The sequence below is a fragment of the Bacillus cereus group sp. BceL220 genome (assembly GCF_051776965.1).
GTDB lineage: Bacteria > Bacillota > Bacilli > Bacillales > Bacillaceae_G > Bacillus_A > Bacillus_A cereus.
In genome coordinates this window covers 114,399-172,069 of record NZ_JBPWBC010000004.1, presented here as the reverse complement: position 1 = coordinate 172,069, position 57,671 = coordinate 114,399, and the positions used below count along the sequence as shown (strand labels likewise).

Genomic DNA, 57,671 nt, shown 5'->3' with positions numbered 1-57,671 from the left:
AAGTTACAACATGAGACAAAATTAATTTTGCCTTTTTATCAAGAGGAAACAGACTCATGTGAAATGAAAAAAGTACAGATTCCTATTGTAGGCGTAATTGTTATTGAAGGAGTTTTTCTGCAGCGAAAAGAATGGAGAGATTTCTTTCATTATATGGTCTATTTGGACTGTCCAAGAGAGACAAGGTTTCTACGTGAGAGTGAGGAGACACAGAAAAACCTTTCAAAGTTTGAAAATAGGTATTGGAAAGCAGAGGATTATTACTTAGAAATGGAATCGCCGAGGGATAGGGCGGATTTAGTCATTAAATGATTTGAACATAGAAGGTGAATAGAATGAATATTTTATGGGATTTTGATGGGACGTTATTTGATACGTATCCTGCATATACAATGATGCTTTCTGAAATATTAGGTGATTCAGTAGAAAAACAAGAAATATACAAAAACTTAAAAATATCATACTCTCATGCAATTCAGTATTATAATATTTCATGCGAGCAGGAAGAAAAGATTAAAGTTTTGAAGGGAAAATTCACGTCAAAAGATATGAAACCTTTTGCAGGTGTCGAAGAGGTTTTGAAATTTGTAAATAAAAATGTGATTATGACCCATAAACATAGGGAAGGGGTTATGGGCATTTTAAAATATTACGGCTGGGAAAAATACTTCGTAGATATGGTTACAATTGACGATGGCTTTCCTCGAAAGCCAAACTCTTTAGCTTATAATCATCTGCATAAAAAATACAATATTGATTTAGCTATTGGAGATAGAGAATTAGATTTATTACCTGCAAAAGAATTAGGTATTTCAACATGTATGTTTCAAGGTAATTGTGATGTAGCGGATTATTCTTTATCACATTACTCGGAGTTTTTTAAGGTAGTGAGTGATAGAGAGTTTTCTTTATAAAAAAAGTTATTAATAAAGACTGTATCTTTCATTTTAAAGGTACAGTCTTTATTTTTTAGAGCTATTATATACCAATTGCCGTGGATTAAAGAATGATTGTATATCTTTAGTAAAGAAATAGTCAGGTTAGTTGTTAGATAGAAATAAACTGACAGATAAAGTGATAGTGTCTGTTTTATCTGCTTTTTATCATAACCAAATTATGGTTATTCATGCTAATATAAACTCATAGCTATATAGAAGGGGTGGGATTAGTATGAAAACAGAAATAGTTCCTAAAAAGAAGTACAGTATAATAAGCTATATATCTTTACTCATCGGCATTTTGTGTTTTCTATTCGTTTTTATAACGCCAACAAGGATAGCGAATGCAGGTAATATAGTTGGAGATTATATTACAATTGCCCTGACAGGTATAGGTATCATGCTTTCAATAATCACAATGACGAAAAAAACAGAGAAGAAGGGGATTGCTATCCTTTCATTAATACTGTCCTCATCATTTTTTATATTTTGGATCATAGCAATTATCCTATTGTTTACTGGTCAAATTAGTTTTGCGCCGTAATGTGAAATAAAAAGAGTCCTTTTCGTATGATAACGGGTATAGTTACGGGAGTGAAAATATAAAATAACATACAAATTAGGGATGTAAATCACTTATGATTTAGCATCCCTTTTTTTATTGTTATTTCAGTGTTTAAGCGCTTTTATATAGTTAAATAGCGTTCTAAATAATAAGATAAATGGAAAATTTATGTTAAAATAATTATAGAGATTGTGAAAAAATGTTCTTAAACTAGCGTTCAGATTACTTTAAGAAGGTTTTTTCAAAGGAAATGGTAAATATCATATTTTGAAGGGGTGATTGTAGTGGATTAAGTGATTTTTTTAATCTTGGTTAAATACTTTGAAGATAGGGGTTTATAACTATGAATACAAAACTAATAATAGTAGAAGGTTTACCTGGATTTGGAAAATCAACCGCTGCAAAGCTAATAAATGAAATTCTAAGCCAAAATAAAATTGAAGTTGAACTATTTTTAGAGGGAAATTTGAACCACCCAGCCGACTATGATGGTGTATCTTGTTTTAATAAATTTGAGTTCAATAGATTATTATCTAACAGTGGAGATTTTAAAGAAGTGCTCCTTAAGAAAGTTCTAAAAAAAGGAAGCAATTATTTATTACCATACAGAAAGATGAAAAATGAGTTTGGTGACCAGTTTTCGGACGAATTATTTAACGTTATTTTAAAAAATGATATATACGAATTACCATTCGATAAAAATGTTGAATTAATTGCTGACAAATGGAATGACTTTGCTGAAATCGCTCTAGAAGACAATAAGGTTTATATCTTTGAATGTTGTTTCATACAAAATCCATTAACTATTGGGATGATTAAATATGGTGAACAAAAAGAAAAAATAATAAATTATGTAATGAAAGTTGCGAAAATCATAGAGAATTTAAACCCAATGTTATTGTATGTAGAACAAGATAATCTTGAATTTTCATTTAGGAAGGCGTTAAAAGAAAGAACTACAGAATGGTCCACAGGAATTATCGACTATTACACTAACCAAGGCTATGGGAAAGAACATCACCATTCAGGTGTAGAAGGAGCGATAAAAGTTCTTGAAGCTAGAAGGAATTTAGAATTAGAAATATTCGACATGTTAAAAATGAAAAAAGAAACAATCAATAATACAAAATATGAAATTGACTCATATAGGTCAATGTTAAAAGATAAGTTAGCCATACAAATGGTGAAATAGCTTTTTACACTAACTGGTGCTTTAGTTGAAGAAGGAAATAAAAAACGCTCAGAATATTTTCTGAGCGTTTTAGTTTGTTATTTCTAATGTTTATTAGCATTTTTCTCTTCCTAAACTGAACCCATTACTCGTATGAAGGACTCTTTTTATTCGATATCTTCAGGTTGATATTCTAAAATATCCCCCGGTTGGCATTCTAATGCTTTACATATTGCTTCTAAAGTTGAAAAACGGACTGCTTTTGCTTTTCCATTTTTCAAGATAGAAAGGTTAGCCATTGTAATTCCAACCTTCTCCGAAAGTTCTGTTACACTCATTTTTCTTTTTGCTAACATTACATCAATATTAATAATAATTGCCATATTATTCACCTCAGACCGTTAAATCATTTTCTGATTTTATATCTATAGCATCTTTTAATAGTCTTTGGAGAACGGCAGCAAAGACCGCGATTACCATTGAAGCAAAAATCATAATCATTCCGATAATAATAATGCCAGGGGCGTCATCTCTCTCTGCCACGAGATAGAAAAGTGGCATACCTAATACATATAATACACTAATTGCCAATGCACTGTACTTAATATTTTTTAAAGCTTTAACAGATAACTCAGAGAATGCGTTGTTTGTATCAATATAGTTTAAAAGCTTAAATGTTTGGTACAAAGCGAAGTAATAAGGTATTGCTGTTGCGTATAAGTTGATAAATACAAGGTATTTAATATATGCAATATCCGGATATAATTCTGCGGCGAAGTTTCCTATTTTAGGAACTAAAAAAATGCACATAGCAAGAACGGGGATTCCGATCAGAATCACAACGGTCTTTAAAAAGAGTGTGGATCCTTGTTTCATAAAAAGCACCTCATTTATTTAATATCTTATTAATTTAACATGAAATTTATTGTTTAACAATAAAATTTTATTTCTTTTAATCGAGGATTTATTGTTAAACAAGTAATTAATGAAATGAATGCTAAATCTTTTTTATAAGATAGATGACACATACCGATATTTAATTAAGGAAAGAAATAGAAAGTAACTATTGTTAGCTTTATGAGAATTGGGAACTAATAAAACATATGTAGGTTGTGGAATGAGAAAGGAAATAAGGTGTATTGAAATGAATGCAAAGTTTATGGAGGAACAATCATGTTGAATTATGGTGTGAAGATGAAAAAGTTACTATTAGTGGGAGCTATAATAGTAAGCGTATTAAGTACGGAAAGTATGATGAATTATCATGCGGCCAAAGCTAAGGTGAAAAAAGTAGAACACCAGCCTAAAAATATAATTATGATGGTTATGGACGGAACAAGTTCAACGGCGACAACATTGGCTCGCTGGTATAAAGGGGCACCGCTTATGTTAGATCAAATTGTAACAGGAGGTGTTCGTACGTTTTCGGCGGAATCAGCTATTACAGACTCAGCGCCAGCAGCAACAGCATTAGCAACTGGAAATAAATCGAATTCAGGATATGTAGGCGTACTACCTTCTATTGTAAATTCACCTAACTTAAAGCCAATAAAAGAAGAGGACAAGTTACGGCCGGTCGCAAACGTATTGGAAGGTGCAAAACGTACTGGCCGTGCAACTGGAATTGTTGCTACATCTGAAATTCAGCATGCTACTCCGGCGGGATTCTCGGCTCACCATGTCAATCGCAAGCAATTTGATGTAATTGCGAAGCAGCAAGTATATCAAAATATAGATGTCGTATTAGGCGGGGGAAAAGCGGCGCTGCTACCTATGAAAAGTAATGGAATCCGAAAAGATGGTGAAAATTTAGTAAAGGTGATTCAAGACAAAGGATACGATTTTGTTGAAACGAAAGATGCGTTATTGAACTCCAAATCTAATAAAATTTGGGGCTCTTTCTCAAATCATGCTCTTGCGTTTGATATAGATCGTATAGCAACAAATCCAGAACAACCAACACTTTCTCAAATGACAGAAAAAGCAATTCAAACATTATCAAAAGACAAAGATGGTTTCTTTTTATTCGTAGAAGGTAGTAAGCCTGATTGGGCAGCTCATGCTAATGATCCAATTGGGATGATTAGTGATGTATTGGCATTTGATGAAGCGGTAGCAAAGGCGTTACAATTTGCGAAGAAAGATGGGGATACGATGCTCATAGCTTTAACTGATCATGGTAACAGCGGTATCTCTATAGGGAATAGAAATACGACAAAAGGATACAATACTACACCGGTTTCTGCATACATTGATTCATTGAAAAAGGCGAAAATGACACTTGAAGGAACTATAAATAAACTGAAATCTGATTTATCAAATGTAGAAGATGTAGCTAAACTATACGGTTTGGATAATCTAACTCATGATGAAAAAGAAAAATTAAAAGCGGCAAAAAAGAAAATGGATGTAGGACGAATTCTTACTACATTATTGGCTAATCGTGCAAATATCGGCTTTACGACAGGAGGACATACAGGTGAGGATGTATTTTTACATTCTTATGGACCTCAAAAACCAGAAGGCTTAATCCAAAATACAGACATTGCGAAGACGATGGCGAAAGCGATGGGCTTTAACTTAGAAGAAGTAACGAATAAAATATTTTTAGAGAGTGAACAAGCCTTTAAGAAAGTCGGTGCAACTGTAACAGCTGACAAAACCGAAGGAGCAAACTCGTTACTCGTGGTAAAACATAATAAAGTAGAAGCACAACTATTTGGTAACAAAAATATAATTCGTATCAATGGTAAAGGGTATGAATTAGGAAGTATTATTGTAGAGAGTAATGGAAAGTGCTATGTACCAGAAGAAGCAATTCAACTATTTGTAAAGCATTCTCGTTAAAAAATTGCCAACCAGTTAAGCTAACTGGTGGCAATTTTTTGTGTTTATTCTAAATATAAGGGTTCGGATTGTTTTGGAAAGTTTTCCAGATGAGACTTGTATAAATGTGAAAGGGGAATTATATTTTTTTCATACATTAAAAAATTTCGTTTTGTAGAATAGAGAATTTATACATATAGTAAAGTCTAATGTATTATCAATTAATATTTACGAAAAATATATTAATACTTTAGAATTTCTTTAATTTTCGTTATTTTTTATTTAATATTATTCGTTATATTTATAATGTGTTTATTGCAATTTATCGTATTGAAGCGCAGTTTTATATAATTATAAAGCAATCATTAAAATAAAATCTCCACTAGAGTAAATTTATTATTTTTTTTGCTTCTTATTTATCCCGCTATTTGCCGGACAGTAAGACCCCCACCTCAAAATTAAGCGAAAGCAAAGAAGTTAGGTGGGGGTCGGGCTGCCTGTAAAAGCCCGATTGGTGAGGGCTGATTAAAGTTTCACTTTATTTACGAAAATTATTATGCAGCTAAGAAAACTGTAATTTATTGAATTAGAGATATATTAGAATTTAGTTGAAGAAAGAGAGAGGGAATAAAATGAATATAGTGCACTTACGTCCTAAACAGCGGTCTAAGTATCGTATTATGCTAGGGAAGTGGTATTACTCTACAAAGAGGTACATTCAGTGGTTAGTAGACGGAAAAACATATGCAAAAAGGCTCCAACAAGAAAAGCTACCTTGTACAGCAATTCAGCATCGAACGATATTACTTCGTAAGCTCAAAGATGTAGATATGTGGTATCAACAGAATAAGGTTGTTAATTTGAAAATTGCTGTTAAAAAACTAAATGGTAACGTCATTAGACCGGGAGAAACATTTTCTTACTGGCGTTTAATAGGTAAGCCAACGAGGAAAAAAGGGTATGTAGAAGGTATGGTATTATATTATGGATCTTTTCAAACAGGTATTGGAGGGGGTCTTTGTCAGCTTTCGAATTTAATATATTGGATGACTTTACATACACCACTGACAGTAACCGAACGATATCGTCATAGCTTTGATGTCTTTCCTGATTCTAGGCGAACTCAACCGTTTGGGAGTGGGGCGACTTGTTCCTATAACTATTTGGATTTACAAATTAAAAATGAAACGGACCAGCCGTATCAACTTCACCTTTATATGACAGATGAACATTTAGTTGGTGAATGGAGAACAGTCTATCCGCAACTTTATCAATATGAAGTGTATGAGAAAGAACACTCAATTCAACCTGCATACTGGGGCGGTTATATACGACATAATGTGATTCAACGTAAAGTATATAATCAACAGAAACAGTTAATAGAAGATCAATATGTAACAGAGAATCACGCTATAATGATGTACGAACCACTATTAGCTTGTAATAATGAGATTAGTGAGTAATATGGTAACCCATAGATTAAATAGTATAGAAAATATTTAATTCTTATTTTTACTAAAAAAGTTCACTGTTATTTATAGGAGAGTTTGTTTTTCTATCTTATGTATTTCACCCTGCATAAAAAATATTTCTCAACATTTTATTTGTTGAAAAAGATTGAATATTCGTATTATAACGAATATTATGTTGTTATCGGCAAAAAACGATAATTTGCAGACACTGGGGAGGAAATACATTGAAAAAGAAAAAGAAATTAAAGCCATTAGCGGTATTAACAACAGCTGCAGTACTAAGTAGTACGTTTGCTTTTGGAGGTCACGCTGCGTATGCTGAGACACCAACATCATCTCTACCAATAGATGAGCACTTAATACCGGAGGAGCGTTTGGCAGAAGCGCTAAAACAACGGGGGGTAATTGATCAATCTGCATCACAAGCTGAGACGTCAAAGGCTGTCGAAAAATATGTTGAGAAAAAGAAAGGGGAAAACCCTGGGAAAGAAATCTTAACAGGAGATAGTCTTACACAAGAAGCTTCTGATTTTATGAAAAAAGTAAAAGATGCAAAAATGAAGGAAAATGAACAGGCACAGCAGCCTGAAGTAGGCCCAGTAGCTGGGCAAAGTGCTGGATTGAATCCAGGAAAATTAAATGGAAAAGTACCTACTACATCAGCGAAGCAAGAAGAATACAATGGAGCTGTTCGAAAAGATAAAGTACTTGTTTTACTTGTAGAATTTAGCGATTTTAAGCATAACAATATTGATCAAGAGCCAGGATACATGTATTCTAAGGACTTTAATCGTGAACATTATCAAAAAATGTTATTTGGTGATGAACCATTCACTTTATTTGATGGATCGAAGATTAACACATTTAAGCAATATTATGAAGAACAATCTGGTGGTAGCTATACAGTTGATGGGACTGTAACAGAATGGCTTACTGTTCCAGGAAAAGCATCAGATTATGGTGCTGATGCGGGTACTGGTCATGATAACAAGGGGCCTTTAGGACCAAAAGATTTTGTGAAAGAAGCATTAAAAGCAGCGGTAGCAAAAGGAATCAATTTAGCAGACTATGACCAATTTGATCAATACGATCAAGATGGTGATGGAAATAAAAATGAGCCAGATGGCATTATTGATCATTTAATGGTTGTACATGCTGGCGTTGGTCAAGAAGCTGGCGGTGGTAAATTGAAAGATGATGCGATTTGGTCACATCGTTCAAAACTAGGTTCAAAACCATATGCAATTGATGGCACGAAATCTTCTGTTTCGAACTGGGGCGGAAAGATGGCTGCATACGATTATACAATCGAGCCTGAAGACGGAGCAGTTGGTGTGTTTGCGCATGAGTATGGTCATGATTTAGGCTTACCAGATGAATATGATACAAAGTACTCAGGACAAGGTGAACCTGTTGAGTCATGGTCTATTATGAGTGGTGGTAGCTGGGCTGGAAAAATTGCAGGAACAGAGCCAACGAGTTTCTCACCACAAAATAAAGAGTTTTTCCAAAAGAATATGAAGGGGAACTGGGCGAATATCCTTGAAGTAGATTATGACAAACTTAGCAAAGGCATCGGTGTTGCAACATATGTAGATCAAAGTACTACAAAATCTAAACGACCTGGAATCGTTCGTGTTAACTTGCCGGACAAAGATATAAAAAATATCGAATCGGTGTTTGGTAAGAAGTTCTATTACAGTACAAAAGGAAATGACATTCATACAACACTTGAGACACCAGTATTTGACTTAACAAATGCAAAGGATGCTAAGTTCGATTATAAGGCATTTTACGAACTTGAAGCGAAGTATGATTTCCTTGACGTATATGCGATTGCAGAAGATGGAACGAAGACACGCATTGATAGAATGGGCGAAAAAGATGTAAAAGGCGGCGCAGATACAACTGATGGTAAGTGGGTTGATAAATCATACGATTTAAGCCAATTCAAAGGAAAAAAAGTAAAACTGCAATTTGAGTACTTAACAGATATTGCAGTAGCTTATAAAGGATTTGCGTTAGATAATGCAGCCTTAACTGTAGATGGAAAAGTTGTTTTCTCTGATGATGCAGAAGGTCAGCCAGCAATGACGTTAAAAGGCTTTACTGTGTCTAACGGATTTGAACAGAAAAAACATAATTACTATGTAGAGTGGAGAAATTATGCTGGTTCTGACACTGCGTTACAACATGCACGTGGCCCAGTATTTAATACAGGAATGGTTGTATGGTATGCGGATCAAAGCTTTACAGATAACTGGGTAGGCGTTCATCCAGGTGAAGGATTCTTAGGAGTAGTAGATTCTCATCCAGAGGCAATTGTAGGGACATTAAATGGACAACCTACTGTGAAGAGCAGTACGCGTTATCAAATTGCCGATGCGGCATTCTCATTTGATCAAACACCAGCATGGAAAGTAAATTCACCAACTCGCGGTATCTTTGATTATAAAGGATTACCAGGAGTGGCAAAATTTGATGATTCTAAGCAATATATCAACAGCATTATTCCTGATGCAGGACGTAAGTTACCAAAATTAGGACTGAAGTTTGAAGTGGTAGGCCAAGCTGAAGACAAGTCTGCAGGTGCGGTTTGGCTTCATCGATAAAATAAGGTAAAACGAAGAGGAGCTGCCATAAGTCGGTGAAACTGACTTATGACAGCTCTTTTCTTCTTGTGAAAAAACTCTCTGTTTTTTTATGTACTTATTGGAAAAATTCGAAGTTTCTTTGATACATAAAATGCTCCGTCTGTCCAATTATAGAAGCTATTTTGGACGTAAGAAATTTGTAAGTAATGAGTAAGAAAAAAGAGATTTTCATAGTATAAAATATTTATTATAGCTACTTTTAACACCTGATACTAATAGTGTGCTATAATATGAATTAGCAACAAAAAGGAAAGGAATTAGAACAATGACCTTAGAAAATACTAAAAATTTAAAAAAACAAGTTGCTCCTTTTGAAAAATCAACGATTAAAAAAAGTGTTTGGCAACTGATCAACACAATCGTGCCATTTATTATTTTATGGTACCTTGCTTATAAAAGTTTGTCAGTTTCTTATTGGTTAACATTAGTTCCAGCACTGTTAGCCGCTGGATTTATGACAAGGATTTTCATTATTTTTCATGATTGCACCCATTATTCGTTCTTTAAAAGTCGACGTGCAAATAGAATAGTTGGAACGTGTATGGGTGTTTTAACATTATTCCCATTTGATCAGTGGGGGCATGAACATTCTATTCACCACGCTACAAGTGGTAATTTGGATAAGAGGGGTACAGGGGATATTTGGACGCTTACAGTTGATGAATATGTAGCTGCACCATTTAGACTTCGTTTAGCATATCGTTTATATCGCAATCCATTCGTTATGTTTGGATTAGGTCCGATTTATGTTTTCTTGCTTAAAAATAGATTTAACCGAAAAGGTGCAAGACAGAAAGAACGTATGAATACTTATTTGACGAATATTATAATTGTTGCTGTAGTAGCTATACTTTGCTGGGCAATTGGGTGGCAATCGTTTCTTTTAGTACATGGTACTATATTCTTAATAGCAGGTTCAGTAGGGATTTGGTTGTTTTACGTACAGCACACATTTGAGGATTCTTATTTTGAAGAGGATAAAGATTGGGAATATGTGAAAGCGGCAGTGGAAGGAAGTTCTTTTTATAAGCTTCCTAAAATTTTGCAATTCTTAACTGGTAATATTGGATTCCATCATGTTCACCATTTAAGCCCAAGAGTACCTAACTATAAACTAGAAGAGGCACACAATAATACGCTTCCGTTGAAAAATGTACCAACGATTACGCTTGCTACAAGCTTACAATCACTCCGTTTCCGTCTTTGGGATGAGAAAAGTAACAATTTTGTTAGCTTTAAAGATGTCAAAAATATAATTAAAAATAATGTTTCTGTTCGAGTGAAATCTGAACTATAATTGCATCGTATATAAAACTCCCCTTAATCATTTTCGATTTAAGGGGAGTTTGTGTTTAAAGAGTAGATGCCAGATAAGGAGAAAAATTAAATGATTCAAATTATAATTGAAGCAGATTAGGAATTGCTCGTACGTAAGTACAAATATAAGATGACAGTAAATGCATTATGTTAACAAATTTATAGTAAATGGGGAATCGTACAACATTATATCCAAAAATAAGAAAAGACTTGAACGGAAATTCCATTCATTTTTCTTGGTGTTCCTCATTCCATACACTTAAATAGGACGCATATTCTAATTCATCTGGATTCTTATGTAACATAGAAATGAATTCTAATTTATTTCCATCACAATCTAGAAAGTATACACTTGCAGCAGGCATCCACCTTTGGACAATTGGCTCTTGATTTCCTTTTCCTTGACTTCCTATCACTGCTATTCCACGTTCCTCTAACCACGCTTTAGAAGTCATTAAAAACTCTAAATTTACACCAAAAGCAAAATGTCTCGGCTCAAAGTCTTCAATGTTATGTACTTCCCATAGTCCAAGCATTTGTTGTTTATTTTCTCCGACCCAAAAGAAAGCCACTCTTCTTTTGGAGAATTTTCTTGCTAACGTTAATCCTAGCTTGTTTTGATAGAAATTTATTGCGTTTTCTAAATTTCTTACATGTAAATGAGTTTCGTATATGTTCTGTATTATTATGATCATTCCTTTCTTTATTGGTAACTACCAATTAAATAGTGAATGTAATTCTAAAGTTGAAATATGTATAAGCCTAGTAATGTACATCTATATCCGATATACCTATTTACTATTATATTGAAATTGGAATGTGATAAATCCCACTGAGGTAGTAAGTGTTTAAATGAACACTCTACTACTTTTGTAGGAGAGGGGATATATCTATTAAATTCAGATGAAATCATATTTAAATAATGAAAAACGCTATTCTTTTCGTAAGAATAGCGTTTTTTTATGTTTTTAAGTTGGTGGCCATAGGGTAGAATTTGAAAAATGAGGATTTACAAAGCTAAGAAGTTTAACTCCAAAAAAAAATCGATTTCCTGTGGAGTTAAAGGAATCGACTTTTTTATTTACCTTGATGTATTAACGCAGCTGTTAACTTAATAGTAAATAAGTAGAATCCACTATTTCTCCCAAAGTTCGATCAATCGACCTTCAGGATCCTTAATCCAAATAAACTGTCCAAATTCACTGATTTCTTCTTTCTTCTCAAGAGGTACACCAATATTCTCAAGATGCTTTATAGTCTCGTTTAGATTATGTACTTCGAAATTTAACATCACTTGTTGTTCTTTTGGAAAATAATTGTCATTCTCTGTAAAGAAAGAAAAGATGGTCTCATTTCCTAACTGGGGTTTAATCACAGTTCCATTCCAATCTTCTATATCAAGTTTCAACACTTCACTGTACCATTTTTTTATAACTTCAAGATTCTTAGTTCTCCAAAATATTCCTCCAAAACCTTTTATCATCGTATCTAACTCCTGTCTGTCTTTAAATATATATTAAATATATCAAAACAAAACAGTAATAGTAAGCAGAATCATCAACTTATGAATAGTAATTGTTAGTATTATAGTATTTACTACATTAACACTTTCTACAACATCATTAGCAGAACTTGAAATTTCGGGAAAGGTATAGAAATGCTCATTTTTCAACCCAAAGTTCACCTGAGCAATCCAGAACTTAAAGTGTTATAAATAATTCTTTCAATAGTAGGGGGAAATGAGAGAAGGAACGATAAAAGACCACACATGAAGTGAAACGCCATGTGTGGTCTTTTATGTATCGTCAAATATTACGAAGTCTCGCTAATTTTAGTTTCACTATGAGTGTTAGTAGAATTTCTTTTCTTAACTTTAAAGTGATAGTAAGTGTAGCAAAAGATGATAAATGGGACAGTGCAATAGATTCCAAGTCGTTGTTCTGGGATAAAAATAAGACTGATTAATATAATGCCATACAATCCAAAACCAAGAATTGGTACGAGTGGATAAAGTGGCGTTTTAAATTTTAAGTCTTCTAATTTTCCGCCGTCTGCTAAATAATGTTTGCGGAAAAAGAATTGAGAAACACAAATTGACATCCAAACAATAATGGTAATGACTCCGGAAATTGAAATGAGCCACAAGTAAACAGTTTCAGCAGCTACTACGCTTGTCAAAAGAGAAAAAGCAGAAATAGCTATCGTCATGATTAAAGCGTTGAGAGGAATCCCACGTGATGATAATTTCTTTAAAAAGGCTGGAGCCATTTCGTTTTTTGATAAAGACCAAAGCATTCGAGTAGCAGCGTATAGTCCTGAGTTTGCAACAGAAAGAACAGCAGTAAGAATAACAAAGTTCATAATATCAGCTGCATATGGAATACCGATATTATCAAAAACAGCAACGAATGGGCTCTTTGTTAATCCAGCTTCTTCCCAAGGAATTAAAGCAACAAGAACAAAGATTGCTAAGACGAAGAAAAACATCGTGCGCCATATAATATTTCTAATAGAACGAGGTAAAGTTTTTGCTGGATCTTCACTTTCACCTGCTGCGATTCCAACAAGTTCTGTACCTTGGAAGGAATAGTTGACTGTAACCATTGTTAAAAGAATAGCGGCAAGTCCATTTGGGAATAAACCACCATGATTTACGAAATTTGATAATAGCGGAGCGGGTTCGTCACCTTTTAAATCAATAAAACCGAACATAGCGGCGCCGCCAAGAATAATGAAAGCGATAATGGCAGATACTTTTATACTTGAAAACCAAAATTCTGTTTCTGCATAACTACGAGCAGATAACGCGTTAATAGTGAAGATTGTAACGCCAAATATTAAACACCAAACCCAAACAGGAATATCAGGAAACCAGCGCTGCATTGTAATGCCGGCAGTTGTAAATTCAAGACCGGTCGTATTCGCCCAGCTTAACCAATACAACCATCCGATTGTAAAGCCAGTTGCAGGATTGATGAACTTAGTGGCATATTCTTGGAAAGAACCTGAAACAGGCATGGCTACAGCAAGTTCACCAAGACATAGCATAACGAAATACATTAATAATCCACCGGCCATAAAGGCAAGTACGGATCCGCCAGGTCCAGCTTGACTTATAATAAAGCCAGATCCGTTAAATAACCCCGTTCCAATCACACCACCGAGTGCAATCATGAATAAGTGTCTACTTTTCATCGTCCGTTTTAATTCATTGTTTGTATTGCTTACTTGCGCCATTGTTTTCCTCACTTTCATAGTTGATAGAATAAAGTTTGATGTTTTTCCGTATTATGGAATGTATTCCGTGATGTGAAATCTTGTTATAATTTTCAGATAATTAAAAAGAAAAGTCAATATTTTTTTGTTTGCGTTTTCAATTCTTTGTTAGTGATATGTTTTTATTGTTAGAAAATAAATAAATAGATTGATTTCATTTCGAATGTTTGCTAAATTGATAGTTAATTAAGCATACTAACATATTACGAGTAAAGTTGAGGCGAGTTATGGTACAGTCCATTGATCGAGCGATAAGTATTATTAAATTATTGAATTCTACAAATGAAAAAGAGTATTGGGCTATTTCTGATATAGCTGATGGAACACATCTCCCGGTTAGTACAGTACATAGATTACTTAACTCTTTAATGGAGCATGGGTTAGTTACACAAATTTCAGAGACAAAACAGTACAAAATTGGACCAATGTGGATGGAAATAGGGTTACGTCAATTGGAGAAGGTAGACTACAGATCTGTTGCAAGAGAAGTGATGAAACGTTTAGCTGCTGAAGTGGAGGAAAGTGTCTATTTAAATATTCCAAACGGAACACATTCTATTATCATTGAAAGAATTGATAGTCCTTTAAAAATTCGAGTTATCGATAATCTAGGGGAACAAATTCCACTTTCAATTGGTGCCGCAAATAAAACGATGCTTGCCAATATGAAAACGAATGAAATGGAACATATTGTAGAAAATTTACTTTCTTCATTACCAGAACAAAAGCAAATTCTTCTTAATCAAATAAAGCAAATAAAAAATGAAGGATATGCTGTCAGTTATGGTGAAAAAACAGAAGGGACAGCTTCAGTAGCTGCACCTATTATCGGATTTAATCATAAAGTAGTAGGAGCATTAAGTGTTGGGTTAATTAGTCATCGTATTAATGATGATCGACTATCTTTTCTTATTAGCAAGGTAAAACAAGCGGCTCATGAAATATCAATAAAAATCGGCAGTACATCAGAACTATAATTTTGATAGCTGTCGTCATTTTTTTATTCATATATTGGAATTAGTTTTCATAATGCGGAAAAATAGGGGGATTTATATGTCAAAGTGGCAATCAAAAGAACAATTGATTCAATTATTAAGAAGTCTTGTTGAAATTCCTAGTATTACCGGTTCAGAAGCTGAAGTAATATTGCCAGACTTTGTTGTGGAACAGTTATCTGATTTACAGTACTTCAAAGAAAACCCGCATCATTTACAAAAAAATCCGACAGGGGACGGACGATATTTTGTTACAGCACTAGTAAAGAAAAGCGATAGTACCAAAAATACTGTAATTCTAGTAAGTCACTTTGATGTTGTAGATGTACAAGATTACGGAGTGTGGAAAGAAGATGCATTTAATCCTAAAAAGTTAACATCTATGTTTTATTCTCATAAAGATGAACTTCCAGACCATGTACGTGAAGATATAGAACATGGGGAATGGCTGTTTGGTAGAGGAACAATGGATATGAAATGCGGTCTAGCATTACAAATGGCAATGATTGAACAAGCATGTGAAGGAAGATTCGATGGGAATGTTCTTTTATTGGCTGTACCAGATGAAGAAGTGAATTCTGTAGGGATGAGGGCCGCTGTTCCAAGACTGTTAGATTTAGCTAGAGAGCATAACTTAGATTATAAAACGGTCTTAAACTCAGAGCCTATGTTTTCAAGACATCCTGGTGACCAAAATAAGTATATTTACACTGGCTCTATAGGTAAAGTGTTACCTGGTTTTCTTTGCTATGGAAAAGAGACACATGTAGGTGAACCTTTTGCAGGCTTAAATGGGAGTTATATGGCTTCATTAATAACAGCAGAATTAGAGTTAAACACAGACCTTTGTGATATTGTAGAAGGGGAAGCGAGTCCTCCGCCAACTAACTTACTTCAAAGGGACTTAAAAGAGGATTATTCTGTACAAATTCCGCATCGTGCAGTTACATTATTTAATTTGTTTTTATTAGAAAAATCAATGACAGATGTAGTTTCATTGTTACGTCAAAAAGTAACGAAAGTAGCAGAGAAAATAGAAGAGTCGTATGAAAAACATGCATATCGTTTTTCTAAATATAATCCATTTATACCACCTAATCTCAAAGTAAATGTATTAACTTATGAAGAGCTTATCACATATGCAATTGAGCAACATGGACGAGAAAAAATAAATCATATTCAATCTAATATTATAAAAAATAGAGGAGATAAAGATGATCGTGCGGTAACGATTGATTTAGTAGATAAATTAGCGATTTTATGTAAAGAAAAGGCACCGATGATTGTACTTTTCTTCGCTCCGCCGTACTATCCAGCTGTGAGTTCACGCAACAATCCTTTAATAAAAGAGGTAGTTGTAGAAATGGAAAAGTATGCACATTACAATCATAAAATTACATTTGAAAACCAAAATTATTTTGGGGGGATTTCAGATTTAAGCTATGTAGGCTTGCAGTATCCACTGGATTCAATGAGTTCGCTTGTAGACAATATGCCATTATGGGATAAAGGTTATTCAATTCCGCTTCAGGAATTAGAAGAGTTTGATGTTCCAGTATTAAATATGGGGCCGGTAGGAAAAGATGCACATCAATGGACAGAACGTCTAGATGTAAACTACGCATTTGAAACGCTATTAGATATGTTACCGAAATGCATTGAAAAATTATTAGTTTCTAATAAAATTACACAATCATAGTAGGGAATAGGTAAGGGATAAAACAGAACCTGTAAAGAAGATTCGAATGAAATTATTTTAATATAATTAAAACTGAAACGGCCAAACTCAAGTATATATGAGTTTGGCCGTTTATCATGTAGTGAATTTCTAATTAAATTCATATGAATTCATAGCTAACGCGATCTCTTTTACAGTTTTACTTTTTAGTTTGACCAGATAGTTCAACAGACTTTTGCGTACAACGCTGCATAGCTGAAATAATCGCTGTTCTCAGTCCTTTTTCCTCTAATGTTGCTACAGCTTCTATTGTCGTTCCGCCAGGAGAACAAACCATATCTTTCAATTCACCTGGATGTATTCCTGTTTCTAGTACCATTTTTGCAGAGCCTAACACAGCTTGAGCAGCGAATTTATATGCTTGATTTCTTGGCATACCATCTAGTACAGCAGCATCTGCCATCGCTTCTATAATCATATATACATAAGCTGGTGAAGAACCACTTACGGATGTGACAACATCCATTAATTTTTCACTTACGATCTCTGTTTGACCAAAACTATTGAAAATGTTTAGTACATCTTCTAAATCTTTTTCTGTCACCATTTCATTCGGGCATAATGCAGACATTCCTTCTCCAACAAGAGCAGGAGTATTAGGCATTACCCTTACAACCTTTACTTTTTTATTAAAGGCATTTTCAGTACTTTCAATACTTTTCCCAGCAGCGATCGTAACGATGATAGTATCGTTTTTGATTACTTCTTTTATTTCATTAATTATTGACGCGTATAGGTCTGGTTTGATTGATAAAATTAAAATATCAGCATTTTTAGCTACTTCATTGTTGTCGGTAGTTGTAGTTAGCCCATATTTTTCACTAGCATTTTTTAAATTAGCAGTGTTTAAATCTGAACAAATAATTTGATTTGAAGACACTATATTTTTGTTTATCATTCCGCCAATCATAGCCATTCCCATATTTCCGCAACCGATGAATCCAATTTGTTTATCCATAATAACTCAATCTTGCTCCTTTTATAATCAATTATATCGGTTTGATATTATTTTCTTAGAATAAGAATAACATCCCTGTGCAATATAAAGAAACATTCTAAGAGAATATATTCCTTTTTGCAACACTAAAAGATAAAAATTAATTATATTCGACATTATGTAAACATATACACTATAATTTAAGATTTTATGTTTATGAATATGAGTTAAACTTATATCATTTTGTATTTTCATTCAGTAGGGCGATAATTTCATACAAATAACTTGCGGCTCTATTTATTTTTAAAAATACCTCTTGACACCGAATCGAACTATATCGCATAATATAAAAAAATTAGATTGAAAATCGTTGAAGGGAATTAGTACATATGTCTTCTTGCGAAAGAGAGTGGAATTCACCGGCTGAAAGATTCCTCGTATAGAATATATCGAACCTATCCCTGAGTCTTAAATGAAAGTTTAGGCGTTCGCCTGCGTTATAGGCACCAAGTGGATATCTATGTATATCAATTAAGGTGGTACCGCGGAACAATGACCGTTTCGTCCTTTTTATTTTATTAAGGGCGAAGCGGTCATTTTTATTTTGCTCTTAAATACTTCAGTGCAGCATTGATGAGAATAGATATAGTTACAAAGTGAATGAAGTGTAATTTATAAAAAACTTTGATTTTAGACTTGGGGGATAAAAAAGTGAAAAAACAACGAGTTGTTGTAAAGATTGGGAGTAGTTCCTTGGCAGATAGTCACGGAGGCATCTCTACAGAACAGCTTTCAGATCACGTTGCCGCATTGGCTCGGTTGAAAGAAGATGGGCACGAGGTTGTGTTAATTACATCTGGAGCCGTCGCTGCAGGTTTTTCAGCGCTAGGATATCCTAGCAGACCTGTAACGATTAAAGGGAAACAGGCTGCAGCAGCTGTCGGACAAAGTTTGTTAATGCAGGCGTACACGGAGGAATTCCGTAAATATGGCATCGTTACTGCGCAACTTTTGTTGACGAGAAGTGATTTTTCTAGAAAAGAACAGTATAGTAATGCTTACGCTACGTTAGGAGAATTATTAAACCGTTCCGCTCTTCCAATTATTAATGAAAATGATTCCATCTCTTTAGAGGAGCTGACGTTCGGTGATAATGATATGCTGTCAGCTTTAGTAAGCGGGCTTGTTTCGGCGGATATGCTTATGATCTTTACGGATGTGAACGGGTTATATGACAAAAATCCTCAGAAAAATGCGGATGCAAAAAAATATTATTTTCTTCCTGAAGTTACGGAAGAAATTTCTTCTCTTGCAGGAGATGCTGGCTCAAAACTTGGGACTGGTGGTATGAAATCAAAAATCGATGCTGCAAAGACAGCACTCTCTCTTGGTGTGAGTGTATTTATCGGGACAGGACGTGGACAGGAAAAGTTTGTAGATGTTTTGAAGGGTAAGGGTGATGGAACGTATGTTGGTAATGCTCCTCAAAAAGAAATGAAGATGAACAAGCAATGGATTGCCTTGCATTCGCTTGTTAGCGGACAAATTGAAGTAGATGCTGGGGCGGCTACTGCCATCATTCAGCATGGTAAGAGTTTACTTCCAGCTGGTGTTACGAATGTATCAGGATTTTTCCAAGTGGGTGAAGTTGTAGAGGTTGTAACGCAACAAGGGCGCGTAATAGGAAAAGGACAATGCACATATAGTGCAGAGGAACTAAGAGATGTAAAAGGTATGCAAAGCCAAGATATTCAAGTAAGAGGCGAGAGACATAGTTATGAAGTCATCCATAGGGATCATTGGGTTTCACTTTAAAAAGGAGGAAATGAAAATGAATGAAGTGTTGGCAAAGGGGATAAAAGCAAAAGAGGTTGCTAGAGAACTTGTGCTTAAAACTACAGATCAAAAAAATGAAGCACTTGCTGCAATTGCTAATCAGCTGATAGTAGAAACAGCTTATATTTTAGAAGAAAACAAACGGGATATTGAAGAAGGTAAGGAGAAAGGATTTTCTCATTCACTCCTTGATCGCCTTTTGCTGAATGAACAGCGAATTGTTGATATGACAGAGGGTATTAAGCAGTTAATTGAATTACGTGATCCTATTGGAGAATGTGTAAGTGCATGGGAACGACCAAATGGACTATCTATTCAGGAGATGCGCGTACCACTTGGTGTTGTCGGAATGATTTATGAGGCAAGACCGAATGTAACTGTTGATGCTGCTACAATTTGTTTAAAAACAGGAAACGCAGTAATACTACGTGGTAGTTCTTCTGCTATCCATTCTAACAAAGCCATCGTTAGCGTTATTCACCGGGCGCTTAAGCAAACTAGCTTGCCTTCAGAAAGTGTACAGCTCATAGAAGATACAACGAGAGATAGTGCAAAACAGTTGTTTACATTGAACGAGTACTTGGATGTTCTTATACCAAGAGGCGGTAAACAATTAATTGATACAGTAGTGAGAGAAGCGTCTGTTCCAGTACTTGAAACAGGTGCGGGAAATTGTCATATATTCATTGATGAAACAGCAGATAAACAAATGGCGTTTAATATTATTATAAACGCAAAAACACAGCGTCCATCTGTATGTAATGCAATTGAGACGATTGTACTTCATGAGAATTGGGCAGAGCAATATGGTAGCGAGTTGTTTTCTTCCTTGAAGGAAAGAGGGGTGGAGCTACGTGGTGATAATAAAGCAGTGGCAATTGATACTTCTATCTTACTTGCGACAGAAGAAGACTGGGAAACTGAGTTTTTATCTCTCACACTAGCAGTGAAAGTGGTTTCCACTGTTGAAGAAGCGATTCATCATATAAATACGTATGGATCTATGCATTCTGAAGCAATTATTACTGAAAACGAGGAAAACGTCAGCAAGTTTTTTACTTCTGTAGATGCCGCGGCACTTTATCATAATGCATCGACTCGTTTTACAGATGGATCCGAATTTGGATTCGGAGCGGAAATTGGTATCAGTACACAAAAGTTACACGTAAGAGGACCAATGGGGCTTCCAGCATTAACTTCTACAAAATATGTGATTCGTGGAAATGGACAAATTCGAAAATAATAATAAAAGACACTCAATTGGCTTGAGTGTCTTTTATTATAAAAATTATTTACCATACAAATAGCCCAACGAGCATAGCACTTAATAAAGAAACAGCCATCCCGCTAACAAGAAGCTTCCAAACATTTTTACCGATGACTGATGATTTTTCTCCGCCAAATAATGAATTGTAAGTTCCGTAAATCATACCTACTGTACTAAAGTTAGCAAAAGAAGCTAGAAATGTCGTTGCAACCGCAACCGTATGCGGTTGTAGCGACTTTAAGTTTGATTTTAAATCCATCATTGCAACAAATTCATTCGTCGTTATTTTGATCCCCATTAATTCAGCTACATACATAGCATCACTGCCTGATAAACCGAGTAAAAATGCAAAAGGACTAAAGATAATGGAGAAGATTTTTTGAATTGTTAACCCCGTTACAAAAAAGCCTAAAATCCCATTTAAACATGCTGTTAAAGCTACATATCCAATTACCATGGCTAAAATAACGATAACCATATTCATCCCGACTAACATACTGTTTGAAATAGTAGAAAAGAAATCCTTTTTTTCATGTTTGGAAGGTGTGTAAACAACGTCTTCTTCTTTCGAAACTTCAACAGGATTTAATACATTGGCTAAAATTAATGCGTTAATACAGTTTAATGGGATTGCGCTGAAAATATATGTTGCTGGAACCATTGATAAATAAGCACCAAGAATGGATCCGCTAACGCTACTCATACTCATAATTCCAAAAGTCAACAAACGATTTTCTTTTAAAACAGATAATTGATCACGAACAACTGCAAGTGCTTCGGTGTTCCCTAAAAACATCATTTGAATGGAAAAGAAACTTTCTAACTTTGGCAAACGAGAAATCTTTGAAATAACTGCACCTACTTTATCAATAATCCAAGTTAAGATTCCGAAATAAGATAGAATATCGAAAAAAGTAATAACAAAAATGATAGGAAGTAATGCACTAAAGAAGAAATCAATGTGTGGACTGTCCATAGCGGAAGGAAATGCAAATCGAATACCTTCGTTCGCGCATGCCAGTAGCCAACTGAAAAATGACGCTATTTTATTAATGATAATACTGCCTAGCTTTGTGCCTAACATAAACCACGTAATAAAAAGCTCCAATAGGATGAGAATTACAATTGGTCTCCATTTTATATGTTTTTTATTAGGCGAACATAAGAAAACGATTAATATGACAACGAAAATCCCTAACATATTTAATATGAAATGCATGTCAACCACTCCTTGAGCTTTATTATTTGTATATAAAAAAGCTCTTATTCTTCTTAATTTAGAATGAATGTGGTTTAATTTATATTTTTGTAAATTCTAAAAATATAGAAGGTGAAATTCAATAAAAATAGAATTTAATACATAGCAAACAAGGAGGGGATAAAAATGGAGGTCTATCACATAGCGAGTAAAAAGAGGGAAACATACAACGTTCAGGTGAAATATTCGATACTTTTCGAATGTGCACTTGGCATTGCAGCAATTACTCATAAAAGGTTAATTGATACTCTTGAAAAGACTGAAAGTGAATGGAAAGGAATTAGACAATCATTAACAGATGAGATGGAAGAACACTTACAGTTTGTAGAAGAACATAATACGTGGAAAGCATTGCTTCAGTTATTGTATGAAGAGGATTTTCAAGATTTATCGCAGTTTCATGCTAAAATCGATTCACTTTCAGAAGAAGGTTTGAAGTATATATGTTTACCGTTTTTAGGAGAGAAGTACCAAGAAAAAAGAACTTTAGCGGCAAGTGGAAACGTAACTGCAATACATGAACTAATGGAACTGACACAAGAACATCAGTTTTTCTCTACGTATATTCGTTTTATATGTGATGTTGATGTCCAAGTGCTGAAATCTCATTTAATTGCTGTTATGACAGGTTGGTATGAGAGTGTAATTAAGAAAGAGGAAGAAGAAATACTTTCTATATTAAAACGAGATTATGAAGCAAAAAATGAAATGAATAAAAAGATGAAGCCGGAAGAGTTTGTCGAATGGACGACTGGCGGAGTGAACTATATGCCAGAGCCAAGTGTTCATCACGTACTTCTTATTCCGCAAATGACGTACAGACCGTGGAATATTGAAGCAGATATTGAAGATACGAAAGTATTTCATTATCCAGTTGCGAATGAAAGCATTCATCCCGAAGATCCGTATGAACCGAATTATTTTTTAGTTCAAAAACATAAGGCTCTTGGGGATGAGGCGAGATTGCGAATTGTAAAAATGTTGTTTGAAAAAGAACGTACATTACAGGAAATAACGGAAAGATTGCAGCTTGGTAAATCGACAGTACACCATCATTTGAAATTGTTACGTGCAGCGAAGTTAGTTGATATACATGACGGAAAATATGTATTAAGAAAGAAAGCAGTACAGTCTTTAGCGAAAGAATTAGATATGTTTTTGAATAGATAATTAACAACGAGAATGTACATAAAGGGAGGAATATAAAAGAAAAGTTGGTGTGTGAAATTGAAAAATATATTGAAAAATCGTTCGTTCCTTTTTATGTGGATTGGTAGTGTAATCTCTGAATTAGGAGGGGCTTTCGGAACGTTATGTAATTCAATTCTAGTATATGAGTTAACAGGATCAGAAATGGCTTTAAGTAGTATGTGGTTATTATATTTCATCCCATCACTCATATTGCAATTAATAAGTGGCCCATTTATTGATAAATGGAGCCGGAAGTGGATTATGATATTTTCACAATGGATACGAGCGTCCGTATTTTTATTACCCTTGGTGATGCTAGTTTCGGGTAGTATAGAAGTTTGGCACATTTATGTTGTTCAAATTGTAGTGGGACTTATTACACCACTTTATACACCTGCAAGTCAAGCAATTACACCGAGCGTTGTAGGGAAAGAACAACTTCAAGATGCAAATGCGTACATTGATGGAATGACTCGCCTTATGATGTTTCTTGCGCCAGTATTAGGCGGAGTAGTCATTCATTTCATTGGAACAGAACTTACATTATCTTTCGTATGCATATGTTTATTTGTTAGTGGTGCTTTCTTATTTTATATAAAAGAAAATAGAACGTCGCAACCTATTCGGAAAACGTGGCTAGAACAGTTTCTTCACGGTTTTACATATTTTTTCACAAAACCAATCATCGTTTGGCTCGGTATATTTCTTACTTTCGTGCAATTTGGAGTTGGGGTAACGATGGTTACAAATCTTCCTTATATAAAAGACGAGCTATCAGCGGGATATGTAGAATATGGTTATTTTATGGCCGGATTCCCACTTGGCTATGTAGTTGGATCTATACTAGTCGGAGAAGTAACATATAAAAGCCGGCGTATACTTATGCTCGGAGGATTGTTTATAGGGGGACTCACATACATTTCACTAGGTTTTAACCACAGTATTGTAATAGCGGTAATAATTGAAATAGTTGCAGGTGTTTGTATTGCATTTTTCAATGTTCATAACACGACAATATGCCAACAAACCGTCCCAAATAATATGATAGGACAAGTATTTTCAGTGCGTTTATTTTTTATACGATCCGCTATGCCATTAGGTGTGTTAGTAGGAGGAATATTGAGTGAAATGTGGGGAGTAAGAGCGCTATATGTAATCATCGGTGCAATTATATGTGTTACATCTTTAATAGGGATGTTACTTCCATATTTCAAATTTTTAGATGAGGCGATAGAAAAGAAATCAGCATAATTTAAAAAATTAAAATTTTACAATTGAAAATAATTATCATAATCAATTATAATAGGAGAATACTAGTATTCGTATAACAAAGAGGGAGTGGGATATATGTTTATCGAAACGAAAACATTTACAGTAAAAGAAGGTACATCAAATATAGTTGTAGAACGTTTCACTGGAGAAGGTATTATTGAAAAATTTGAAGGCTTCATCGATTTAAGTGTTCTCGTGAAAAAAGTAAGACGCGGCGACGAAGAAGTTGTCGTAATGATTCGCTGGGAATCTGAAGAAGCATGGAAAAACTGGGAAACAAGTGAAGAACACTTAGCTGGACATAGAGCGGGCCGTGGTAAACCAAAACCAGATCATATTATTAATGTGGATCATGCGGTTTATTATGTGAAATCATCGAAATCGGCTTATCAACAGTCGTAATATACAAGCAGAGGATACATGTTGTAGAAGCAAACATGTATCCTCTTTTTTATTACTGGGGGGATGTAAATGATAGGAAATCTTTCATTCATTAAAAAAATGTTCTAGGATATAGAAAAAAATATTAGACTTATAAAGCATAGTCTTAGATGGAACGCTTGAATATCTTGCCTTACATATTTAAGGGTTATGAAAATGAGTCTATATCCCTTCTGTTTAAAAGGAGATGAGTACATGAAGCTGAATCATTTAAATTTATGTGTTGATGATTTATCAGAAGCGAGACATTTCTTTGAAACATTTTTTGATTTTCAATTTTTGGAACAAAAAGGGAAAGCACTTGTAGTTATGAGTGATGAGAGTGGATTTATACTTGTGCTAAGTGATCCAAAAGCATTTAAAGGGAATAAGGAAGTTACGTATCCGGAAGCTTTTCATATTGGTTTTTTAGTGGTAACTACAAATGAAGTGGATCAAGCGTATAATCGTTTAGTAGCAGGCGGCATTGAAATAGATAAGGAACCTTATTCGATGCGAGGTAGTAGTTATGGTTTTTATTTTACAGTATTTAATGGCTTATTAATTGAAGTGTCTTGTCTTGATTATAGAGAAGGTAAGAAAGTTTCAAAGCTTAATAGTAATCATCAAGAGTAATCATTTGAAGGTGTATAGAATCTAAGTATGTATCATATTAGAAGATGGATTAAGAAAGCTTCACTGTAAAGTAAAAAAGACAGACTAATAAATAGTCTGTCTTTTTACATTAATTCTTCACATCATCATAAAGTTCAAGTGCCTCTTTCACATTCAATCCATTTTTCACAATGCCATGTATCGCTTGGATCATCGCAGCTGGGTGCTCGGATTGCCATATGTTACGGCCCATATCTACTCCAATTGCACCTTCTTGCAGCGCATTGTACGTAATGTTTAATGCGTCTTCAATTGAATCTAGTTTTGGGCCACCCGCGATGACGACTGGGGCAGGGCATGTGCTCGTTATTTTTTCGAATCCTTCGCAGTAATACGTTTTAATAATATCAGCACCCATTTCAACACATACGCGGGAAGCAAGTGCTAGAAAGCGAGCTTCACGTTTTTGTAATTCTTTTGCGACTGCGGTAATGCCGAGTACTGGTAGGCCGTAATCGTGAGCCTCAGAGACTACATTTGCGAGATTCGAAACAGTTTGTGTTTCATAGTCTGATCCGACAAAAACAGAAACGCCAACGCCAATTGCGTTTTGCTTCACTGCTTCTTTCACAGGTGTAACAATTGTTTCATTCGCTAAATCTTTACCGACGACAGTAGCTCCGCCAGATACACGCATAACCATAGGTGTACTGCAGTTTTCAGGAATACAGGAGCTAAGTACACCGCGCGTTAAAAAGAGGGAGTCTGTATAAGGAAGTAAGTTTTTAACTGTTTCAAGTGGTTGTTCTAGCCCGTGAATTGGCCCTAAAAAGTAGCCGTGATCTATTGCTAACATAACCGCTCTACCATCAGGTAAAATTGTATTTAATCGATTTTTAAATCCCCAAGTCATTCAAAATCACTCCTTCGTTAATGTTGGATTTTCCGTTTGTACCGTATCTTTATTTGGTAAATGTGGTGACTTTATAAAAACAGCTTTAAAAGGTTTGTTAGAATGGTTAATCAGATAGTGAGATTCATGAGGGCGAACTTGCAGGACATCACCTTGTTTAATCGGAACTCTTTCGTTATTTACATAGAAGTCTATTTCACCTTCTAACGCATAAAAAACTTCTTCACACGTTGTATGGTAATGATTTTGAAACTCTTGCCCAGGCTGAATGACAACAAGACCAAGATCAATATTCGGGCCTTGTATTAAATATTTCGGCCCGTTATCACCGAAGCGATAGGAGAAATCATTTTCATTCGCTTTTAACATACAGTTCACTCCTTTATGTAAATGAGTTACAGTGCACCAGGTGCAATCCACATATGTGTTGTAAGTCCTTTATCAGCTAAAGCGAGCTGACTGCTATACACGGTTTTCCATGTTTCATAGAATTCTTTGTATAGCTCGTGATTTTCAGTGATTGGTTCAAATGTATTTTCCCACTGTACAAATTGTTCGGCAGTCTCTTCCATAGATGAATATATGCCAGCGCCAACTCCAGCAGCAATCGCAGTTCCTAAAGCAGCTGCTTCTTTCACAACTGGTACTTTTACAGGAATGCCGAGAACGTCTGATAGAATTTGTGGCCATAGTTGCCCTTTAGCGGCACCGCCAGCAAAAATGACTTCAGAAGGGAATGTACCAGTAAGATTTTCAATTAGTTTTAAGTTTCCAAGTGTAACGAAGGCGGCATTTTCTTCAATAGCACGGAACATTTCTTTTTTTCCGCATTTGTCAGCGTCTAAACTTAAATTTAAGAATGAAGGTGCGGCATGACGCCAAGAAATGTAGTTCATAACGTTTGAAAAAGTAGGGATAATACCATATGAACCGACAGGTACGTCTTTCGCTTGTTCTTCTAATAATTCATAAGCGTCTACACCGAGTTTTTCAGCGAGCTTTTTTTCTTCTTGGCAAAAAGCGTCTCGAAACCAACGCATAACGAGGCCAGGGAAAAAGGCAATCGTTTCATATTGCCAAAGGTTCGGAACGACGTGACAATTTACTCGAATTGCAGCATTTGGATCCGTTGTTGACTCTGTAATATTCACTTCCTGTTGCCAAAAGCTGCCGCCGCATATTAAAGTTTGATTTGGTTTTACGACTCCAGTCCCGAGCGATGCCATTTGAGCATCACCGCCACCAGCGACGACAGGAATCCCTTCAAGTAAACCAGTTAGTGCTGCACACTCTTTTGTAACATTACCAATCACAGTGCCAGCTTCATTTACTTTTGGTGAAAATGGCAACGTTATACCACATTCTTTAGCGACTTCGTTATCCCAATTTCTATTTTGTAAATCAAAGATTCCAGACGTACAACCGTTGGAAGGGTCGATTTGCAGTACGCCGCTTAATTTATACAAAATCCAATCATTTAACATCGAAAAGGATTGAATATTGTTGTAGATGTCTGGTTCATGTTTTTTAATCCAAAGTAGACGTGGTAAAGCACCTAATGAAAAAGTTTGCCCAGATTTTCTGTATAAATCTTCTTCAAGATGTGAGCGGATTTCTTTTAGCTCACTAACTTCAGCGGATGCACGGCCATCAACATTTGCACATGCCCATATTTCTTGCCCATTTTTATCATATAAAACAAAACCTTCTCGCATACTTGTAGCGCTAATAGCTTGAATAGAAGAGGGAAGTATATTACTTTTTTGCAGAACTTCTTTCGTACACTGTTGTACAAGTTGCCAGTTTTCTTCTACATCAAAATTCATAGAACCGGGGTAACGAGGATCAGTTTTATGAACCCATTCTTTTTGACTTACTGCAATTTGATTGCCATGTAAATCAAAAAGAACAGCTCGAATGCTTCCTGTACCAGCATCGAAAGCTAATAAAGTAGACATTAAGAATCACCTTCCTTTCTTAATAAGGAGAGCGCAGTTTCTTCATCAGTAATTAATGTATGAATAAATTTCCCTTTTAAAGCCCCATATATGGCATCTATCTTTTGAGTACCTCCAGCCACACCAATGACATGCTTCATGCTGCGAAGAATCGTAAGTGGTGTGCCAATTAGACGATTATGATGCGAGAGCTCTAATAAATCACCATTCGTATTATAAAACTGTCCTAAAATATCGCCCGCCCCGTTTTGACTTCGAATATATGTCATTTCACGTAGCGTTAATTTTTCTTCTTTTACAATCGTAGCGTCTTGAGATAACCCGCCAATACCGACAACTGCCGTATGTGCAAGTGAAGCGACATGAAGCATATCTTTCACACTTGGTTCTGATAAAATACTTTGTGCCATTTCAGTAGAAGATGCTAGAAAAGGAGTAGGAATAATATGAAGATCACCTTGCATGTAGTGTAAATAGTTTTGTTTTCTTGGAAGATAGTGGTTTACTCCGCCTGTTAGCGTTACGAATGAAAGATTAATAGAACTTTCAAAATGAATGTTTTCTAGCATTTTACTTATTGTTTCACCCCAGCCGATGCCGAGTAAATCACCTTGTTGGAGATGAGTCTCTAAATATTGTGCAGCGGCTTTTCCGAGAGAAGTAGCATAATTGTCTATTGGAGTAGGGATAATAAAGGCATCTTTCAAGTGGAACTTTTTCATTAAGTCACGTTCAATGCTCAAGCAATGCAAACCGGTTCCTTTTACGTGAAATGTAACGATACCTTCACTGCGTGCCTTATCTAATAACCGGACGACTTTATTTCTTGAAATATGAAGAAGTGAAGCAATCTCTTGTTGTGTTAATTGATCTTTATAATAGTACCAGGCTACTTTAGTTAATAAATTTTCTTCAAAGTTCAGCTGTGACATACTCTTCATCCCTTTCAACAATTGACCAATGCTTAAACATATGTAGCATATATTTTGTTTATTCCAGTTGAAACGATTAATAGCACATTGAAAAAAGTGTTCTAGATATGAAAAAAGGAATATACAATGCTACAAAACAAGTAGAACAAATAATCATTTTCTCAAAAAATGTTCTGGATAAAGGCAGGTGACATCATGTGGAGAACGTACCTTTATTACAAATAAAGAAAATGAGTAAGGCGTTTTTAAATCAACTTGTATTAAAAGAAGTGAACTTACAAGTAGAGCGTGGAGATATATACGCTTTAGTGGGGGGGAATGGCGCCGGGAAATCAACATTAATGAAAATATTAACGGGGTTATATTCGTATGATGATGGAGAGATGTATGTAAAAGGAATTAAGCAACAGTTTTCCAATCCGTCAGAAGCACATAGAAAAGGTATTTATTTAATACCGCAAGAACCACTCATTTTTCCGCATATGACTATTGAAGAAAATATATGTATCGGGTTAAAAGAAAAGAAAAAGAAACTAAGAGTACAGATTCAGCAATTGATTAACAGTCTAGGGTGGGATATTGACCTTTATGAGTTAGGAGCATCATTATCCATTGCGCAGCAACAGTTAGTAGAAATCGTTAGAGGATTAATAAGAGAAGCTGAGATTCTTATTCTAGATGAGCCAACATCGACATTAACAACACACGAAATTAAGAGTCTTTTTGTGTTGATGAAAAGTTTACAAGAAAAAGGAATTGGGATGATTTATATTACGCATCGTTTTCCAGAAATCTTTGAAATTGCCAACAAAGTAGCAATACTACGTGATGGAATGGTTGTAAGCCAAGGTGATGTATGTGACTATACATATGACATGCTGATGGAGGGACTATTGCCAAAAGGATATAAACAGAAAGAGAAAATAGAAGTAGTTCAAGAGACAGCAAAGACGAAAAAAATATTAGAAGTGGTTGATATAAATGGTCACGCATTCGAAAATATATCATTCACTGTACATGCGGGTGAGGTTGTAGGTGTTGCTGGCATTATAGGATCTGGCAGAACGGAATTAGCAGCAGCGATATTCGGATTGAAAACTATAAAATCAGGGTCTATCTTATTGGGTGGAAAATCAATTGATACGTGTTCTTTGCATAAAAGGCTAGACGAAGGACTAGTTTATGTGCCAGAGGATAGGGCGAGGAATGGAATTTTCTCAATTGCTTCTGTTAAAGAAAATATTGCAGCAGCAAGTTTATATCAAAATAATCGCTTTTTTATAAATCAAGAAAAAGAAAGCGCTTTAGTTAATTCGTTTATAGAACAGTTCCGAATTGTTGTATCAAGTATGAATGAAGAACTTACATCTTTATCGGGAGGTAATCAGCAAAAAGTCGTACTTGCGAAATATCTCGCGTGTAATCCAAAAATCATTATTCTTGATGAACCAACTCGCGGAATTGATGCAAAAGCGAGGCTTGAAGTGTATGAGACGATAGAAAAAATGAAAAGGGAAGGACTCGCCATATTATTAATTTCTTCAGATGTTGAGGAAATTGTCCAATTAGCTAACCGTGTATACGTCATGCGAAATGGTCAATTTGTTTCTCATTTGGAGAAAGAACAAATAAGTGTAGAAGAAGTTACACGTCTTGCATACGGAGGTGTAATGGAATGAAACGTATGTATAAAGTGCACGAAACGTCTATCATACTGTTACTACTAATTTATATAGCTATTGTCGGGATAATAAATCCTAATTTTGTTCAGTTTAACTCATTATCATTAATGATGAAATCAAGCGTTATTTTAGTCGTTCTAGCAATTGGCCAATCGTTCGTTTTATTTACGAAAAATATAGACGTATCAGTTGGCTCAATTATGGGATTAAGCGCGGCAGTTTGCGGGATGTTGTTAACGAACGGGTATAATGCATTCATGTCAATTCTTGCTGCGATAATGCTTGGTGCTATTATCGGTTTCATAAACGGGATTGGCGTTGCAAAGTTTCGGGTACCAGCCATTATTATGACATTAGGGATGCTAGGAATTGTTAGAGGTGCAATGTTAATCTTCACAGGCGGGAAGTGGATTGAAGATATTCCAAACGATTTTAAGCAGCTGTCATCTATCATCATTCTTGGTTTACCTATAACTGTATGGTTCGTTTTTATTATTTTACTACTACTATACTTCTTTTTAAGAAAAGTGCCATTGGGAAGATACTTTTATGCGGTAGGTGATAATGAAGATGGCGCGAGGCTTATTGGTATACCTGTTAATAAAGTGAAGATATATGCGTTTATGATTTCAGGCATAAGCGCTGCGCTCGCTGGTTGCATATTTGTTATGAATATCGGGTTCGTCCCAAATCAAACAGGTACAGGATTAGAATTACAAGTAATCGCAGCCGCTGTACTAGGAGGAATTCATTTAAAAGGAGGAACAGGTTCTATATTTGGAGCCGCATTAGGAGCATTGTTTCTAGAAGTGATAAGCAGCTCACTCGTCTTTTTAAAAATACCAGCATTTTGGAATAATGCCATTTCAGGCTTTTTATTATTACTCATCATCATATTAGATAGTGTTATGAAAAAGTGGAAGGCAAAAAGGAGGATGAATCTATGAAGTATTTATATAGATGGGAAGGGGTTCTAATTGTATTACTTCTTATAGAATTCATCCTTTTTAGTTTTATAAATAGTGATTTCTTAAATATTAGTAATCTCCTTTTTAGTACAAATGATTTCCTATTTATCGCAATTGCGGCGATACCAATGACTTTCGTTATTGTAACAGGAGGAATTGATGTATCGGTCGGATCAATAATGGGGCTCACTTCGATCTTGATTGGTGTACTTTGGATGAACGGAATACCTATTTTGTTTGCTGTCATAATCGCCCTAATAATTAGTTGTTTAGCAGGAGCTTTAAATGGACTCATTATAAAAATGACAGATGTAGAACCACTAGTCGTTACACTCGGAACGATGTTTTTATACGGAGGAATTGCGCTTGTCATTTCAGGAGGGGCGGGTGCTTCTGGATATGAAGGGATAAGCGGTTTACCTGATACTTATGTACAACTAGCAAATGGTAGTTTTATAGGAATACCCAATTTATTATGGTTACTTATTTCATTAACAATTGTATACACAATTTTGTTTCACCGAACGATATATGGACGCTACGTAAAATTAACAGGTGCGAATGAAAATACAGCAAAATACACCGGGATTAAGACGAAGAAAGTAGTAATCATTGCTTACATACTTTCTGGGTTAGGAGGTGGATTAGGGGGAGTTTTCTTAACTGCATATTTCGGTTCTGCACGTGCTGATATAGGAAGTGAAACAATATTACCAATCATTACAGCAGTCGTATTAGGCGGGACACTTATTACAGGGGGAAAAGGAAGTATTTTCGGTACTGTACTTGCAAGTATTTTTATAGGCCTTATGCAATATGGCCTACAAATGACAGGCTTAACAAATGAACAATCAAATGTCGTAATAGGTATTATCCTTATTCTTTCAGTTATTATGAGACATTTCAAATTACATCAATTTTTAGCGGGGAAAAGACAGAGTTGGCATAAGGGGGAAATGTCATGAAGAGAAAACTAGGGATTGTATTGATTGTATGTATTTGTTTAATAGGTTTAATCGCTTGTTCCAGTCAAACGGCAGATAAGAAAAAAGCGGATGATGTGAAATTTGCATTTATCCCGAAATTAACTGGAGTTGGCTTCTTTACATCGGGCGGTGAAGGAGCAAAGGAGATGGGAGATAAGCTAGGCGTACAAGTGAAATATGATGGGCCGTCTGAAGCGAGTGTATCAGGGCAAGTAAAGTATATAAATAATTTTATTAACCAAAATTATGATGCACTTATGGTTTCCTCTACATCAGTTGATGGTTTATCGCAATCATTGCAACGTGCTAAGAAAAAAGGAATGACTGTCTTAACGTGGGATTCTGATGTGAATCCCAAAGACCGTTCTTTTTATATAAGTCAAGGGACACCAGACCAACTTGCTAACTTATTAATTGAAATGACTTCCAAGCAAATTGGAGATAAAGGGAAAGTAGCGTTCTTTTATTCTAGTCCAACAGTAACGGATCAAAACCAATGGGTAACGAAAGCGAAAGAAATTATTAAAAAGAAATATCCGAACTGGGAAATTGTAACGACGCAGTACGGTGAAAATAATGCACAAAAATCTTTATCCGTAGGGGAGAACATATTAAAAACGTATCCAGATATTAACGCAGTTATTTGTCCAGATGCAACAGCACTCCCAGCTATGGCGCAAGCAGCTGAAAACTTAAAAATGGATAAAAAAGTAGTGGTAACTGGATTTTCTACACCGAACGTTATGCGTGATTATGTAAAACGAGGAACAGTACAACAATTCGGATTATGGGATGTCAAACAGCAAGGTGCGTTGGCAACTTATGTAGCAAATGAGATTGTTGTAAAAGGAAAGAAGTTAAAAGTAGGGGATAGCTTTGAAGTAAAAGGAATCGGAAAAGTGAAAGTAGAGCCAAACTCCATTCAAGGATATGATTATGAGGCAGAAGGAAACGGAATTATCGTATTGCCAGAACGAGTTGTATTTACGAAAGATAATATTGATAAGTATAATTTTTAGTAGACAAAAAAAACGTCCGAATATATCGGACGTTTTTTTTATTTCTTCATTAATTATGAACAGTTTCTTTTTCGTTTAATCCAAGTGTACGACCAGTCGAAGTGTGAAGATCTTGGAACAATCTTGGATTTTCAGTTAGTGAAATGCCATATGAAGGAATCATTTCTTTTATTTTTTCTTCCCATTCTACCATGCGGCTTGGGAAACATTTTTCTAATACTTCAAGCATGACGTGAACAGCAGTAGAAGCACCTGGTGATGCACCTAGTAATGCGGCGATTGAGCCGTCAGCTGCACTTACTACTTCTGTACCAAATTGAAGTGTTCCTTTACCGCCAGCATCAGTATCTTTAATTACTTGTACACGTTGTCCAGCAACTACAATATCCCAATCTTCACTTTTCGCGTTCGGAATGAATTCGCGTAATTCTTCCATACGTTTTTCGTGCGATAACATAACTTGCTGAATTAAGTATTTTGTAAGTCCCATTTCTTTTACACCAGCAGCTAACATCGTTAAGACGTTATTCGGTTTTACAGAACCGATTAAGTCAAGGTTTGAGCCAGTTTTTAAGAATTTAGGTGAGAAGCCTGCGAATGGTCCAAACAGTAAAGCTTTTTTATTGTCTATATATCTCGTATCTAGATGAGGTACAGACATTGGCGGAGCGCCAACTTTAGCTTTACCGTATACTTTCGCATGATGTTGCTCTACAACTTTTTGGTTTTTACATACCATAAATAGTCCACTTACCGGGAATCCTCCGATATGCTTTGATTCAGGGATACCAGTCTTTTGAAGTAGAGGTAGACTACCGCCACCGCCGCCAATAAAGACGAATTTAGCAGTATGATGCTCAATTTTACCACTATTCATATCGTGTACTTTTACTTCCCACAAACCATTTTTCGTGCGCTTAATATTTTCGACACTATGCTTGTAGTTTAGCTCGACATTTTTTGTTTTTAAGTAATCAAACAACATACGTGTTAATGCACCGAAGTTAACATCTGTTCCAGAGTCAATCTTCGTTGCCGCCATCGGTTCATTAGATGTGCGGCCTTCCATAATGAGTGGAAGCCATTTTTTTAATGTTTCAGGAGCATCAGAAAATTCCATTCCTTGAAACAGTGGATTTTTTGAAAGCGCTTCAAAACGGTTTTTTAGAAATTCAACATTTTTTTCCCCTTGTACTAAACTCATATGAGGTAGTGGCATAATAAAATCTTGTGGATTACGAATTAATTTGCTCTTTACAAGATATGCCCAAAATTGTCTTGAAAGCTGGAATTGCTCATTCACTTTTACAGCCTTACTAATATCTATAGATCCGTCAGATTTTTCGGAAGTATAGTTCAGTTCGCATAGCGCAGAATGCCCTGTACCTGCATTATTCCATTCGTTAGAGCTTTCTTCCCCGGCACTTGCGAGTTTTTCAAAAACTTTAATTTCCCATTCTGGTGCTAATTCTTTTAGTAATGAGCCTAACGTTGCACTCATAATTCCTGCACCAATTAAGATAACGTCTGTTTTTTGCTGCATGTTGCTCATGATAATCTCTCCATCCCCTATATTGGCAAAAAAGTGTAGGTGTTTTCTATGTCTAAGCCGTAAAAGAGAAACACCGCCTAGGCCCCACCTAGGTGTATACCTTTTTTGTCTCAATTATATAACCATCTCATACTCTATTATAATAATTAATAGACTAAAATATCTAGTGTTATCTGATAATTTTAAACTATTTAACGTTTTATTCGCTAAAAATCTTATTTAACAAGCTCTTTTAAGGTGATAAATAGAAAAAAATTACAGTTTGAAATTATCTCGAAAAAGCTTACGTATCCTTAAGTGACTAAATCGAGTACCATTTTATGGGATTATTCTTTCTGTAATGGTAAGATTATTCTGAAAAATAAAAAGGAGGGACTCTAATGTGTACAAAAGAACAAATTTCAAACTTATTTCGAAACTTTTCAATAAAGGAATGTAAAGGGTCAAGTGATTTATATGAATATTTATCAATGAAAATTGCTGAAGATGAGGAAGTACTTACACTATCGTCCTGTGCTCAGGTAGGTCAACCAGTCCCAAACTTACTATTAGGTGCAGTACATTATTTATTGTTAGCAGGGAAAGAACATCATTTAAAAACGTATTATAGTAGTTTAGTTGAAAATGCCGATACAAATTTAAATAAAGCTTTTGATCATTTTAAAGATTTCTGTAAAGAGTACCGAGAAGAAATCATTACATTGTTACAAACGAAGCTCGTTCAAACGAATGAAGTAAGACGGTGTGCATACTTATACCCAAGTTTCTGCTACATATTTAACAAAGTGAAGAAGCCGTTAGCGTTAATTGAAATTGGGACAAGTTCTGGGTTGCAACTGTTCTGGGACCAATATAGTTATTCGTACGGGACGGATGAAATGTACGGAAATATAAATTCAAATGTGCATGTAACTTCTGAAATAAGAGGGGAGAATGTACCGCATTTTCTAAAAGAAAGCCCATCTGTCGTAGAAAGAATCGGACTGGACTTACATGTGAATGATTTACATAATGAGGAAGATTATTTATGGTTACGTGCTTTAATTTGGCCAGAACATAAAGAAAGGCTTGAGATGTTTGATCAAGCTGCATCTTTAGTGAAAAATGAATCTGTCCAATTCATAGAAGGAGACGGTGTAGAGCTATTATCATCTATTATTGAACAAATAAGTGAAGAAGCTGTTATTTGTATTTTCCATACACACGTCGCAAATCAAATACCAGAACAAGTAAAACATAAGTTAGAAAAACAAATACAAGAAATTGGCGCAAAACGTGATGTATTCCACCTTTATAACAACATGTGGGATCGTGACCTTCATATTGATTATTATATTAACGGAAACGAATATCGTGAAACGGTTGGAGAAACAGAAGGGCATGGGAAATGGTTTAGCTGGAAGATTGGAAATGAGACGCCTATTTAGATTAATAGGGGCGCCCTCACTTGTAAAAGGTGGGGCCATAGGCTCAATCATGGACTAAATGGTTAAGGAAATAAATTTATTAGTAACATACAAAAAAAGCTTCGGAGAAATCCTAAGCTTTTTTTGAATTACATTTAAACCCCATAATGGATCATGTACTTCTGTTCTGCTGCGGCTTGTACAATTTTTGAAGCTAACTCATTCAGCTCATCATATTTTCTGAAGAACTTTGAAGATGTAACTGTTTCATAGAAAATTGCTAATGATTCAGGCGGGATAATTGTAATACCGTAATGAGCTAAACCGTGTTCTTGATTTTTGACTGTATGAAAGTAGGTTTTCATAATTGATAAATTTCGATTTAAGCTACTGATAATATCATCATCAACAGAAATACAATGATATTTCTCTGGTGTATAATCTTCGTAATTTTTTTGAGAAGTAAAATCGTCAATTATTCCAAAATCATGGACACATGCCATCATTATCATCCTTTCAGCTTTAATAAAGTGAGTTCTATTAAAGTAAAATGGTCATTCGTTTAAGTGTAATAGAAATAGTTATGTAGTTCATAAAATATCTTCGGTTCTTCTTCGTGAAGACAGTTTATTTATCGATAAACTCATCGGGAGCCCAAGTGGCGATTTCATTCCCAGGTGCAGCGACTACAAGCCATTGCTCACATAGAACACCAGATTGCCAACATTCATAATAATCATGAAAACCATTTACAAAAATAATTTGTCCACTCTCTAATGTAATAATTAAATGAGGGCTTTCTAAGCCGAGTCGTATATCGGTAACTTTTTGTTTTCTTATCTTAAATATTCTTCTTCCTCAGAATAAACTTCAAATTCATCTTCATTTAATGGGTATCTTTTTTGAAGTTTATTAAATAAACACCATTTGGATTCGATATTGATATATAATTGTCCGTCATAATCAACTGAGTCGTGAAAGTTTGTGAAATGAATCTTTATAGCGGCTGGAGAAATACCAAATTGTAATCCATCAACTTGTGATCCGATGAATAGATTTTTTAGCACTTTTTCAGCGTAAATTTTATCCTCTTGATTCATTCTTGAAATCCTCCTTTTCTTAAAAATATACCTTATATTTTTATTGTAATAAATAAATTTTCATGTAAAATGAACCTTTTGTGAAAAACGAGCGAATATAGTGTGAAAGATCACGAGAGGGGAACGAAACTTTGGATGAAGTACAATTAAAAGAATGGCTATATAAAAGAAAGTATGTTGCCCAAAAAAGAGTTTGAGAAAGTGTTACTTTGGATTGTTGAATAGATATTTAGCAAAAAAAGTAACTAATAATTATGTTATGTAAACTTAGTTTATAAAACACCCATTTAAAAAATGGATGTTTTATATTTTGATATATTAGGTGGAATATATAGTTTAAAAAAGCGGAATACTTTGCGGAAAGTTAAAGACATTTTTCGGATCATATTTTGCTTTTACTTCCATTAATCGGTCAAAGTTGCAACTGAAGTATGCATCTGGCCAATTTTTAATGGATAGGTCAGGAGTATTAACATAGACACCTTTTGTAAATGGAAGCATTGCCAAACGGAAGTCTTCAACCCATCGAATACTTCCACCAGCACCTTCTGGTTGCTCCCAAGTAGCGAATATTGACATGTTTGATAGTGCTTTTCGGTAAAAGTAAGCAGTCGCCTCATTTGGCACCTCAGCAACAGCACCGCCTAATCCGTGGAAAAATACGGAGGTGGTGGAAAAGGGAGGTGCATTATTAATAAAGTGATCGATAATGGATAGTCCTTCTTCTGGTAATAGTTCATATACATATGGACCAACACTTTTAAATGGTAAAGGTGTTGCAGGTTGCTTCTCAGCTATTTTCGCTGCTGCTTCTGCCCATGGTATTTCTTCGATAGTTACTTGCAGTGGTGAACCGGCTTCTAGTAATGGCTGTAGTAGCGACTGCAATTCTTGTACAGAACCGAGAAATACACCTTGCATTAATAATGATGGTTCTAATCCTGCAGACATAAAAAGAGTAGTTGTAAGTCGTTTATTAGCGCAAGGTAGCGTATATTCTTGCCAAGAGGTTAATACAGGTTTTAAATCTGATATCCCCCAGCTTATTTCTGCAAATCCTACCGTATTAATTTTATGTGTTCGAAACTTAAACGAAGTACATATTCCAAAGTTACCACCACCAGCACCGCGCGAAGCCCAATAGAGATCGGAGTTACACTTGGCGTTAGCGCGTATTATACAACCATTCGCGTCTACCATTTCTAATTCAAGTAAATGATCGAGAGTTAATCCAAACGGACGAGAGAGAATACTATGTCCGCCACCTAAAGTAACACCTGCAATCCCGGGAGTAGGACAAACACCACTCGGCACAACTAATCCTTCAGCAGCAAGTGTTTCAATTAAAGAAATATTTCTCCATCCAGTCCCGATAGTTACAGTTCCATTATTGTGATCTATTTCTAATTGCTTCATTTCACTTACATCAATTACAAGACCAGCATTACTGACGGATAATGCCTCATAATTATGACGTCCAGAGCGCATGCGTATAGGAACGTTATGTAGCCTTGACCAGCGAACAGCGTTTACTACATCCTGCGTATTTTGAGCAAAAACAATGATTAACGGAAATTTGTTGAAGAATGTATTGAATTCTTCACGCGCTGAATTATAATCAGGATCATTAGGTGTAACGATACGACCAGTAAGTTCAATTTTTTGATTATTCATTTCAGTCATCTCTCCTTGACGTGAAATATTAATAATGTGGAAATACAGAACATAAAGAAGAACTGACAATACTTTATAAGTAAATGAATAAAGGAAAAGGATTATTCCAATAAAGAAAAAGGCAGTGCTACATAAGTAGCACTGCCTTTTTGTAATTATATGTATGTGCTCAAAATTTCCCCAGGTAATCCATCAATCTCACAAACTTTCTCCGATGTAAAACCTACGCTTAGTAAAATTTTGCGAGAAGGGATATTATTTGGATCGATCATTGCTTTTAGTACGTTTACATCTGTTTGCTTCGCTATTAAAGCTAGTTGTTAATTTTTGATTATGTACGTACATACAATGTGTAATTAAGTGAATGATTAACATAGTAATTACAGAAAAGGGTGAATGAAGCGTATGAATCAATTTGAGCAAATGATGTACGTTGGTGTCATCATGTCTATTGTACTATCCGTAATGATTTTAGGGTCCTTATATTATAATCCTCGACTTTCATTAACTGATTATCCGAAAGATATTCAAAAAGTAGTTTTTCCAAAATCGATTCATGAAAAAAAGCAAACCATTTACTTTAATATTGTATACAATACTATTCTTTTCGGTTGTCCTTTCGTTTCTACATATATATTACATAAGCATGAAAAATTATTGTATATTGATGCTTATTTACACACTTTTGGTATTTTAATGATTTTCAATTTAGTAGATTTACTTATAATTGATTGGCTAATTTTTTGCTGGATTACTCCAAGGTTTGTTGTGATTCCTAGTACGGCAGGTATGAAAGGATATAAAGATTATAAGTTTCATTTAAGAGGGGCTATAGTCGCTACTCAAATTTTAGCAATCGTAAGTTTATTTTTGGCGGGAATTGCAACAACTATTTAGTGTGAAGAAGGGCATGAAGCTTTTATAAAAGATAAGGAGATTTATAATATATAGAATTAGAAATAAGAATTTGTTAGTATTGAAGTGAGGAGTTTTAATAACAGTATATTAAGCCGTATTAATATACTGTTGCAAATGTTTTGATATTATGTAAAATTATACAATTTTACAGAGACATTTGATAAAATTCAAAAAAATATAATGGAGGCTAATATGAAAAAAGTAATTGGCGCAGCAACAGCAACTATTTTTGGATTGGGGGCGTTTACCACAACTGCTACCGCAGAAACAATCGTAACAGCAGATGTACTTAACGTACGTGAAAAACCGACTACAGAATCAAAAGTGGTCGAAAAAGTAAAGAATGGGCAAGAGTTAAAAGTCATCAATACCGAAGATGGCTGGTCAAAAATTGAATTGGACGGTAAAGAAGTGTTTGTAAGTTCGGAGTTTACAAAAGATGTGTATCATGTAACGGCGAATTTGTTAAATGTACGTACCGAAGCAAACACAGATTCAGAAATTCTTGGCAGACTAAAAAAAGATGATGTAATTGAATCAACGCATCAAGTAAAAGACGGATGGTTGGAATTTGAGTATAAAGGAAAAATTGCTTATGCAAACGTTTCTTTCCTATCAAGTACAGCACCAACTGAAAAGAAAACTGAAGAGAAAACGAAGCAAGTAGCGAAAGTACAAAAATCAGTTAAAGAAAAGAAAGAAGTAAAGACGCAGAAAGTAGCAAAAGCGAAAGAAACAACGAAAGCACAAGAAATAGTAAAGCCTAAAGAAGAAGTAAAAGTTAAAGAAGAACCGAAAGCACAAGAAATAGTAAAGCCTAAAGAAGAGGCAAAAGTCAAAGAAGAAGTAAAAGTTAAAGAAGAACCGAAAGCGCAAGAAATAGTAAAGCCTAAAGAAGAGGCAAAAGTCAAAGAAGAAGTAAAAGTTAAAGAAGAACCGAAAGCGCAAGAAATGGTAAAGCCTAAAGAAGAGGCAAAAGTTAAAGAAGAAGTAAAAGCTAAAGAAGAAGAAAAAGCGCAAGAAATAGCAAAAGCAAAAGAAGAAGAGAAAGCAAGAGAAATAGCAAGAGAAATAGCAAGAGCAAAAGAAGAAGAGAAAGCAAAAGAAATAGCAAAAGAAATAGCAAAAGCAAAAGAAGAAGAGAAAGCGCAAGAAATAGCAAAAGCAAAAGAAGAAGAGAGAGCAAGAGAAATAGCAAAAGCTAAAGAAGAAGAAAAAGCGCAAGAAATAGCAAAAGCAAAAGAAGAAGAGAAAGCAAGAGAAATAGCAAAGGCTAAAGAAGAAGAGAGAGCGAAAGAAGTATCAAAAAACAATATACAGTCTGCTAAACGTGAATTAACGGTAGTAGCGACAGCGTATACTGCTGATCCAAGTGAAAATGGTACATATGGTGGACGCGTTTTAACTGCGATGGGGCATGATTTAACGGCAAATCCGAATATGAGAATTATCGCAGTTGACCCGAAAGTAATCCCATTAGGATCTAAAGTATGGGTAGAAGGTTATGGAGAAGCTATCGCTGGTGATACTGGAAGCGCAATTAAAGGTAATCGTATTGATGTATTAATGGGGTCAAAAAGTAAAGCTATGAATTGGGGAAGAAAAACTGTTAAAGTAAAAATTTTATAGTAACTATAATGATCCAAATAGAAGTCAGTTCTCTTTATTGAGGCTGGCTTTTATTTTTTTAGTGGAAGTATAATAGGATTTTTAAATGACTTATTAATAAACCTGTAATAAAACATAAAAATTGTCTCATGTTTAGAAAAACTATTAAGAATGAGGTAAGGAAGTAGAACAGAAAGTTATTGAGAAGTAGAGAAGAATAGTATGTTGAAAACGAAGGGTTAACGTATAATGAAATATATAAATCGGATCAAATCGTTTACTAAACACTTTCACTCATAATAGTGTAATTAAGTTCAAAGGATAGGTGTATTTCATGAAAGAAGTAAGAGAATATATTGAAACAAAGAAACAAGGTGTATTGGAGTTGCAAATAAAAGAAACGGAAGAAAAGCTAGGTGCTGCTTTCCCAAATCAATATAGGGATCTTATTAAATTAGTTAATAATGCTGAAATAGGGGAATGGATACTATATCCGATTAAAGATAATAGAAATGTAACAAAAACTTGGGATGATATTGTTAGACAAAACATTGACATGAGAGATGAGTCTATGCCAGAAAATCTTATCATAATTGGTGACGATGGTTCAGGGGATAAATTGTGCTTTAAAATAAATAATGGAAAAATGGATGATAAAATATATATTTGGTATCACGCGGATGACGAAATGGAAGAAATATCTCCGAGTTTAAAAGAATTTATTATGGAAACTATTCAGGAAGACGATGTTTTTTAGTCTTAATTATTATCATTTTGTGAATCATTCTTATAAAAGGCGAGGATAGAATATGACAATAGAATTATATGGCGTACATTGTAATGAGCGGAAAGGGTATAGAGTAATAGAGGGAAAAGATTCATATAATCATTACTTTGGCGGTCAAGATTGTAATTTGCCAGTATGTAAGTTATGCGGTGAGAAGATGCATCAAATTCTCTGTTTTGATTTAAAAGATGGGAGACTTGCTGAACTTAAAAGTAATGAACTAAATATTTTACCATTCGTTTCATGCTTGAACTGCGCGATGGTGTGGGAACCGCAATATTTTCAGTTAAGTGATGGAGGTAAAACAGTTCAAATCATAAAGCAGAAAAATACAGAAGAATGGATAATGGAAGAGGAAGATAAGTTACCAGTTTCATTACCAAAAACAACGGTAAAGCTTATAAATATGAAAAATGAAGATATACCTACAGATGAAGATAGTTACTGGGAAGCTTTTGACTTGTTCGGTTCTGAATATGTATGTAGATTATTAGGGGCACCATTATATGCGGATCTTCCAGAGCATTTGGCGTGTCCAACTTGTTCTAAAGAGATGAAGTATGTTGCTACAATTACACAAGATATCGAGGAACGTGAACTTATTTCAGTAGTTGATTTCCAGTTCGGGGAAATGAATATATACTATTATTTATGTAAAGATTGTTCAATTATAAAAACGGAAACACAAAGAACATAACAAGGCTAACATATTATATTAGTCTTGTTTTTGTATCGCAACATCATTAAGAATCGCATCAAATATATCTTTTTGCGTAAAGTTATCTGTAAAAATAGTTTCTCTGGAAACCTCAATTGTATCGTGCGGAGTATACCATTTTTGTAGGGAATCTTCACCAAATTCATGTCGTTTGTCCCTTGTGTTATGTCGTCTAATGGTTTCCTCGAGTGATAAATCAAAGTAATATGTAAATGCATTTCCATCAAAATAACGAATTAATTCTTTCAACATATCACCGTATCTACGATTGTTTAAAATACCTTCTAAAATAACAAACTTACATTTTCCTTTTCCGTACTTCGTAATTTCAAATAGTAGATCATGAGATAAGTTCCCCATCGTGTCGTGTACTCTTAACATATCTCTACGCACGACGTCTTGAGAGACTAAAAGTGTACCTTGTCCGAAATGTTCTTGTAGTTGCTTTGCAATCGTTGTTTTACCACTTGCGGAGTTTCCTCTAAGAATGATTAAAGTGGATGTAAGTATAGGTTTAGACATAATGTATTCCCCCAACGGTATTAATTATATAGAAAATTTTAATAAATAAAGTGAGGAAAGTGTATAATTAATATGATGGATATTTAAGGAGGGGATTAGATGGGGGGTATATTAAAAAATGCACAACCTATATGGAAACGGACTTGGTTTCGTTATCTAGGGGCATTTTTTATTGTTCAGTTACTGTTTATTTTGTGTGAAATAACTGCGTGGGCACCAAACTTTAGGCCAGGCGGAGAGTTTTTTAATAGAATATTAAATTCTCAATTTTTCACTGAATGGTTCACACTCTATACAATCCCGCAATTTAACGTATTTACAGCATTTTTTGCGATTACATTACTACCATATGCATTAGTAGGTGCAATGAAAGATGTAACATCAAGAAAAAATATAAAGGAATAATAGAGGTATAATATGCTTTTTCAAAAAGAAGGTTTATTGATTAGATACGTAATGGAAAATGATGCAGCTATCATTTCTAAATGGTTAACGGACCCAGCAGTCCTGCGGTATTACGAAGGACGAGATAATCCGCAATCTGTAGCAAAGGTGCTTGATCATTTTATGCATAGTCCAAACAGTAATGAAAATAGATGTTTAATAGAATTTGATACCGTTCCGATTGGTTACATACAAATGTACCCAGTTGATTCAGAGTGGAAAGCGATATATGGCTATAAAGAATCACAAAATGTATGGGGAATGGATCAATTTACCGGTGAACCAGCCTATTGGGGAAAAGGAATTGGACAAAAACTCGTTCAGGCAGCAATTACATACATTATGGGTGAAATGGGAGCAGAAGCAATCGCAATGGATCCGAAAGTAAATAATGAACGAGCGATAAAGTGTTATGAAAAATGCGGATTTAAAAAAGTAAAGATTTTAAAGGAACATGAGCTGCATGAGGGGGAACTAGAAGATTGTTGGATGATGGAATACAAACAATTATAATGAATATGCAATGGCTTATATAAACGAAGGGAGCTGTGCGAAATGAAAAAAGCATTAATCGTAATTGATGTGCAAGCCGGTATGTATACAGCTGGAATGCCAGTACATAATGGGGAAAAGTTTTTACAAACATTGCAAGAGCTTATTGGGGAATGTCGTTCAAATGATATTCCAGTTATTTATGTCCAACATAATGGTCCTAAAGACCATCCGTTAGAAAAAGGTACGGATGGATGGCGAATCCATCCGACCATCGCTCCGCAAGAAGGGGATGATATTGTTGAAAAGACGACGCCAGATTCATTCCATAAGACAAACTTAAGCGAAGTGTTACAAGAGAAAGGAATTGAACACGTTATTCTTTCGGGAATGCAAACAGAGTATTGTGTAGATACGACAACGCGCAGAGCATGTAGTGAAGGATATAAAGTAACGTTAGTGAGTGATGCGCATAGTACATTTAATACAGAAGTGTTACGTGCTGAAGATATTGTGAAACATCATAACACAGTATTGGGAGCGTTTGCGGATGTTGTTGCATTAAAAGACTTGAAAGTGGCTGCCTCTAAATAAGAGGCAGTTTTTTTTATTAGAAAAATAGCGTCAAATATTGTCGGTAAGTCGATATTTTGAAATAATCGTTTATATAATTTCACGTACCATAATGAAAAAATACAAAAAAGGAGCACCACATAATTAAAAAGGGCGCTCCTGCATTAAAATGTTACTTCTTCTTGTCTTTATCCAATATATTTTGTTCTTCAGCAAACTCCGTACCATATGCAAAGCGGCGATTAATACGAATGTTATCATTGTTGTGCCTTGTATGAGAGTTAGAGAAGCGATGAACGATTACTTCAGATAAAGTGAAGACGATGGCAGAAAGGATACTGCCCCATGCAATTTGCATATAGTTGTCTAATAAAATATTACCGAAAATCCATACGCTTAAATATGTTAATAAGAAATCCGACATAATGGCACCAGTATTGCCAATTCGATTTAAAATAATTTTATCAACGAACATGTAGGATACGATTGTAACAAAGAGACTGAATGAAATAATTTGAACAAACGTTGCAGGGAAAAATAAAGCAAGCCCAATGCTAAATGCGATAATGCATGATATAAACTTGATAAGCACTACTGTGAAATCATTCAAAATTTACACCTCCGATTTATACATAGTTTTTCAATAAATTCTGTAGTTCATACATTGTAACGGATTTATTTACATAAAACTTTTTCATGTTCGGAATTTAGTCTAAATATTATAAAAATAACGAAAAAATGTTATAGTAAAATGAGAGTGTATGACATTTTTAGGTAAGGGGGAATCCAGGATGTGGATTACTTCAGAAGTAGAAATTCCAGATGAGTTAATTGATCACATTGAGCAAGGAAAGTTAGTGTTATTTGTTGGAGCGGGAGTTTCTATGAAAGGGAAATCAAACTTACCAAATTTTGATGATTTAGTTGATGAAATTGCAAAAACGTTATATGTCGAAAAGCGTGAAATAACAGAACCACATGATTATTATCTTGGTAAAATTGCGAAAACAAAAGATGTACATCAAGTCGCAAGAGATCTTGTTCATATAGAGAAATCAAAACCGAATCCATTACATTATGCAATTCCAAGGTTATTTCCTTTAGATACAGATATCCGCATTGTAACAACAAATTTTGATCAACATTTTACAACTGCAATTAAAGAAATAAATAGAGATATCAATGTTTATTACGCTCCAGCTTTACCGACTGGGAGAGCTTTTAAAGGTCTTGCTTATATACATGGTAATGTAGAACAGGAGAAAGAGGCTTTAATTTTAACAGACGGTGATTTTGGAAGGGCTTACTTAACGGAAGGTTGGGCGAGAAGATTTTTAGTCGATCTATTCTCAAATTACACCGTTTTATTCGTTGGATATAGTCATAATGACCCAGTAATGAAATATTTAGCAACTGGTTTACCACCAAGTACAAGACGATTTGCTTTTGTCGCACAAGGAGAAAATACGTACCACTGGGAACATTTAGGGATAAGACCGATTGTGTATCCGAATAAAGTGAATAATCATCAATCTCTCGTAAAAGCAGTAAAACGCTGGGCGGAATTAATGGGTGATAATTATATTACGAAAAGAATGCGTATTCGGGATATTGTAACGGTTCCCCCGTCAGTAGAACAGGAACAATTATCATACATAAAGCAATCAATTAAAAAAATTGAAACAGTTCGTTACTTTGTGGAATTTGCTCACGATTATGAATGGGTCGAATGGTTAGAAGCAGAAGGTAAATTACAAAATTTGTTTATGCTTACGCCAAACTATAATGAAGTAGATGAATTACTTGCAGAATGGTTAGTGGAACAATTTCTTTTTAGTCATCAGAAAGAATTATTTCAATTAATTTATAAAAACTATTCTAAAATATCAACGTTATTATGGAAAACAATTTGTAACTACTTAAACGAAACGAAGAGTGAGATGGACCCATTGTTGTTTGCCAGGTGGACACTCCTTTTATTAGAAACTGCTGAAAAAGATAGTAGCTCTATAGAAAAGATTTCTAAGTTATTGCAAAAATGTTCTTTTCCTGAGCATAAAGAAATTGCCTTATTGTTACTAACTTTTATTTTAGACGGAAAGCTGAAGTTGAAACGTGTAAGAAAATGGGGAAATGATACGCAAGAATCAATAGAACTCGAGGAATCGAGTCGCTTACCAGTATCTACATTTTCTCATGTGGAGCAAATTTGGAACGAAAAGATGAGGCCATATATCGCCTATTATGCTGTTCCAATTATGATGATCGGATTAGAAAAATTGAGAATGTTGTCGTTAAGACAAATGGCACTGAAAAAGAGAAATAAGGAAGATGTAGAAAAAGAATTTCATCAAAATGATCTTGCATTTTTAATACAAATTGTAAAAGAGTGTTTAACTTATTTATGTGAAAACAATGAGAAAAAAGCGGATTATTATATTACAGAAATGATAGAAGCGAATAGTGTACTTCAAAAGCGAATTGCAATTGATGCGATGAATAAAAATATTTTTGTTCGTGTAGATGACAAAATGAAATGGTTGTTACAGGAAGGACTTCTTTTAGATTTCACTTATAAACACGAAGTTTTCCAACTTTTAAAAAGTCATTATGCACATTGTTTAGAAAAAACAAAAGAAGAAGTCACTCGAACTGTAATAAAGCATCTTACAGAAGAGAGGGTATTTGATGCATGTCTCGTATTAGACTTATTATTCAAGTGTGATTCAAATAGTCCATCTACGGCAAATGGGTATGAGTTAATGAAGCAAAAGCATCCTCATTTTCATTCTGAACGATACAGTGTACAAAAGAAAGAGGATACAGCGCAAAGCATTACTTGTAATGTAACAGCTGACGGATTATTGCAGCTGAAAGATGTTGAAATTATGAAGCAAGTTCGGCAATTTTCGCAAGATGGTGTTTTTGAACAACGCCATTTTTTAGAGATGTTATCAAAAGCATGTAAATTGAATACAGAGTGGAGTATTTCATTCGCATATCAATTAGTAGGAGTGCAAGAAATAAGTAATGAAGTATGGTTTGTTTGTATTAGAGAATGGCGAAATAACAGAGGATTGACAAATGATCAAATCCAAAAAATTATTCCGTTATTGCAGAAATTTGTTAGAAATACTGCTTTTCATTGGTTAATTAGTAGTTTTCTATATGAAATTAGTAATCGACTAGAAGAGTTAGAAGAGAATAGTATACGTGTTGTAAAACGCTTTGCTTTTTCAGTGTTTCCTCAAGTTATGAAAAGTGATACGGATTTTAAGCTTGGAAAACAAGATTTTTACAATGAATCAATTCAGCATCCTGTTGGAAAAATGACGGCTGTATTATTAAAGTTGTTATCATATGATCATTTATACGATCGTAATGTATATGAATATTTATTTTTATTTGAAGAACAAGTAAGAGTTAATTCAGTACGAACAAACTTTATGTTTGCTCGTTTAATAGCAGATATTACATTTCTATATCATATTGAAAAGCAATGGTGCCGAAAATATTTGTTACCATACTTAGATTTAAAAAAACAAAATGAAATTACGGAATATGCATGGGCTGGTTTATGTTACACGCAAATAAATTTACCTTTATTTACAGAAATGAAGCGTTTTATTAAGTATGCGATAGAACATTTGGAAGTATTACATCCGCATACGAGGGAAGCTTTCTTGAAGTGGCTTAGCTTTGTATTTATTAAATGTGTACTATATTGGGAGCAAAAAACAGATTGGTTATACCCTTTACTCATACTAGAAAATGAAGAAAATAAAATTAAATTTATGCAGTTTTTATGCTATTACGTCAAAACATTAAGTGTAAAAGAACAACAAAAATTTTGGACAGCTTGGCTCAGTGTATTTTTGCGAGAACGACCAAAAATGGGTGAGATAACAGCGAGAGAATATGTAATGCTTTTACGTATTATTTTATACATGGATGAAATATTAGAAAAAGGATTATGTATTATGTCTCGTGCATTTTCAAGTGTAAATGGTAAATGTACAGGTGAGGAAATGAAGCAGTTATTGATTGAAATGCTTCATAAAAAAGAAAGTATGAAAGCGCATAAAGAAATGTTTGCAAATGTGTTTTTTATTTTACTACAAACATGTCAAGAAGCCGTTTTATTTGAAAAAGAAATCATACAAATAAAAGAATTATTAGTTCAGTATGAAGTAGAGGAATATGTTTTACATTTACTAGAAAATGAAATAATTCGCATAGGAATTGTAATGGGTGATTTACAAGAAGAATTATAGGACGAAAGTGGAATTTAAAAAAATATATAAAAAGTTGTTGACAGTGTTTTGAAAAGCGTTCTATAATACGAATCATACTTATTCAATTTCAAAAACATTTGAATAAACAAAGTGCAATGAAGAGATCACAGTAGTGGTTAGTCTTACTGTAACAGAGAGCTGGTGGTTGGTGTGAACCAGTACAGGGATAATCATGAATTACAGTCTTGGAGCATCTTTTTCGTAATAAAGATAGTTTGTCTTTATGAGGAAAAAGCGGTCAATTGATCGTTAACAGTGAAGAGAGGTAGACGGAAAGTTAGTCTACAACTAGGGTGGTACCGCGATAAATATCGTCCCTACTGATTTATTCAGTAGGGACTTTTTGTATTTTAGTGGTCCAACTTGAAAATAAAATAGTCATGCATTGAAAGGAAAAGCAGTAGTTGTTGTTTCCCTGTAACAGAGAGCTGGTGGTTGGTGCGAACCAGTACAAAAACAAGAGCGAATTACAGTCCTGGAGCATCTTTTTCGTAGTAAAGATAGTATTGTCTTTATGAAGGGAAAGACGGTCAGATGATCGTTAACAATGAAGAGAGGTAGACGAAAGAAGTCTACAACTAGGGTGGTACCGCGATAAATATCGTCCCTACTGATTGGATCAGTAGGGCTTTTTTGTACAAAAAAGTGGCTTTTTAACTAGTAGTTCATGTCTTTGTACGAATTATTAGTTTAAAATAAGAAGAGGTATCGATTCCACTATAAATTTGTATAATTAACCAGTTCAGAAAATAGAGAATCTTTTATTCTCTTACTATACTTTTAAAACATTAGAGGAGGATTTCCAAATGGCAAATCATGAATTAGATCAATTACGTAAACAGGTAGATGAAATTAACTTACAACTATTACACCTTTTAAACAAACGTGGTGAAATCGTTCAAAAAATTGGAGAGCAAAAGCAAGTACAAGGTACGAAACGCTTTGATCCAGTACGTGAGCGTGAAGTACTTGATATGATCGCAGAGCATAACGAAGGACCATTCGAAACATCAACAGTTCAACATATTTTCAAAACGATTTTCAAAGCAAGCTTAGAGTTACAAGAAGATGATAACCGTAAAGCGTTACTAGTATCACGTAAAAAGAAACAAGAAAATACAATCGTTGATGTAAAAGGTGAATTGATTGGAAACGGAACACAAACGTTCATAATGGGACCTTGTGCAGTAGAAAGCTTAGAGCAAGTTCGTCAAGTAGGGCAAGCGATGAAAGACCAAGGCTTAAAATTAATGCGCGGTGGTGCATTCAAACCGAGAACATCTCCATACGATTTCCAAGGTTTAGGAGTAGAAGGACTACAAATTTTACGCCAAGTAGCAGACGAGTTCGACTTAGCAATTATTAGTGAAATTTTAAATCCGAACGATGTTGAAATGGCATTAGACTACGTTGATGTAATTCAAGTTGGCGCACGTAACATGCAAAACTTCGATTTATTACGAGCTGTAGGTAAAGTTAACAAACCAGTATTATTAAAACGTGGATTAGCAGCAACAATTGATGAGTTCATTAACGCAGCGGAATACATCATTGCGCAAGGTAACGATCAAATTATTCTTTGTGAGCGTGGTATCCGCACATACGAAAGAGCAACACGTAACACATTAGACATTTCTGCAGTACCAATTTTAAAGAAAGAAACACATTTACCAGTTATCGTTGATGTAACACATTCAACTGGACGCAGAGATTTATTATTACCAACAGCGAAAGCAGCACTTGCAATTGGCGCAGATGCAGTAATGGCTGAAGTTCATCCAGATCCAGCAGTTGCATTGTCAGATTCTGCACAACAAATGGACATTCCAGAATTCCATAGATTCATGGATGAGTTAAAAGGTTTCAAAAATAAATTATCTTAATTCCATATCATATATGCGTTGAAGAGGAAACAGTAGTGCTTATCTCACTGTTAAAGAGAGCTGATGGCTGGTGTGAATCAGTACAAAGGTAAGCATGAATTACAGCCTTGGAGCATCTTTCTCACAACTTATGGAGGGGAAGACGGTCAAACGATCGTTAAAGAAGAAGAGAGGTAGACGACAGTTGTCTACAACTAGGGTGGTACCGCGATAAACATCGTCCCTACTGAGCGCTCAGTAGGGACTTTTTTGTACAAAAAAATAGTAAAGGGGCAAGAGAAATGAGATACATTACAGCTGGAGAATCACATGGACCGCAGTTAACAGTTATTTTAGAAGGTGTACCAGCAGGTTTGACACTTACGGCGGAACATATTAATAAAGAATTATTAAGAAGACAAAAAGGTCATGGACGCGGAAGACGCATGCAAATTGAAACAGATACAGTTGAAATTGTAAGTGGTGTTCGTCACGGGATGACACTTGGATCACCGATTACGTTAATCGTAAAAAATGATGATTTTAAACATTGGACGAAAGTAATGGGTGCTGAGCCAATTTCTGAAAAAGAAAGTAAAGACATGAAACGTACAATTACAAAACCACGTCCAGGACATGCGGATTTAAATGGAGCAATTAAATATGGTCATCGTGATATAAGAAACGTATTAGAGCGCTCATCTGCAAGAGAAACGACAGTTCGTGTAGCTGCTGGTGCAGTTGCAAAACAAATTTTAAGCGAATTAGGCGTAAAAATTGCAGGACATGTTCTTGAAATTGGTGGAGTAAAAGCAAAACATATTTCAAACTTACCGATTGAAGAAATTCAAACGATAACTGAAAACTCACCAGTTCGATGTTTAGATAAAGAAGTAGAGCAAGAAATGATGGATGCGATTGACAACGCAAAAAGTAGCGGAGATTCAATCGGTGGTATTGTGGAAGTTATTGCAGTAGGTATGCCAATTGGCGTTGGTAGTTACGTTCATTACGATCGTAAATTAGATGCAAAACTTGCTGGTGCAATTATGAGTATAAATGCATTTAAAGGTGCTGAAATTGGCGTAGGTTTTGAAGCGGCAAGACAACCAGGAAGTAAAGTGCATGATGAAATTCTGTGGGATGAAGAAAAAGGATACACGAGAAAAACGAATAATGCCGGCGGTTTAGAAGGCGGTATGACAACAGGTATGCCAATTGTCGTAAGAGGCGTTATGAAGCCAATTCCTACATTATACAAACCGTTAGCAAGCGTTGATATTGATACGAAGGAAGCATTCCAAGCGAGTATTGAAAGATCTGATAGTTGCGCAGTACCAGCAGCGGGTGTAGTAGCTGAATCTGTTGTGGCATGGGAACTTGCAGATGCACTAGTCGAACAATTCGGAAAAGATCGTATGGAATTATTAAAACAAAACATTATGCAACACAATAACTACGCAAAAGAATTTTAATAAAAAGGTGGGTTTAACGTGCAAGTAAAAGATCAACTATCATCATTACAACCATATAAACCAGGTAAATCACCAGAACAAATGAAAGAAGTGTACGGAGATCATTCGTTTGTGAAATTAGCATCGAATGAAAATCCATTCGGTTGTTCACCGAGAGTTTTAGAAGAGTTGCAAAAATCTTGGTTGGAACATGCTTTATATCCTGACGGAGGTGCTACGACGCTCCGTCAAACAATTGCAAATAAGTTACATGTACAATTAGAACAAGTACTTTGTGGTAGTGGTTTAGATGAAGTCATTCAAATGATAAGCCGTGCAGTACTTAAAGCAGGAGATAATATCGTAACGGCTGGTGCAACATTCCCGCAGTACCGTCATCATGCAATTATTGAAGGCTGTGAAGTGATAGAAATTCCTTTAAATAACGGTGTATACGATTTAGACGAAATTTCGTCAGCGGTAAATAATAATACGAAAATCGTATGGATTTGTAATCCGAACAACCCGACGGGCACATATGTGAATGAGCAAAAATTAACTCAATTTATTGAAGGCATTAGTGAAAATACGTTAATTGTCATTGATGAAGCGTACTATGAATACGTAACAGCAAAAGATTTTCCTGAGACATTACCGCTTTTAGAAAAACATAAAAACATTCTTGTACTTAGAACGTTTTCTAAAGCATACGGATTAGCTTCTTTCCGCGTTGGATATGCGATCGGACAGGAAGAGCTAATTGAGAAATTAAATGTCGTACGTTTACCATTTAACGTATCTTCATTAGCGCAAAAAGCAGCTACGATTGCTTTTGGTGATGACGAGTTTATTGAAGAAATAGTTCGCGTGAATACAGAAGGATTACAGCAATACGAGAGTTTCTGTAAGGAAAATGAAATACCATTTTATTCGTCACAAACTAATTTCATCTTCTTACCGGTAGATAACGCCGGAGAGATTTATGAAGCTTGTGCACATGCAGGGTTTATTATTCGTCCATTCCCAAATGGTGTCCGTATTACAGTTGGAACAAGGGAGCAAAATGAAGGAGTGATTTCAGTGTTAAAACAACACTTTGAAAATAAAAAAAGTAAGTCTCGAGATGAGGCAAATGCGTAAAAAGGTAGTATTAATTGGAACAGGTTTAATAGGAGGCTCTCTCGCCTTAGCAATTAAGAAAGAGCACGATGTAACGATAACAGGGTACGATATATTTCAAGAGCAAGTAGGGCGTGCAAAAGAATTACACGTAGTAGATGAAGTAGCAGTTGATTTACAGCGTGCATGTGAAGAGGCACATTTAATTGTTTTTGCTTCTCCAGTTGAAGAAACGAAGAAGCTATTACACAAACTTGCGTCATTCCGTTTACGAGAAGATGTTATAGTGACTGATGTTGGTAGTACAAAAGGGTCTATTATGAACGAAGCGGAAGCTTTATTTTCAAAGGAAGTTTCTTTCATTGGGGGACATCCGATGGCGGGTTCTCATAAAACGGGAGTTGAAAGCGCAAAGGCGCATTTATTTGAAAATGCATTTTACATTTTAACACCGATGAATCATGTACCAAATGAACAAGTAGAAGACCTTAAAGTATGGTTAAAAGGAACAGGATCACATTTTCTTGTTTTAAATACAGAAGAACATGATTATGTAACAGGGATTGTTAGTCATTTCCCGCATCTTATCGCAGCAGGTTTAGTAAAGCAAGTTGAGAAACATGCAGGAGATAATCCGCTCATTCATCAACTCGCTGCTGGAGGTTTCAAAGACATTACACGTATCGCATCTAGTAGTCCGAAAATGTGGAGTGATATTGTAAAGCAAAATCGAGAGCATTTAATGGTATTATTAAAAGAGTGGATCTCTGAAATGGAAGGTTTATATAAGACAGTTTCTACCGGAGATGCAGGCGAGATTCAAAACTATTTTGCAGATGCGAAAGAATACCGTGATTCTTTACCAGTAAGAAAGAGTGGTGCAATTCCTGCCTATCACGACTTATACGTTGATGTATTAGATAAGGTGGGGGCATTGGCTCATATTACGAGTATTTTAGCGCGCGAGGAAATTAGTATTACGAACTTGCAAATATTAGAAGCGCGTGAAGGACTGCTTGGGGTATTACGTATTAGTTTCCAAAGGGAAGAAGATCGTATGAAAGCAAAGCTAGCGCTTGGAGAAGAAGAATACCAAACTTATGAAACAATTTAAATGAGAAGGTGAAAAACGTGAAAGAAAGAACAATACAACCTGTTAATAACGGATTGAATGGCAATATTACAATCCCAGGTGATAAATCCATTTCACACCGTGCTGTTATGTTCGGTTCGATTGCAGAAGGGAAAACAACAATTAAAGGTTTCTTGCCCGGTGCAGACTGTTTAAGTACTATTTCATGTTTTAAAGAAATGGGAGTAGAAATTACGCAAAACGGTGATGAAGTTATTGTAGTTGGTAAAGGATTAGAAGGTTTACAAGAACCGAAAGCTGTATTAGATGTTGGTAATTCTGGTACAACAATTCGATTAATGTCAGGTATATTAGCTAACACACCATTTTTCTCTTGCGTACAAGGTGATGAGTCTATCGCAAAAAGACCGATGAAGCGTGTAACAAACCCATTAAAACAAATGGGTGCAAACATTGACGGCAGAGAAGAAGGAACATTTACACCGCTAACAATACGTGGCGGAGATTTAAAAGCAATTGAATATATTTCTCCTGTTGCAAGTGCACAAGTAAAGTCAGCTATTTTACTTGCAGGTCTTCGTGCAGAAGGTGTAACAGCTGTTACAGAACCACATATTTCACGCGACCATACGGAAAGAATGCTTGAAGCATTTGGTGTTAAAGTAACTCGCGAAGGGAAAACAGTGAAGCTGTCAGGTGGACAAAAATTAACAGCAACAGACATTCAAGTGCCAGGTGACGTATCATCAGCAGCATTTTTCTTAGTAGCAGGTGCAATCATCCCAAATAGTAAACTAGTATTACAAAATGTAGGAATGAATCCAACTCGTACAGGTATTATTGATGTTTTAGAGAAAATGGGTGCTACGTTCACTGTAGATCTAATTAACGAAGGGGCATCAGAACCAGCTGCAAATATTACAATTGAAACATCTTCATTAAAAGGAATTGAAATTGGCGGAGATATTATCCCTAGATTAATCGATGAGATTCCTGTAATCGCATTAGCGGCAACGCAAGCGGAAGGAATTACAGTAATTAAAGATGCACACGAATTAAAAGTAAAAGAAACAAATCGTATTGATACAGTCGTTGCTGAGTTAACGAAACTAGGAGCTCGCATAGAAGCAACTGATGACGGCATGATCATTTACGGAAAATCAGCTCTAAAAGGCAATACAGTAAATAGTTATGGTGATCATCGCATCGGAATGATGCTTGCGATTGCTGGCTGCCTGGCAGAAGGAAAAACAATTATTGAAGATGCAGAAGCAGTAGGTGTATCATATCCTACATTCTTTGATGAACTTCAAAAGTTAGCAAAATAAGGTGATGAGAAGCAGATACATTATGTATCTGCTTTTTTATGTTAGGTTGTTGTAAAATCGATATTTTTTGTTGAAACGTCTGTGTAATTTCACTTACCGAACTACAATAGTAAGAATTATTATACAATTCAATCAGGGAATGGAGGAGAATTATATGAATGTCATACAATTAAAAGAAGACAAATTTAGAGAAGCATTGCGTTTATCAGAATACGCTTTTCAATATAAAGTAAATGAGGAACGATTGCAGCAGCAAATCACTCGAATGAAAGAAAGTCATGAAATATACGGCATTATGGAAGGGGAAGACTTAGCAGCAAAACTACATCTTATTCCATTTCATATATACATAGGAAAAGAAACATTTAAAATGGGCGGCGTTGCAGGGGTAGCGACGTATCCTGAGTATAGAAGAAGTGGGTATGTAAAAGAGCTACTTCAGCATTCTCTTCAAACGATGAAAAAAGATGGATATACAGTATCGATGTTACATCCATTTTCTGTTTCATTTTACCGTAAA

The 57,671-nt window shown here is 35.0% G+C and carries 51 protein-coding genes, 2 pseudogenes and 4 other annotated features (2 of these 57 cut by a window edge); of the genes and pseudogenes, 35 read left to right on the top strand and 18 right to left on the bottom strand.

Annotation, left to right across the window (positions count from 1 at the left end):
- From ACS2FK_RS13000 to ACS2FK_RS12985, 4 genes are all read left to right on the top strand, one after another.
- Positions 1-312, top strand: the 3' portion of a protein-coding gene (locus ACS2FK_RS13000; protein ID WP_063547722.1) for a kinase. It extends 270 nt beyond the left edge of the window; the window shows 312 of its 582 coding nt (coding positions 271-582); its start codon lies off the left edge, out of view; its stop codon occupies positions 310-312.
- Between the two features lie 23 nt (positions 313-335).
- Entirely contained in the window at positions 336-914 is a 579-nt protein-coding gene (locus ACS2FK_RS12995; RefSeq protein ID WP_063547720.1) for an HAD-IA family hydrolase, read from the top strand.
- Positions 915-1,170: 256 nt separating this feature from the next.
- Positions 1,171-1,482: a hypothetical protein gene (locus ACS2FK_RS12990; RefSeq protein WP_063547718.1), complete on the top strand. Its 312-nt coding sequence runs from the start codon at positions 1,171-1,173 to the stop codon at positions 1,480-1,482.
- A gap of 364 nt (positions 1,483-1,846) precedes the next feature.
- Positions 1,847-2,695 carry a hypothetical protein gene (locus ACS2FK_RS12985; RefSeq protein WP_063547716.1) on the top strand — a complete coding sequence of 283 codons (849 nt, stop codon included), beginning with the start codon at positions 1,847-1,849 and terminating at the stop codon, positions 2,693-2,695.
- 146 nt (positions 2,696-2,841) lie between these two features.
- On the opposite strand, the gene ACS2FK_RS12980 is transcribed toward ACS2FK_RS12985, so the two are convergent.
- Together ACS2FK_RS12980 and ACS2FK_RS12975 are read right to left on the bottom strand one after the other, a co-directional pair.
- Positions 2,842-3,057, bottom strand: coding sequence for a helix-turn-helix domain-containing protein (locus tag ACS2FK_RS12980; protein WP_063547714.1), 216 nt, complete (start codon positions 3,055-3,057; stop codon positions 2,842-2,844).
- Positions 3,058-3,067: 10 nt separating this feature from the next.
- Positions 3,068-3,550, bottom strand: a complete 483-nt coding sequence (locus tag ACS2FK_RS12975) for a DUF2975 domain-containing protein (RefSeq protein ID WP_053564140.1) — start codon at positions 3,548-3,550, stop codon at positions 3,068-3,070.
- Positions 3,551-3,847: 297 nt separating this feature from the next.
- Between ACS2FK_RS12975 and ACS2FK_RS12970 the strand changes: the two genes are divergently transcribed.
- The 4 genes from ACS2FK_RS12970 to ACS2FK_RS12955 all read left to right on the top strand — a co-directional run bounded on the left by ACS2FK_RS12970 (position 3,848) and on the right by ACS2FK_RS12955 (position 10,923).
- Complete coding sequence (locus tag ACS2FK_RS12970; protein WP_063547712.1) at positions 3,848-5,521, top strand: alkaline phosphatase; 1,674 nt, start codon at positions 3,848-3,850, stop codon at positions 5,519-5,521.
- Between the two features lie 611 nt (positions 5,522-6,132).
- Positions 6,133-6,963 (top strand): VanW family protein, encoded by an 831-nt coding sequence (locus ACS2FK_RS12965; protein ID WP_063547710.1) that lies wholly within the window; start codon positions 6,133-6,135, stop codon positions 6,961-6,963.
- 233 nt (positions 6,964-7,196) lie between these two features.
- The gene (locus ACS2FK_RS12960) at positions 7,197-9,584 is read left to right on the top strand and encodes an immune inhibitor A domain-containing protein (RefSeq protein WP_063547708.1); all 2,388 of its coding nucleotides are present in this window, start codon (positions 7,197-7,199) and stop codon (positions 9,582-9,584) included.
- Positions 9,585-9,891: 307 nt separating this feature from the next.
- Complete coding sequence (locus ACS2FK_RS12955; RefSeq protein ID WP_000171504.1) at positions 9,892-10,923, top strand: fatty acid desaturase; 1,032 nt, start codon at positions 9,892-9,894, stop codon at positions 10,921-10,923.
- Between the two features lie 247 nt (positions 10,924-11,170).
- Here the strand turns inward: ACS2FK_RS12955 and ACS2FK_RS12950 are convergent, their stop codons facing one another.
- The 3 genes from ACS2FK_RS12950 to ACS2FK_RS12940 form a co-directional block, all read right to left on the bottom strand.
- Positions 11,171-11,629: a VOC family protein gene (locus tag ACS2FK_RS12950; protein WP_063549329.1), complete on the bottom strand. Its 459-nt coding sequence runs from the start codon at positions 11,627-11,629 to the stop codon at positions 11,171-11,173.
- Between the two features lie 449 nt (positions 11,630-12,078).
- Positions 12,079-12,426: a VOC family protein gene (locus tag ACS2FK_RS12945; RefSeq protein WP_000589591.1), complete on the bottom strand. Its 348-nt coding sequence runs from the start codon at positions 12,424-12,426 to the stop codon at positions 12,079-12,081.
- A gap of 329 nt (positions 12,427-12,755) precedes the next feature.
- Positions 12,756-14,180, bottom strand: coding sequence for an amino acid permease (locus ACS2FK_RS12940; protein ID WP_000079995.1), 1,425 nt, complete (start codon positions 14,178-14,180; stop codon positions 12,756-12,758).
- A 266-nt stretch (positions 14,181-14,446) separates the two neighbouring features.
- Here ACS2FK_RS12940 and ACS2FK_RS12935 point away from each other — a divergent pair, with 266 nt between their 5' ends.
- Positions 14,447-15,196 carry an IclR family transcriptional regulator gene (locus tag ACS2FK_RS12935; protein ID WP_000250751.1) on the top strand — a complete coding sequence of 250 codons (750 nt, stop codon included), beginning with the start codon at positions 14,447-14,449 and terminating at the stop codon, positions 15,194-15,196.
- Between the two features lie 52 nt (positions 15,197-15,248).
- Positions 15,249-16,913, top strand: a complete 1,665-nt coding sequence (locus tag ACS2FK_RS12930) for a M20/M25/M40 family metallo-hydrolase (RefSeq protein ID WP_142321542.1) — start codon at positions 15,249-15,251, stop codon at positions 16,911-16,913.
- A 178-nt stretch (positions 16,914-17,091) separates the two neighbouring features.
- On the opposite strand, the gene proC is transcribed toward ACS2FK_RS12930, so the two are convergent.
- Positions 17,092-17,910, bottom strand: a complete 819-nt coding sequence (proC, locus tag ACS2FK_RS12925) for a pyrroline-5-carboxylate reductase (protein ID WP_063547704.1) — start codon at positions 17,908-17,910, stop codon at positions 17,092-17,094.
- A gap of 340 nt (positions 17,911-18,250) precedes the next feature.
- Positions 18,251-18,461: a binding site (T-box leader), on the top strand.
- 139 nt (positions 18,462-18,600) lie between these two features.
- Here proC and proB point away from each other — a divergent pair.
- Positions 18,601-19,704, top strand: a complete 1,104-nt coding sequence (gene proB, locus ACS2FK_RS12920; protein WP_006924529.1) for a glutamate 5-kinase — start codon at positions 18,601-18,603, stop codon at positions 19,702-19,704.
- 16 nt (positions 19,705-19,720) lie between these two features.
- On the top strand, positions 19,721-20,968 hold the full coding sequence (locus ACS2FK_RS12915; RefSeq protein WP_063547702.1) for a glutamate-5-semialdehyde dehydrogenase: 1,248 nt from the start codon (positions 19,721-19,723) through the stop codon (positions 20,966-20,968).
- Between the two features lie 49 nt (positions 20,969-21,017).
- Here the strand turns inward: ACS2FK_RS12915 and ACS2FK_RS12910 are convergent, their stop codons facing one another.
- Entirely contained in the window at positions 21,018-22,211 is a 1,194-nt protein-coding gene (locus ACS2FK_RS12910) for a NupC/NupG family nucleoside CNT transporter (RefSeq protein WP_063547700.1), read from the bottom strand.
- Positions 22,212-22,376: 165 nt separating this feature from the next.
- Here ACS2FK_RS12910 and ACS2FK_RS12905 point away from each other — a divergent pair, with 165 nt between their 5' ends.
- The 4 genes from ACS2FK_RS12905 (at position 22,377) to ACS2FK_RS12890 (ending at position 25,769) form a co-directional block, all read left to right on the top strand.
- Complete coding sequence (locus ACS2FK_RS12905) at positions 22,377-23,420, top strand: ArsR/SmtB family transcription factor (protein ID WP_063547698.1); 1,044 nt, start codon at positions 22,377-22,379, stop codon at positions 23,418-23,420.
- Positions 23,421-23,471: 51 nt separating this feature from the next.
- Positions 23,472-24,692 (top strand): MFS transporter, encoded by a 1,221-nt coding sequence (locus ACS2FK_RS12900; RefSeq protein ID WP_080469827.1) that lies wholly within the window; start codon positions 23,472-23,474, stop codon positions 24,690-24,692.
- A 96-nt stretch (positions 24,693-24,788) separates the two neighbouring features.
- Positions 24,789-25,115: a heme-degrading monooxygenase HmoA gene (hmoA, locus tag ACS2FK_RS12895; RefSeq protein ID WP_000469498.1), complete on the top strand. Its 327-nt coding sequence runs from the start codon at positions 24,789-24,791 to the stop codon at positions 25,113-25,115.
- A gap of 234 nt (positions 25,116-25,349) precedes the next feature.
- Positions 25,350-25,769: a VOC family protein gene (locus tag ACS2FK_RS12890; protein ID WP_063547696.1), complete on the top strand. Its 420-nt coding sequence runs from the start codon at positions 25,350-25,352 to the stop codon at positions 25,767-25,769.
- A 109-nt stretch (positions 25,770-25,878) separates the two neighbouring features.
- Here the strand turns inward: ACS2FK_RS12890 and lsrF are convergent, their stop codons facing one another.
- From lsrF to ACS2FK_RS12870, 4 genes are read right to left on the bottom strand one after another with little or no spacing between them, the layout of a single operon-like run.
- Positions 25,879-26,661 (bottom strand): 3-hydroxy-5-phosphonooxypentane-2,4-dione thiolase, encoded by a 783-nt coding sequence (lsrF, locus tag ACS2FK_RS12885; RefSeq protein ID WP_000219772.1) that lies wholly within the window; start codon positions 26,659-26,661, stop codon positions 25,879-25,881.
- Positions 26,662-26,667: 6 nt separating this feature from the next.
- Positions 26,668-27,030, bottom strand: coding sequence for a cupin domain-containing protein (locus ACS2FK_RS12880; protein WP_000909988.1), 363 nt, complete (start codon positions 27,028-27,030; stop codon positions 26,668-26,670).
- Between the two features lie 26 nt (positions 27,031-27,056).
- Positions 27,057-28,619: an autoinducer-2 kinase gene (lsrK, locus tag ACS2FK_RS12875; RefSeq protein WP_063547694.1), complete on the bottom strand. Its 1,563-nt coding sequence runs from the start codon at positions 28,617-28,619 to the stop codon at positions 27,057-27,059.
- On the bottom strand, positions 28,619-29,569 hold the full coding sequence (locus ACS2FK_RS12870) for a sugar-binding transcriptional regulator (protein WP_140155490.1): 951 nt from the start codon (positions 29,567-29,569) through the stop codon (positions 28,619-28,621). The genes lsrK and ACS2FK_RS12870 overlap by 1 nt, the downstream gene beginning before the upstream one ends.
- A 179-nt stretch (positions 29,570-29,748) precedes the next feature.
- On the opposite strand from ACS2FK_RS12870, the gene ACS2FK_RS12865 reads away from it, so the two are divergent.
- The 4 genes from ACS2FK_RS12865 to lsrB are packed head-to-tail and all read left to right on the top strand — an operon-like array spanning position 29,749 to position 34,206.
- A complete protein-coding gene (locus ACS2FK_RS12865) occupies positions 29,749-31,230 on the top strand; it encodes a sugar ABC transporter ATP-binding protein (protein WP_063547692.1) in 1,482 nt (493 codons plus the stop codon).
- The gene (locus tag ACS2FK_RS12860; protein WP_063547690.1) at positions 31,227-32,180 is read left to right on the top strand and encodes an ABC transporter permease subunit; all 954 of its coding nucleotides are present in this window, start codon (positions 31,227-31,229) and stop codon (positions 32,178-32,180) included. Before ACS2FK_RS12865 ends, ACS2FK_RS12860 begins: the two co-directional genes overlap by 4 nt.
- Positions 32,177-33,166, top strand: coding sequence for an ABC transporter permease (locus ACS2FK_RS12855; RefSeq protein WP_000876510.1), 990 nt, complete (start codon positions 32,177-32,179; stop codon positions 33,164-33,166). Before ACS2FK_RS12860 ends, ACS2FK_RS12855 begins: the two co-directional genes overlap by 4 nt.
- Positions 33,163-34,206 (top strand): autoinducer 2 ABC transporter substrate-binding protein LsrB, encoded by a 1,044-nt coding sequence (gene lsrB / locus ACS2FK_RS12850; protein ID WP_000823652.1) that lies wholly within the window; start codon positions 33,163-33,165, stop codon positions 34,204-34,206. The genes ACS2FK_RS12855 and lsrB overlap by 4 nt, the downstream gene beginning before the upstream one ends.
- Before the next feature lie 49 nt (positions 34,207-34,255).
- Here lsrB and ACS2FK_RS12845 read toward each other — a convergent pair whose 3' ends face one another.
- Positions 34,256-35,758: a malate:quinone oxidoreductase gene (locus tag ACS2FK_RS12845; protein ID WP_000069161.1), complete on the bottom strand. Its 1,503-nt coding sequence runs from the start codon at positions 35,756-35,758 to the stop codon at positions 34,256-34,258.
- 380 nt (positions 35,759-36,138) lie between these two features.
- Here ACS2FK_RS12845 and ACS2FK_RS12840 point away from each other — a divergent pair, with 380 nt between their 5' ends.
- Complete coding sequence (locus tag ACS2FK_RS12840) at positions 36,139-37,185, top strand: DUF2332 domain-containing protein (RefSeq protein ID WP_063547688.1); 1,047 nt, start codon at positions 36,139-36,141, stop codon at positions 37,183-37,185.
- Between the two features lie 134 nt (positions 37,186-37,319).
- Here ACS2FK_RS12840 and ACS2FK_RS12835 read toward each other — a convergent pair whose 3' ends face one another.
- The 4 genes and pseudogenes from ACS2FK_RS12835 to ACS2FK_RS12820 form a co-directional block, all read right to left on the bottom strand.
- Positions 37,320-37,670 (bottom strand): hypothetical protein, encoded by a 351-nt coding sequence (locus ACS2FK_RS12835; protein ID WP_003270899.1) that lies wholly within the window; start codon positions 37,668-37,670, stop codon positions 37,320-37,322.
- 121 nt (positions 37,671-37,791) lie between these two features.
- Positions 37,792-38,264: pseudogene (locus tag ACS2FK_RS12830) on the bottom strand (hypothetical protein).
- Positions 38,265-38,600: 336 nt separating this feature from the next.
- Positions 38,601-39,938, bottom strand: a complete 1,338-nt coding sequence (locus tag ACS2FK_RS12825; protein ID WP_063547686.1) for an FAD-binding oxidoreductase — start codon at positions 39,936-39,938, stop codon at positions 38,601-38,603.
- A gap of 155 nt (positions 39,939-40,093) precedes the next feature.
- A pseudogene (locus ACS2FK_RS12820) lies at positions 40,094-40,258 on the bottom strand (GNAT family N-acetyltransferase); the annotation flags it as partial.
- 85 nt (positions 40,259-40,343) lie between these two features.
- Here ACS2FK_RS12820 and ACS2FK_RS12815 point away from each other — a divergent pair.
- The 4 genes from ACS2FK_RS12815 to ACS2FK_RS12800 all read left to right on the top strand — a co-directional run bounded on the left by ACS2FK_RS12815 (position 40,344) and on the right by ACS2FK_RS12800 (position 43,948).
- Complete coding sequence (locus tag ACS2FK_RS12815; protein WP_063547684.1) at positions 40,344-40,835, top strand: hypothetical protein; 492 nt, start codon at positions 40,344-40,346, stop codon at positions 40,833-40,835.
- Between the two features lie 213 nt (positions 40,836-41,048).
- On the top strand, positions 41,049-42,485 hold the full coding sequence (gene entB, locus ACS2FK_RS12810) for a cell wall-binding protein EntB (protein WP_237657483.1): 1,437 nt from the start codon (positions 41,049-41,051) through the stop codon (positions 42,483-42,485).
- Positions 42,486-42,798: 313 nt separating this feature from the next.
- Positions 42,799-43,221 (top strand): SMI1/KNR4 family protein, encoded by a 423-nt coding sequence (locus ACS2FK_RS12805; protein ID WP_063547680.1) that lies wholly within the window; start codon positions 42,799-42,801, stop codon positions 43,219-43,221.
- A gap of 52 nt (positions 43,222-43,273) precedes the next feature.
- On the top strand, positions 43,274-43,948 hold the full coding sequence (locus ACS2FK_RS12800; RefSeq protein WP_063547678.1) for a hypothetical protein: 675 nt from the start codon (positions 43,274-43,276) through the stop codon (positions 43,946-43,948).
- An 18-nt stretch (positions 43,949-43,966) separates the two neighbouring features.
- Here the strand turns inward: ACS2FK_RS12800 and ACS2FK_RS12795 are convergent, their stop codons facing one another.
- Positions 43,967-44,491, bottom strand: a complete 525-nt coding sequence (locus ACS2FK_RS12795) for a kinase (RefSeq protein ID WP_063547676.1) — start codon at positions 44,489-44,491, stop codon at positions 43,967-43,969.
- Between the two features lie 99 nt (positions 44,492-44,590).
- Between ACS2FK_RS12795 and ACS2FK_RS12790 the strand changes: the two genes are divergently transcribed.
- Genes ACS2FK_RS12790 through ACS2FK_RS12780 form a run of 3 tightly spaced genes read left to right on the top strand, consistent with a single transcriptional unit; the run spans position 44,591 to position 46,021 of the window.
- Positions 44,591-44,896, top strand: a complete 306-nt coding sequence (locus ACS2FK_RS12790) for a YfzA family protein (RefSeq protein ID WP_063547674.1) — start codon at positions 44,591-44,593, stop codon at positions 44,894-44,896.
- 12 nt (positions 44,897-44,908) lie between these two features.
- Complete coding sequence (locus ACS2FK_RS12785) at positions 44,909-45,448, top strand: GNAT family N-acetyltransferase (RefSeq protein WP_063547672.1); 540 nt, start codon at positions 44,909-44,911, stop codon at positions 45,446-45,448.
- 42 nt (positions 45,449-45,490) lie between these two features.
- Positions 45,491-46,021, top strand: a complete 531-nt coding sequence (locus ACS2FK_RS12780) for a cysteine hydrolase family protein (protein WP_063547670.1) — start codon at positions 45,491-45,493, stop codon at positions 46,019-46,021.
- Between the two features lie 151 nt (positions 46,022-46,172).
- Here ACS2FK_RS12780 and ACS2FK_RS12775 read toward each other — a convergent pair whose 3' ends face one another.
- Positions 46,173-46,610, bottom strand: a complete 438-nt coding sequence (locus ACS2FK_RS12775) for a YndM family protein (RefSeq protein ID WP_000997702.1) — start codon at positions 46,608-46,610, stop codon at positions 46,173-46,175.
- A gap of 181 nt (positions 46,611-46,791) precedes the next feature.
- Here ACS2FK_RS12775 and ACS2FK_RS12770 point away from each other — a divergent pair, with 181 nt between their 5' ends.
- From ACS2FK_RS12770 to ACS2FK_RS12740, 7 genes are all read left to right on the top strand, one after another.
- Positions 46,792-50,274 (top strand): DUF4020 domain-containing protein, encoded by a 3,483-nt coding sequence (locus tag ACS2FK_RS12770; protein ID WP_063547668.1) that lies wholly within the window; start codon positions 46,792-46,794, stop codon positions 50,272-50,274.
- A gap of 107 nt (positions 50,275-50,381) precedes the next feature.
- Positions 50,382-50,617 (top strand) — a binding site (T-box leader).
- Between the two features lie 54 nt (positions 50,618-50,671).
- Positions 50,672-50,907: a binding site (T-box leader), on the top strand.
- Positions 50,908-51,101: 194 nt separating this feature from the next.
- Positions 51,102-52,178: a bifunctional 3-deoxy-7-phosphoheptulonate synthase/chorismate mutase gene (locus tag ACS2FK_RS12765; protein WP_001273575.1), complete on the top strand. Its 1,077-nt coding sequence runs from the start codon at positions 51,102-51,104 to the stop codon at positions 52,176-52,178.
- 9 nt (positions 52,179-52,187) lie between these two features.
- Positions 52,188-52,406, top strand: a binding site (T-box leader).
- A gap of 53 nt (positions 52,407-52,459) precedes the next feature.
- Positions 52,460-53,632 carry a chorismate synthase gene (gene aroC, locus ACS2FK_RS12760; protein WP_063547666.1) on the top strand — a complete coding sequence of 391 codons (1,173 nt, stop codon included), beginning with the start codon at positions 52,460-52,462 and terminating at the stop codon, positions 53,630-53,632.
- An 18-nt stretch (positions 53,633-53,650) separates the two neighbouring features.
- Entirely contained in the window at positions 53,651-54,751 is a 1,101-nt protein-coding gene (gene hisC / locus ACS2FK_RS12755) for a histidinol-phosphate transaminase (RefSeq protein WP_063547664.1), read from the top strand.
- Positions 54,744-55,844: a prephenate dehydrogenase gene (tyrA, locus tag ACS2FK_RS12750; RefSeq protein ID WP_063547662.1), complete on the top strand. Its 1,101-nt coding sequence runs from the start codon at positions 54,744-54,746 to the stop codon at positions 55,842-55,844. Before hisC ends, tyrA begins: the two co-directional genes overlap by 8 nt.
- Before the next feature lie 17 nt (positions 55,845-55,861).
- The gene (gene aroA, locus ACS2FK_RS12745) at positions 55,862-57,151 is read left to right on the top strand and encodes a 3-phosphoshikimate 1-carboxyvinyltransferase (RefSeq protein WP_000664625.1); all 1,290 of its coding nucleotides are present in this window, start codon (positions 55,862-55,864) and stop codon (positions 57,149-57,151) included.
- A 154-nt stretch (positions 57,152-57,305) separates the two neighbouring features.
- Positions 57,306-57,671, top strand: the 5' end (the start) of a protein-coding gene (locus ACS2FK_RS12740) for a GNAT family N-acetyltransferase (protein ID WP_063547660.1). The gene runs 792 nt beyond the window's last position; the window shows 366 of its 1,158 coding nt (coding positions 1-366); the start codon lies at positions 57,306-57,308; the stop codon falls past the right edge of the window.

Excerpts from the sequence above, each read along its gene's own strand:
- ACS2FK_RS12995 (WP_063547720.1), top strand. The coding sequence starts at position 336 with ATGAATATTTTATGGGATTTTGATGGGACGTTATTTGATACGTATCCT.
- ACS2FK_RS12990 (WP_063547718.1), top strand. The coding sequence starts at position 1,171 with ATGAAAACAGAAATAGTTCCTAAAAAGAAGTACAGTATAATAAGCTAT.
- ACS2FK_RS12985 (WP_063547716.1), top strand. The coding sequence starts at position 1,847 with ATGAATACAAAACTAATAATAGTAGAAGGTTTACCTGGATTTGGAAAA.
- ACS2FK_RS12980 (WP_063547714.1), bottom strand. The coding sequence starts at position 3,057 with ATGGCAATTATTATTAATATTGATGTAATGTTAGCAAAAAGAAAAATG.
- ACS2FK_RS12975 (WP_053564140.1), bottom strand. The coding sequence starts at position 3,550 with ATGAAACAAGGATCCACACTCTTTTTAAAGACCGTTGTGATTCTGATC.
- ACS2FK_RS12970 (WP_063547712.1), top strand. The coding sequence starts at position 3,848 with ATGTTGAATTATGGTGTGAAGATGAAAAAGTTACTATTAGTGGGAGCT.
- ACS2FK_RS12965 (WP_063547710.1), top strand. The coding sequence starts at position 6,133 with ATGAATATAGTGCACTTACGTCCTAAACAGCGGTCTAAGTATCGTATT.
- ACS2FK_RS12955 (WP_000171504.1), top strand. The coding sequence starts at position 9,892 with ATGACCTTAGAAAATACTAAAAATTTAAAAAAACAAGTTGCTCCTTTT.
- ACS2FK_RS12945 (WP_000589591.1), bottom strand. The coding sequence starts at position 12,426 with ATGATAAAAGGTTTTGGAGGAATATTTTGGAGAACTAAGAATCTTGAA.
- ACS2FK_RS12940 (WP_000079995.1), bottom strand. The coding sequence starts at position 14,180 with ATGGCGCAAGTAAGCAATACAAACAATGAATTAAAACGGACGATGAAA.
- ACS2FK_RS12935 (WP_000250751.1), top strand. The coding sequence starts at position 14,447 with ATGGTACAGTCCATTGATCGAGCGATAAGTATTATTAAATTATTGAAT.
- ACS2FK_RS12930 (WP_142321542.1), top strand. The coding sequence starts at position 15,249 with ATGCGGAAAAATAGGGGGATTTATATGTCAAAGTGGCAATCAAAAGAA.
- proC (WP_063547704.1), bottom strand. The coding sequence starts at position 17,910 with ATGGATAAACAAATTGGATTCATCGGTTGCGGAAATATGGGAATGGCT.
- ACS2FK_RS12915 (WP_063547702.1), top strand. The coding sequence starts at position 19,721 with ATGAATGAAGTGTTGGCAAAGGGGATAAAAGCAAAAGAGGTTGCTAGA.
- ACS2FK_RS12910 (WP_063547700.1), bottom strand. The coding sequence starts at position 22,211 with ATGCATTTCATATTAAATATGTTAGGGATTTTCGTTGTCATATTAATC.
- ACS2FK_RS12905 (WP_063547698.1), top strand. The coding sequence starts at position 22,377 with ATGGAGGTCTATCACATAGCGAGTAAAAAGAGGGAAACATACAACGTT.
- hmoA (WP_000469498.1), top strand. The coding sequence starts at position 24,789 with ATGTTTATCGAAACGAAAACATTTACAGTAAAAGAAGGTACATCAAAT.
- ACS2FK_RS12890 (WP_063547696.1), top strand. The coding sequence starts at position 25,350 with ATGAAGCTGAATCATTTAAATTTATGTGTTGATGATTTATCAGAAGCG.
- lsrF (WP_000219772.1), bottom strand. The coding sequence starts at position 26,661 with ATGACTTGGGGATTTAAAAATCGATTAAATACAATTTTACCTGATGGT.
- ACS2FK_RS12880 (WP_000909988.1), bottom strand. The coding sequence starts at position 27,030 with ATGTTAAAAGCGAATGAAAATGATTTCTCCTATCGCTTCGGTGATAAC.
- lsrK (WP_063547694.1), bottom strand. The coding sequence starts at position 28,619 with ATGTCTACTTTATTAGCTTTCGATGCTGGTACAGGAAGCATTCGAGCT.
- ACS2FK_RS12860 (WP_063547690.1), top strand. The coding sequence starts at position 31,227 with ATGAAACGTATGTATAAAGTGCACGAAACGTCTATCATACTGTTACTA.
- ACS2FK_RS12855 (WP_000876510.1), top strand. The coding sequence starts at position 32,177 with ATGAAGTATTTATATAGATGGGAAGGGGTTCTAATTGTATTACTTCTT.
- lsrB (WP_000823652.1), top strand. The coding sequence starts at position 33,163 with ATGAAGAGAAAACTAGGGATTGTATTGATTGTATGTATTTGTTTAATA.
- ACS2FK_RS12845 (WP_000069161.1), bottom strand. The coding sequence starts at position 35,758 with ATGAGCAACATGCAGCAAAAAACAGACGTTATCTTAATTGGTGCAGGA.
- ACS2FK_RS12840 (WP_063547688.1), top strand. The coding sequence starts at position 36,139 with ATGTGTACAAAAGAACAAATTTCAAACTTATTTCGAAACTTTTCAATA.
- ACS2FK_RS12835 (WP_003270899.1), bottom strand. The coding sequence starts at position 37,670 with ATGATGGCATGTGTCCATGATTTTGGAATAATTGACGATTTTACTTCT.
- ACS2FK_RS12825 (WP_063547686.1), bottom strand. The coding sequence starts at position 39,938 with ATGAATAATCAAAAAATTGAACTTACTGGTCGTATCGTTACACCTAAT.
- ACS2FK_RS12815 (WP_063547684.1), top strand. The coding sequence starts at position 40,344 with ATGAATCAATTTGAGCAAATGATGTACGTTGGTGTCATCATGTCTATT.
- entB (WP_237657483.1), top strand. The coding sequence starts at position 41,049 with ATGAAAAAAGTAATTGGCGCAGCAACAGCAACTATTTTTGGATTGGGG.
- ACS2FK_RS12805 (WP_063547680.1), top strand. The coding sequence starts at position 42,799 with ATGAAAGAAGTAAGAGAATATATTGAAACAAAGAAACAAGGTGTATTG.
- ACS2FK_RS12800 (WP_063547678.1), top strand. The coding sequence starts at position 43,274 with ATGACAATAGAATTATATGGCGTACATTGTAATGAGCGGAAAGGGTAT.
- ACS2FK_RS12795 (WP_063547676.1), bottom strand. The coding sequence starts at position 44,491 with ATGTCTAAACCTATACTTACATCCACTTTAATCATTCTTAGAGGAAAC.
- ACS2FK_RS12790 (WP_063547674.1), top strand. The coding sequence starts at position 44,591 with ATGGGGGGTATATTAAAAAATGCACAACCTATATGGAAACGGACTTGG.
- ACS2FK_RS12785 (WP_063547672.1), top strand. The coding sequence starts at position 44,909 with ATGCTTTTTCAAAAAGAAGGTTTATTGATTAGATACGTAATGGAAAAT.
- ACS2FK_RS12780 (WP_063547670.1), top strand. The coding sequence starts at position 45,491 with ATGAAAAAAGCATTAATCGTAATTGATGTGCAAGCCGGTATGTATACA.
- ACS2FK_RS12770 (WP_063547668.1), top strand. The coding sequence starts at position 46,792 with ATGTGGATTACTTCAGAAGTAGAAATTCCAGATGAGTTAATTGATCAC.
- ACS2FK_RS12765 (WP_001273575.1), top strand. The coding sequence starts at position 51,102 with ATGGCAAATCATGAATTAGATCAATTACGTAAACAGGTAGATGAAATT.
- aroC (WP_063547666.1), top strand. The coding sequence starts at position 52,460 with ATGAGATACATTACAGCTGGAGAATCACATGGACCGCAGTTAACAGTT.
- tyrA (WP_063547662.1), top strand. The coding sequence starts at position 54,744 with ATGCGTAAAAAGGTAGTATTAATTGGAACAGGTTTAATAGGAGGCTCT.